The following is a 57,671-nucleotide window of genomic DNA, read 5'->3' as shown; positions in this document are numbered from 1 at the left end:
GACCATCACCTGCTGCTCATTGGCTGCCGTTTGGGCTGCTTGTAACTCGGACTGTTTAGTAAACAACGCGTCATCAATGGCAATAACTGAGGAAGGCGTTCCTTCTGCCATCGTCGACGTTGCCACTAAGCAAGGCGAAAGTGCTAATAAGAGAGCGGGTAAACCTTGTCGCATTGTTATCTACTTCAGTTAGGTTATTAGTTCATTGTGACTATTCTAAACGAAAACGCCATTTTGTCTGAAGTCATCTTTCAATAACTTAGTGACAAAATGGCGTTTTAACCGCATCTTTGTGAATTACGACAGAAAAACTGCGTTATCTGCGGACTATTTAGCTATCTTTGTTTGGTCTAAGTTTGACCCAAACCGTATCGTTGCCGTTAATCGTGAGCACACGATTGTAGGTTTCGTAACCATCTTTCGATACCGTTACTTGGTGGCGGCCACTTGGTAGGACGATTTCAACCGGTGTACTACCATAGTTAATGCCATTGATCGTCACAGCGTCATTGTACTGATCTGAACGGACAGTAATATTTGCCCACTGTTTGTCATTCTTTTTTGTGCCTTCCGATGTTCCGCCTTTTAAGCAATATCTAGAAGAAACATTCAACAACTTACAAGCAGCAACGGCTTCTGGTTTTGCCTGAAGCTGGGCTTGCATTTGCGTGAAATATTCATTGTTACCTTCGAAACCACTGCGGATGATCTGACTTTCTTGCACAAAGATATTGAGCTCAACACCTTTGAGGTTTTGCTTGGCAATAACCGATTCAGTCAAGTTATCAAGCAATTTAGCACGGAATGACTTCACTGCTTTTTGTTTTGTTAGATGTTGTCCTTGATTAGAACATTCACCTAGCGTCATCGTAGTAGAACAAGCCGTTTTATAGCTTGTTTCGAGAACACTGCTTTCACGCAGTTCTGCTTCTAAGCGTTTTACTCTTGCTTCAATGCGTGATTCTGCAAGGTTTGAGTATTCATTACTCAAGCGAGCTTGCTTTTGTTTAATTTGAGACAAACGCATTTCGCTTTCGGTCATGGTTTGATTGTTCTCGAGCTTCTCAGCTTGGTTCTGTTTTACTGCAGACCAAGTTTCTTGGTACCTCTTTTGAAATGAGACTAAATCTGTATCTGGATCATCTAAAAGACGGCCATATTGTTTGTCCAATGCAGACTTAGCGCGATTTCGCTTAGCATTAAGCTCTTCACCTTCACGCTGAAGGCGAGCTTGTTCATTTTTGAGTTGTTGAAGCTTGGCTCCCTCTGCTTCATATTCTGAAGAAATCGCGTCGATTTCACTCTGTTTAGTAGTCATTTTTTCATCGATAGCGGTGACAGGATCAACCTGAGTAACTTCTTCCGCGTACACCGATGCAGATACCCAAATAGGGCTTAGCGCAAGCAATAGCGCTGGGATGTGACGTGTGATCATAGGTCCCTGCAACAAATTAACGTTTAACCACAAAAGTGGGAAAGACAAACTTTTGACAGCTGTAGTAGATAAGCTGTTTTCGTAATGCAAATTCTATTCCGAATAACACCTAAATTTATTGAAATCTGCCAATAGGTGACTGATTTTTTAAATTTTATAAGTGCGCATCCTCATTTTGAGCCTAATGACGAAATATGCAAGCCTCTATTTTCGATCTACTTAGGGGTTTTGGGATTGAACACGCATTGACCGTAATTTATGTGCACTTGATCATTGTTCCGATTTGAGAATCGAAACTAATTTCACCCATGGACATTTTTTTTATATGTGCTTTGATGATTATATGGTTAAAAAGGACGGCTTTATTTTGGCTCTTGATAGTTTTGTTATAACATTTGGCAATCAATCCAATATGATGTTCGAAAATGAGTGATATTGCGCCGATTAAGCGGGTTAACTACCAGCTAAATGACAAAGTTTTGTCGCCAAAACCTGCGGAGTTGGTGACGTTACCCTCGTATATGGATTGTCATGAGCATAGTTATACGCAAATTGTTATTGGACTTAAAGGTCAGGCTGAATTTGAAGTTCAAGGCGTGGGTAACTTAGTCGGCCCTGGTCAGGGGTGTGTGGTGACATCTGGCTCTGATCATGCTTTCGGCGGCGTAGTGGGGCAGTCTGATATTTTAGTATTGAACATGGCCTTGCCCAGCAATGATGATCCTTTATTACTACAAAAAATCAATGAAATATCGAGTGCGGATACTTATTTTAAGCTTGATGGTCAAATTCAAAAATTGATCCATCTACTGGTCAAGGAAATGCAGTCAAACCCTGATGACCTACTGCTGAGTCGCGCATGTAATGATACCGTTATCGCTTTGCTACAACGCCATATCTCGGTGTTTGACACTCACCGTAAAGAGTCTCGCTTTGATCTTGAAGTGATCGATCGCTATATCGAATTGCATTTAAGCCATAAGATTTCAGTCGCTCAATTAGCAGGTAGTGTATTTCTGGGTGAAAGTCAGTTTCATATGTTATTTAAAGAACAGATGGGCATTACACCGCATCAATATCTACTCGGTAAGAGAATTGATATGGCGAAAACATTGATTGAGCAAGGACGTTTAAGTTTTGGTCAAATTGCTGAACTGACAGGGTTTTCCGGACAAAGTACTTTTACTCATTCATTTACTCGCCTACAAGGTGTTTCTCCTTCCCAGTACAAGAAAATGTGTCGCAGTTGAGGACATTTTTTCCTATTTCTTTTCTAAGCTTGTTTTTTCTGTGTCTTCAGTTTAGTTAAATTCTAGCAACAAGGTAGCAATTTACGGCATAACGTGTGGCTTTCTTTGATGTGATTGTGTTTTTATTTTGTTAATAGCCAGAGTTTTTAGCAAAAAGCTCGGAGTTTTTGACAAGTATTCTTCTCGGGCTCAAAATACACTGCTAGCCATTGCAGGAAACCCGACCTTTTCGGGTGTGAGATTGAGGAAAACGCATGTTTACAGCAACAGATGTGTTGAAAGCTGAGTTTGTCGAGCAACCGCTTGATAAGCTTTGGTCGCTGATCTCGCCACTTTATATGGTGGACGAATCCCAATGGCTAAAACAATTGCTTCCATTAGCAACTCCGACGGAGCCTGAAAAGTCGGCAATGTCGAGCAAAACCACATTATTAATTGAAGCGATACGAGCTGACAAAAAGTCAGTTCAGATGATTGATGCCCTGTTACTTGAGTACAGCTTAGATACACAAGAAGGCATTTTGCTGATGTGCTTAGCTGAAGCATTGATGCGTATCCCTGATACTGAAACGGCTGATGCCTTTATCAAAGATCGTCTCAGCGTGGCGGACTGGAAATCTCACCTTAAGAATTCTGAATCAGTTTTTGTTAATGCCTCAACATGGGGTTTAATGTTAACGGGTAAAGTTGTTGGTTTATCAGACTCGGAAACTGCCAGTCCAGCACAAGCATTGAATCGATTAGTCAACAAACTTTCAGAACCCGTTATTCGCAAAGCGATGCACCAAGCAATGAAAGTAATGGGCCATCAATTTGTTTTGGGGCGCACCATTGCTGAAGCACAGAAGAATGGCCGCCCGATGCGTGATAAGGGTTACACCTATTCATTTGATATGCTCGGTGAAGCAGCGCTGACAACAGCCGATGCTAACAAGTATTTCAAAGACTATTTGATGGCGATTGAGGCAGTTGGTCGTGACCAATATGGTTTGGAAACAAGCCCAGCCCCCTCGGTTTCCATTAAGCTTTCCGCATTACATCCTCGTTATGAAGTGGCAAATGAAGAACGCGTTCTCACCGAACTTTACGGCACATTACTCTCGCTTTTGGAACGTGCAGTTGAACTGAATGTGGCGATTACAATTGATGCGGAGGAGGCTGATCGCCTTGAGTTATCGCTTAAGCTTTTTGAGAAAGTCTATCGCAGCGATTTAGTGAAAGGATGGGGTAAGTTTGGCTTAGTGGTGCAAGCTTACTCTAAACGTGCTTTACCTGTTTTGATGTGGCTAAATGGACTTGCTAAAGCTCAAGGAGATTTAATTCCGCTGCGTCTAGTCAAAGGGGCTTACTGGGACAGTGAAGTAAAATGGTCACAGCAAGCAGGCTATAGCAATTACCCTGTTTATACTCGTAAAGAAGCGACTGATGTTGCCTACCTTGCGTGCGCCCGCTTCCTACTTAGTGAGAGTGTTCGCGGTAATATTTTTCCACAATTTGCTAGCCATAATGCGCAAACCGTGACGGCAATTGCAGTGATGGCGCAGCACAAAGATTTTGAATTCCAACGCTTACATGGAATGGGTGACGCTCTCTACCACCATGCAATGAGCGCCTACAAGCAGTCTGTGCGTATTTATGCACCTGTTGGCAGCCACAAAGACTTGCTACCGTACTTGGTACGCCGTTTACTAGAAAATGGGGCAAATAGTTCGTTTGTTCACCGCTTGGTGGATGCTCGTTGCCCTATCAGCAGCCTAACTCAACACCCGGTTGATATGCTGCTAGCGTACGACACACTGTACAACAACAAAATTCCATTACCTTCGAATATCTTCCCTGAGCGAGCGAACTCGTACGGAGTCAATATTGATATCGAAAGTGAAGCAAAACCTTTTGCAGAGAAAGTGGAAGCGTGGTTAAGCAAGCAATGGCGTGCTGCACCAGTTATCGGTGGTACTGACCACTACCAAAGCATGGTGAACCAAGGCGTTGAGCCTGAAGTAGTCTCCGCACCTTATGATCGCCGAGTTGAAGTTGGTCAGGTGATGTTTGCTAACCTTGATCATGCTTCCGCTGCTATTGAGGTGGCTGCGCAAGCCTTTGAAGCGTGGAATCTGCAACCTTCAACGCAACGCGCTGAAAAATTAGACAAACTTGCTGATTTATTGGAAGAGAATCTTGCTGAATTAGTTGCGCTTTGCCATCAAGAGGCGGGTAAAACAATTCACGATAGTATTGATGAAGTTCGTGAGGCGGTGGATTTTTGTCGCTATTACGCTAAGCAAGTCGCAATATTAAAACCATTTGAAGTAGAAAGTTTTGATGGCGAAACGCGTCAAGTTTGTCGTGAGGGGCGGGGTGTCTTTGTGTGTATCAGCCCGTGGAATTTCCCACTGGCAATTTTCCTTGGTCAAATTGCTGCGGCGCTGGTCGCCGGTAATACGGTTGTGGCAAAACCTGCGGAGCAAACCAGTTTAATTGCAGCGCGAGCTGTAGAGCTGATGCTAGAAGCTGGCTTCCCAACAGGTGTGATTCAACTCCTCCCTGGACGTGGCGCTGAAATTGGTAGTGCATTGACCTCTCATCCAGCAATTGCGGGAGTAGCGTTTACCGGTTCGACGGCAACGGCGCAACGTATTAATAAGACGTTGGCGGAACGCGATGCAGCCCCAGTACCATTTATTGCCGAGACTGGTGGCCAAAATGCGATGATCGTTGATAGCACCGCGTTACCAGAGCAGGTCGTGCGAGATGTTATTCGCTCGGCATTTGCCTCCGCAGGACAACGTTGTTCGGCATTACGGGTGTTGTTTGTTCAACAAGATATCGCTGATCGTATTATTAATTTGATCCAAGGTGCGATGAACGAGCTTAGCGTCGGTATTCCCCATTTACACAGTACGGACGTGGGTCCTGTGATTGATGATAAAGCCAAGCAAAAATTGCTTGCTCACATTGAACATATGACGCAAACACAAACAAAAGTAGCTCAATTTCCCCTCAGTGAGGCGTGTAATTGGGGTGACTTTGTGCCTCCTACTGCTTTTGAAATCTCAGATATTTCTTGTTTAACGGAAGAGCAGTTTGGTCCAATTTTACACATTGTTCGCTTTAAAGCGCGTGAGTTAACCGATGTCGTTGAGCAAATTAATCAAACAGGCTTTGGCTTAACCATGGGCATTCATAGCCGTAATGAAACAACGTATCGCTGGATAGAGAAACATGCTCGTGTTGGCAACTGTTACATCAACCGTGACCAAGTCGGCGCAGTGGTAGGTGTTCAACCATTTGGTGGCCAAGGACTTTCAGGCACTGGACCTAAAGCGGGTGGGCCTCATTACCTGTATCGTTTTACGCAAACTGTATTTGCTAATTAATTCAAGCGAAGGAGAAGTATTATGGTTCATCAAGTGACTCGTTTTTCCGACGCTTGTTCTGCATGGGAAAACTGGAACATTACCGACTTTGACTCTAAATGTGAGTGCTTACTTTCATTTAAAGGTTTATTACAAAGTTCTATTCCACAGTTGGCCAAAGTCATGTCTTATCATCTTCATCAGGCTTCTGCTTTGTTGGCGCAACCGCATCAGCTTATCGGACCCACTGGAGAAACCAATGAGCTTTATACCGCTGGGCGTGGGGTTGCCCTCATCATTCAAGGTGAGCATAGCGATAAAGCGAAACAAGCTTCGGTTGCTCAACTTTGCGCCGCGCTTGTCGCGGGTAATAGCGTTGTCTTTTGTAGTGACGATATTGAGTTAACCCAAGCTCTACAGGCTGCTTTTGAGCAATCTTCTTTACCGGCTAACGTGATTCAATTTTCATCTTTTGATGCCTATCACCAGTTGATGGAATCAGACGTAAGATGTCTAGGTTATGTTGGCCACACCTCGGTTGAACGTACGCTCAACCGTCAGCTAGCAAGTCGCACTGGTGCGATTGTCAGCCTAGTGTCTGAAACGGATTTGAACGCTATTCCGGTAGCACATGATCCACATTTATCGTTGCGCTTTATTACCGAGCGTACTCGCACAATAAATATAACAGCAGTGGGTGGTAATGCGACCTTGCTTGAACTTGGTAGCGAAACCCACTAATCCTTTCTGTTTTATTCCCCTCCTTCGGGAGGGGCATGGAAGGCGATCTTTTAAAGAGGACAAACACAATGGAAAATAGCTTTGCTATTACAAGCACCTTTATCCTGTATCTTATTTTGATGCTGGCTATTGGTGTTATCGCTTATCAACGAACGAAAAACTCATCGGATTACTTTCTTGGTGGCCGTTCACTAGGACCTTGGCCAGCAGCATTGTCTGCTGGTGCTTCTGATATGAGTGGTTGGTTGCTGCTGGGTTTACCGGGTTACGCGTATGCTGCTGGTATCGAAGCCTTCTGGTTGGCAGGTGGCTTATTACTCGGTACTTGGGCTAACTGGTTGGTCAATGCTAAACGTCTGCGTACGTACAGTATTACCACCGACTCATTGACCCTTCCTGAATTTTTATCACGTCGTTTCAATGATAAATCAAAACTGATCCAAACCATTTCAGCGTTCTTTATCCTTTTATTCTTCCTTTTTTATACCAGTTCTGGCTTGGTGGCTGGCGGCAAATTATTTGAAACGGTATTTGGTTTAGATTACTCAACAGCGGTAATTATTGGTACGGTTTGTGTGGTGTCGTATACGTTATTTGGTGGTTTCTTAGCGGTATCTTGGACAGATCTAGTGCAAGGTTTGTTAATGGCAGCTGCACTGATGATTGTTCCTATTGCTGCAATGAACGGCGGTTTTGGTCAGTTGAACAGTGATTTATCTGCCATCAACCCTGAATTATTGACCATGTGGAATGATGTAAAAGGTGAACCTCTTTCTGCGGTCGCGATCATTTCGTTGGTGGCATGGGGCCTTGGTTACTTTGGTCAGCCACATATTTTGGCTCGTTTCAAAGCGTCTCGTTCAAATAAAGACTTAACCACAGCGCGCCGCATTGCGGTTATCTGGACAGCATTGTCTATGGCTGGCGCACTGTTAGTTGGTTTGGTTGGTCTCATTTATGTCACCAATACGGCTTCAGTTGAATTGGCCGATGGCGAAAAAATCTTTATGTTGTTGGTCAATGCTATCTTCCATCCGGTGGTAGCTGGTATCTTGTTGGCCGCGATTTTAGCCGCGATCATGAGTACCGCGGACTCACAGCTATTGGTTTCTTCTTCAGCTTTAGCTGAAGATTTCTACAAACAAGTGATCAAGCAAGATGCGACATCAGAAGAGATCGTCCGTGTTGGTCGCTTTGCTGTTATCCTGATTTCTATCGTTGCTCTGGTATTAGCAATGACACCTGACAGCTCCGTACTTGGTTTGGTCTCTTATGCGTGGGCTGGTTTTGGTGCAGCATTTGGCCCTGCGGTAGTGTTGAGTCTGTATTGGTCTCGTATGAATCGTAATGGTGCTTTAGCTGGTATCATTGTCGGTGGCATCACAATTGTGGTTTGGAAGCAACTTTCTGGCGGTTGGTATGATGTGTATGAGATTGTCCCAGGGATTATTCTTTCAACGGCAGCGATTGTTATTGTGAGCTTAATGACCGGTGAGCCAGAAGCGTCAGTTAAAGCGCAACATGCCACATTTAAAAAACAGTTGGTTGAACTTGATTAATTGATCATCTTCTCTTATTGATTTTAAGCCTCACGTTGTGGGGCTTTTTTATTTTTTGCAGGATATTTGTGATTTTTAGCCAAAATATGGCGATATTTATGGCTAATTTTGTGAATTAATGTCACGAAATTAAAACTAAAGTTTGAGGTGAATGAACTAATTGGCGCAAAATACGTCAATTGTCAATAACGGTATAAGCGAGGATGAACCATGCCAAAGGCGTATTGCAACTGCTGTCGTAAACAAACACCGCACAAAGTAGTGATGAAGCGTTGCCAGACTGAGTCGTGTTCGACATGGCAAGGGGTTCAAAAATTTCTCTCGTTAGTATTCCAAGGCGAAGCTTATTATAAAATGGAAAAGCAAGGTTTTTGCCGAGTGTGTAATCATCAATCGACACTCAACCAAACTGACTTTTCCCGTGTTCGTGTGATTTAACACTCATCATTTGTTTACTGGCTGCATCAAGTCTATGGTTGTAGCCAGACATCTTCTGAATTTCATCCTTTAGTATTCAATTATCTTCGGCTGATATTAGTCCTCATTTTCTCTACCCTAAACATGACTTAATGCACGTTTATTACTTTAGTCATGGCACCAAAATCTTGTATTGCTAGTTAAAGCAAAAAAAACATCTGGTATTTGTCATATTCTCTAGTGAGTATCAATTAAATTGATTCATCATTAAGGAGCAGTTCAATGCAAATTAGTTTAAAGAGAAAAATGGTTTTCTCTGTTGTTATTGCCATTGCGCTCACGGCTGTTGCATTGGTGATGGTGGGGTATCAATCCTCCAAAGCAGACAGTTGGCGGGCCATAGAAAGCGAAAGTCGAAACGTATTACAGGCTAATGCTAAAGGAATCGGTGATTGGTTCGAAAGTAAACAGCATTCATTGAATGGTTTAAAAGAAGAAATTGAACTCAACCCCAATTTAGATATTGTTCCTCACTTGCGTCAAACACTGAAATCCGGCGCTTTTGGGCTAAGTTACTACGGTAATGAGCAAGGTGAGATGTATCGTCATGATCCTTCACTTAATAAAGCGGGTTATGATCCACGAGTTCGTGGGTGGTATAAAGAAGCCAAAGCAGCAGGTAAGGCGATCACCACGGCACCTTATGTCAGCGTGACGATGCAAGCGTTGGTGGTAACTTTGGCTGAACCGGTGCGTCAAAATGGTCAAATTATTGGGGTGGCTGCGTCAAACCTAGCGTTAGATAAATTAATGAAGGATGTCTTGGCGATTGAAGTTCCAGGGCAAGGTCAAGCTATTTTAGTTAATCAGAAAGGTTTGATCGTTGCGCATTCAAATCAAGACTTGATCTTAAAACCCACTCAAGAGATTGCCACTGATTTGACGATAAGTAGCCTGTTAGCAACTGCTGACTCAGGCCAACCACTGTTTATGGATATTGATGGTCATGCCAAAGTATTGATGGCGCAAAGCATTGCTCATACTGATTGGCTGCTAGTGATGATCATGGATAAAGCCGTTCTGGAAGCACCACTGAATGAGATGTTACTTAATCAAAGTTTGATCGCGTTGGCGATTTTGATTGTCCTTGCGTTGACCACCGCGTGGTTTGTGGCTCGCCAATTAACGGAACTTGGTAATATTGCTCAAGCACTCTCTGATATTGCTGAAGGTGATGGTGATTTAACTCGCCGCTTGGAAGTGCATAGCCAAGATGAAGTCGGATTAGTTGCGGACAAATTCAATAAATTTGTCGATCGCCTGCATGTGATGGTGAAAAATGTAAAAGAGGTATCCGAGTCTCTTAGCCAAGGAGCGAATCAAGCTGCTAGCGCAGCCACTCAACGTAGTGAGCGAATTCGTACTCAGCAAGATGAGATCACCATGGTGGCAACAGCGGTAACCGAAATGGCTTCGGCCACGGCAGAAATCGCTGGTAATGCTGATAACACGGCAAAAAATGCTAATGAATCGGTTGAGCTTGGTGCGCAAGGTTACCAACAAATGCAGCAAAGCAAACAGTCGATTGATCAATTAGCACAAGAGCTAAACAATGCGGTGGGTATTATTGGCGAGCTTGAAGTGCATGGTAATGAAATTTCAACCATTCTTTCAACTATCCGCTCTATTGCTGAACAAACGAACCTGTTGGCACTGAATGCGGCGATAGAAGCGGCTCGCGCTGGTGAGCAAGGACGTGGTTTTGCTGTGGTCGCAGATGAAGTGCGAGTTTTGTCTCAGCGAACTCATGCATCAACTGAAGAAATTCAGTCTAAAATTGCAGGTTTGCAGAAGGTAACGGCTAATGCAGTTTCTGTGATGACCGAAAGTCATAAATTGGTAGAAACCAGTGTGCAAGATGTTAATCAAACGGGTGAGAGCTTAAATGCGATCAGTGAAGCGATTCAAATGATCAGCGATATGGCGACGCAAATTGCCTCCGCAGCTGAAGAGCAATCATTAGTGACGGCAGATATAAACGGTAATACTGAGTCAGTACGTGAGGTGAGTGATCAATTAGCTCATGATGCACAGGGCGCAGTTGAGCAGGCGCGTGCATTACGCGGCCTTGCGAGTGAGCTTGATAAGGAAATTTCCCGCTTTAAACTTTAGCAAACATCATTGATGTGAAAAAAAGTCGTTTTTATTGATAGCCAGTCAGTTTTTCTGATTGGCTTTCTTTTAGCTTCAATGTGACCGCTATCACAATGCCTTGCTAAGGTATCTAGGCATAGCGACATAAGGCATTATTGTATGTCACATGATGACTTGTTAACTCACATTGAGCACCATGAACTTAGACCGAATTGATCAACAAATTTTACGTATTTTGCATAACAAAGGACGTTTGCCTGTTGTTGAGCTTGCAAAATTAGTCAATTTAACCACTTCTCCTTGTTCTGATCGTGTCAAGCGCCTAGAAAAAGAAGGGTATATCAAAGGTTATCATGCAGAACTTTGTCCAGAAAAATTGGGTTTAGATGTGCAGGTGTTTATTCATATTCGATTAGATCAAACAAGCTTCTCTATTTTTGAACGTTTTGCTGAAGCGGTTGCCGACATTCCTGAAATTGAAGCGTGTTATTCGTTGTCTGGTGATTTTGATACCATGATCAAAGTACGAGTGAAAGACATGAAGGCTTACCAAGGTTTTATGTCTGGTAAACTTGGAACATTGCCAGGGGTTATTCAGACACGTAGTGAGTTTGTGATTGAAGAACATAAAGCCAGTTTTGGTATCAATCCTGAACTTATTTCAAACATGCTGTAATTAAAACGAAGGGTCTATGTTGCAAGCTGAAGGCAGTCAGAGAGAGCAGGTAGAATCACCTGTCACCTCATTAAGTGAAACGGATATTTTAACGCAATTTGTGCAGCTTAAGCAGTGCGCAAATAGTGCACCATATCCGAGTGTTGACCAACGTCGTCTATGGTTAATCACTCTTAAAAAGGCATTGATCAATGAACAGCAAGCGCTGACTCAAGCATTAAGTGACGACTATGGCTATCGAAGCGATTTTGATAGCACTATTTGTGACCTTCTTCCTGCGGTTTCGCATATCAATTACACCTTAAAGCATCTTAAATCGTGGTTAAAACCAAGCCCGCGCCACAATGGATTACTGTTATTTCCGTCAAAAGTAAAGGTTCATTACCAACCACTAGGTGTAGTCGGGGTTATTGTGCCGTGGAATTTTCCTATTGTTCTTAGTGTAGCTCCAATAGTGACGGCTCTGGCGGCTGGCAATCGAGTGATGGTAAAATTGAGCGAATACACACCACAGACTAATCAGGTTTTGGCGCGTATTTTTTCGGTTGTGGAAGAAGCGATTACCACTGTGCAAGGCGATGCTAACGTAGCCGCAAAATTTAGTGCCCTAGCGTTTGATCATTTGCTTTTTACCGGCTCAACACCAGTTGGAAAATTAGTGGCACAAGCGGCTGCGAAAAACTTAACCCCGGTAACATTGGAATTAGGCGGTAAATCTCCAGTCATTATTGCCGATGATGCCGATTTAAAACGTAGCGTCGATAACATCATGTTGGGTAAAGCGGTGAACGCTGGGCAAATTTGTGTCGCGCCAGATTATGTCTTAGTCCCACAAGCTAAAGTTTCAACTTTCACTGAGCTTTATCTCAAACGTTTTAAAAAGAATTTTACGCTCAAGAGTGGAGTCTTTGATACTTCTCATATTATTAACCAGACTCAATTTGAGCGATTACAATCTTATCTCGAGGACGCTGAGCGAAAAGGGGCGAACATTCACCCTTTACAAAACACTAGTGATTCAAGTATTGGACGGCAGTTTTTACCTCATCTGATTACACAAGTCGATGAATCTATGTTGGTGACGCAGCAGGAGATTTTCGGCCCTATTTTACCGGTTATTGGTTATCAAACGCTGGATGATGCGATTGCTTACGTGAATGCTCGTCCACGTCCTCTGGCGTTATATTTAATGACCAATGACAACTTAGCAGTGCAACTGATCACGACCAATACCCACAGTGGTGGCGTAGCGGTGAATGATACGTTACTGCATGTTGCAGCAGATGACGCTCCGTTCGGTGGTATCGGCGAGTCGGGGATAGGGCACTACCATGGCATTGAAGGCTTCAAGGTCTTTTCACATGCCAAAACCGTGCTCACTTCTCCACAATGGCTACCACGCAGCCATTGGTTATTGCGCTATCGCAGGGTCTTTTTACCGATGTTGAGACGTTGGTTTATACGCTAGCCAACTGACTATGCATTTTTGATGTCGGGCTTGCTTCAATTGGTGTGCTTGACATTTTCCAGCTAGCATTTCCTTTCTCGGTATGAAATCAATAGTTAGCTTATGGCTATTCTGCTACAGTGGCGGGCTATTGCTTCACAGTCTGTCATGTTGACGGCACTGGTTAAATCTAACCCTAGGATCTATTTTGACCAATAACGATATTTTACGCCGCATTCGCTACACCTTCGATTTTAAAGACTCAACTATGGTTGAAATTTTTGCTGCTGCTGATAGCCAAGTAACTCAAGCGCAAATTTCTGCTTGGTTAAGCAAAGAAACAGACGCTGCGTTTAGTGATACTGAGCTGGCGATATTTCTTAATGGGTTAATCAACACCAACCGCGGTAAGCGTGAAGGTGAGCAACCACAGCCAGAGGCTCGCTTAACCAACAACATGATTTTTATGAAATTGCGTATCGCTTTAGATATGAAAGCCGAAGATATTTTAGATACTTTAGCTGTTGTCGATTTCAGTTTAAGTAAGCATGAACTCAATGCGTTTTTCCGTAAACCAGACAATAAACATTATCGTGAGTGTAAAGACCAGATTTTGCGTAATTTTTTAATGGGTGTGCAACGTCAGTTACGCCCTGAAGACAAACGAGAATATCAAGAATCGGTAAACTAATTAACACACTCAGCCACATATATTGTGGCTTTTTTATGCCCATTCCTACTTGAAGCTACAGCGGTGTTGGCAGCATTCGCTCACCTTAATCACATAGTTTATCTATGCTCATGGGGATGAACTCACTTGCCGCCTACCTGCAACTTCAAGTTGTTTGGGTATAGCTAATTTTACACTGTAAATAGCAACTCATCTCGTTAATGTGGCCTCGTCATATTATTTGTATCGTCTCAAAAAATAAAGTAAAAATCCCGATGTGCAAAAATGCTCTACAATTATCTGAGAGGGAGATGCTCGTTTATTGAATGAATGTATGTATATGGAAGAATGTTGGCTGGTTTTAAATGTGACTAATATCAACTAATGATCCAAAAAAAAACATCCCCCTCCTTTCTACCAGGCATAAACAAAGTTATACCCATTATGGGTAATTGAAGTTGATTTTGTTGTTCAATATTTTTGAGTGCCTACTTATAACTATAAAAAATTAAGGCCTTAAGGTTAAGGGTTCAACGTTCAACGTGATGTAGCTAGGAAACAACAATGAATATATCTAATTTTTCTGTTAAGCAAAAAATTATCATATTGCTTGCACTCCCTATTTTAGGTTTTTTGTGGCTAAGTGGATCTTCAATCGCTCAGAGCGTGTCGACAACCAAGGAGATGTCTTCGCTAAATCAATTAACGCACTTATCTGTTGTGTACAGTGAGCTTGTCCATGAGCTGCAAAAGGAACGAGGAATGACGGCTGGCTACCTAGGCTCAAAAGGTAGTCAGTTTGGGAATGAACTCAAATCCCAGCGTCGTGCTTCCGATGAAAAAAACAAACTTCGTAATGATTACTGGCAGACAGAGCGAATAGATTTTCAAATGATCAATCAACTGAATCAGTCAATCAATCAGAGCTTAAATAAAATTGATTCGATTAGACTTCAGGTTGATTCACAATCAATCGCACTTTCCGATGCACTGGCTTATTACACGCAATTAAATGCTCAGTTACTGAGTGTTTCTGGCTTAATTGTTGAATTGAGTACAGATGCAAAAATCACCCAACAGGTCGTTGCTTACTACAATTTTTTGCAGGGTAAAGAGCGTGCGGGTATTGAACGCGCTGTTTTAAATAATACTTTTTCAAAGGATGAGTTCGCACCGGGAATGCTTATTAAGTTTATCTCATTAGTGACTGAGCAAAATACGTACTTTAGAAACTTCAACGTATTGGCTAATGATGACAATAAGCAATTTTATGAACAGCAATTAAAAGATAATTTTATTGTTGAAGTAGAAAAACTGCGCCAATTAGCTTTGTCGAAATCAAGCTACTTTAATGTAGATCCGGTGCATTGGTTTACTCAATCAACGGGTCGTATATCACTGTTGAAAAAAACAGAAAGCCATATTGCTCAGTCTTTGATTGAGCTGACCGAACAAAAATCGCAAGACGCTCAAACCTCCATGCTAATGAATATTTTTATTTTTTCATTGATTACCGTTGTCGCTGCTTTTATCTCGTTCTACACCTTTAAAGATTTAGCGGCGAGAGTGAAGGATCTGACTTCGGTAATGGCGCATGCCACAAGTGATAATGATTTAACACTACGTGCTAAGTATGTTGATCAAAGTGAATTAGGTATTGTTTCTTCATCGCTAAATTCAACTTTAGAAAAATTCGCTAAGGTCATAGATAATTTATCTCATTCAAGTATGACATTGGCTTCGGCTGCTGAAGAAACGTCTCAAACTTGTCAGCATAACTCACGATCAATGGTTGAGCAGCAAGAGCAAATTGGCTTGATCGCAACAGCAACCGAAGAGCTTTCGGCTACGGTGAACGAAGTGGCTAATAAAGCCCAGCACACTGCGGAATTGTCTAGACTAGCGGATGAACAAGCGCAAGGCGGCCTAGTTACCGTTCAAAACTCTTATCACTCCATTGAAAGCCTAGCAACCGAAATTGATGGGTTAGCATCAAAAATCGCTCATTTACATGAGAGCAGCAATAACATCAATAATGTTATCGATGTCATTAAGTCTGTCGCTGAACAAACCAATTTACTTGCTCTAAACGCGGCTATCGAAGCTGCCCGTGCTGGTGAGCAAGGCCGAGGTTTTGCGGTGGTCGCGGATGAAGTCAGAACTCTTGCACAGCGTACTCAAAAATCCACTTCAGAAATTGAAGGTTTTATTGCGTCGCTTCAATCTGATGTAGAAGCGGCATTCAGTGTTATTGATAATAGTCAGAAGAAAGCTACATTATCAGTGGAAAGCTCTAAAAATGTAGAAGAAACTCTGGAGGTAATTTCGAAATCAGTGAGTGAAATATTTAGCATGGCAGCTCAAATTGCCACGGCCACCGAAGAACAAGCGGTAGTAACGCAAGATATTGCGCAAAATGTGATTTCAGTCGAGGAGAAATCAACAGAAGCGACAACCGGAGCAACACAAATAGCTGCTACAGCCAAGGAGCAAGCAGAGTTAGCCAGCTCATTGAAAAATCTTGCGAGTACGTTTAAGAGTTAGTTTTAAAAATACTAGGTATATTCTTCCTACTTGAAGCTACAGCGGTGTGGGCGACGTTCACTCACCCCAATCACATGGTTTATTTATGCTCATGGTGATGAACTCATTGGTCGCCTACCTGCAACTTCAAGTGGTTTTGGTATAGTTCTTTGATAAACGGTTTTCAGTCAAGTTGACGGTTATGACTCTGATGCCAAATTTCACATACTGCAACTTGGATAAGTTTTAACGTTGCAGTACTCGTCACTTTTCATCTGGGTTCAAAACCACTAACATGCTTGAGCTTTCTAAGCACACATATTTTTTTAAATTCTCAGGGCGGGGTGTAATTCCCCACCGGCGGTATATTGACTTACACACTTTCATGGTTGGAGTTGATGAGCCCGCGAGCGCTCGATTTTTCGAGGTCAGCAGATCTGGTGAGAGGCCAGAGCCGACGGTTATAGTCCGGATGAGAGAGAATGAAAAAACATCAGTTATTCGATTAACTGGTGCAATTCGTTTTGGATTTGATCCCTCATATTACGCCCTGATTCTGGTGATTTTTTAGGAGTAGAACCATGAATCAGTTATCACTTCTTGCCGAATTCGGTGACCCAATTACTCGCGTTGAAAATGCATTATCAGCCCTTAAGCAAGGTCGGGGGGTTTTACTGCTTGATGATGAAGATCGTGAAAACGAAGGCGACATTATCTATGCAGTAGAGTCACTGACAACCGAGCAAATGGCATTGATGATCCGTGAATGCAGTGGCATTGTTTGCTTATGTTTGACCGATGCACAAGCGAACAAACTAGAATTACCGCCGATGGTTGTAAACAATAATAGCGCAAACCAAACCGCGTTTACCGTCTCTATTGAAGCGAAAGAAGGCGTCACTACTGGTGTATCCGCGCAAGACCGTGTGACCACGATTAAAACGGCAGCGCGGTTGGATGCCAAACCTGATGACCTTGCCCGTCCGGGACATGTATTCCCATTGCGTGCACGTGCAGGTGGGGTATTAGCTCGTCGTGGTCATACCGAAGGTACGGTTGATCTAATGCAAATGGCAGGTTTAATGCCTGCGGGAGTTTTGTGTGAATTGACGAACCCGGATGGCTCTATGGCAAAAACCCCAGAAATTATTGAATTTGGGCGCGTGCATAATATGCCGGTTCTAACCATCGAAGACATGGTGTTGTATCGTAATCAGTATGATTTGAAATTGGCTTAATCATTGAATCAAGGGCGCATTATGCGCCCTAACTAATCATTTTTTGTATACAAGCCTGCTAGGCTGTCATGTCCTCTTTCCAACTTTCCGCGATAAAATCTATGAACTGTCTTACCACTGGAGTTTGATAGCTACGAGATAAGTACACTGCCCACAGTGCATTGCTAGGAGAATGGTACTCTGGCAACACAACCTCAAGCAGCCCTTTCGCAATCAGCGGGTTGGCTAGGTCACAGGGTAAACGCACAATGCCATGATGATTGATAGCAGTTCGGCTTAATATACCCATATCATTGGCCCGAAGGTTGCCGCTGACTTGCACCGAATAATGCTGATTGTCTCGCACGAAATTCCATTTATCACTACTTAAGTGCACAAAGCAGTTGTGCTGAGATAAATCACTCGGCTGAGTAATGACTTCATGCTGTTCAAGATAATTTTTCGAAGCACAGACAATGGTATCGACGCGTATCAAGCGGCGTGCTATTAAGGTGTCATCCGGTTGCTGGGTAAAGCGCAAGGCTATATCGACTCGTTCATCAACCAATTGTGATAACCGATCAGAGGCGACTATATCAATCATGACCAGCGGGTGAAGGCTAATGAAGGCTTGTACAACATCTAAAAGCATATTTTGCGCAAGGCCAATTGGAGCGGCTATGCGAATGGTTCCAGAAAGTTGTTGAGATTGTTCTAATGCCCGCAATTCCAACTCTGCGGTTTGGTGAAGTATTTGCTCACAGCGCGCCAGAGCATCTTCACCTGCGGTCGTGAGGCTAACTTTTCGAGTCGTTCTATGCAACAAACGTTGCTTCAACCAATCCTCCACTTCTTGCACGTGTCGCGATACTTGCAAGCGGCTTAGGTTTAAATTATCGGCAGCTTTAGTAAAGCTGGCGGTATTAGCCACTTCAATGAAGCTGCGCATGGCGGTGAGTCTATCCATCGAGAATCTCTATTGGTTACTTATATTGATACAATCTACATCATTTTCATCTGTTTTTCCTGTTTAGGTTAGCTATTAGACTGCAATAGTTGTCGAAAAACAGTAAATGAATGAGGAAACAAGTTATGAAAATTGCAGTATTAGGCGCGTCAGGTTGGATTGGTAGTCATATCGTTAATGAAGCTAAAGCTCGTGGGCATGAAGTTGTCGCATTGGTTCGTGACCCAAGCAAAGTGACGGCTGAGGGGGTGGAAACACATACTTTTGATTTACAGCAACCTTTGATTCAAGTGGCGTCAGCTTTATCTGATGTCGAGGCTGTAATCGCATCGATCGGTGGTCGCGCATCTGGAAACCACGACATTGTTGCAGCAACTGCGAAAAAGCTTCTGTCTGAGTTGCCTCTTGTTGGGGTAGGTCGTTTACTGTGGGTTGGTGGTGCTGGTTCACTAGAGGTAGCGCCAGGTGTCAAATTAGTCACTGTCGAAGGTTTCCCTGAGGCTTACAAAGGGGAAGCATTAGCTCAGGGTGAAGCGTTAGAAGTATTGCGTACAAGCGATAGTGCGGTTAACTGGACTTTTATTAGCCCAGCAGCAGAAATTTTCCCTGGAGATAAGCAAGGTGCTTATCGAATTGGTAGTGATGCTTTGTTGTCTGATGAGCAAGGCAATAGCAGAATTTCCGTAAGCGATTACGCCGTAGCAATGATTGATGAGCTTGAAAGTGCGGCTCACCCTAGCCAGCGTATAGGTGTCGCTTACTAGGGCGTATTGCTTCTGCTTTTTTCACCTAAATAACATTAACCGGAAAATTGTTGTCGATATTGTTTAGGTGATACGCCGATTAAGCGTCGAAAATGATGACGCAAAGTTGTGGCGTTATCAAAACCAGCAAGTTGGGCGAGTGTTTCCATATTCACCGATTCAGTTTCGAGTAAACCTTTTGCTCGTTCGATTCGTTGCTGGATAAGCCATGCTTTAGGTGAAAGGTTAAAACTAGCGCGAAATTTTCGGTCAAATGTACGGCGCGACATATTTGCTTTGGCCGCCATGGTTTCAATATTGATAGCTTGGTCGATGTTTTTTTGTGCCCAATGTAGCGCCTGTGAGAATTGATTGGGTACGGCCAGCATTGGCGAATCAACAAACTGAGATTGTCCGCCACTTCGGTGGGCGGACACAACCAGTCGCTTAGCTACTTGGTTTGCTACTTGGTAGCCAAAATCGCGACGAATTACTGCCAGTCCTAAATCTAACCCTGCGGCGCTGCCTGCCGAGCAACCGATATGCCCATCAAATACATACAGCACATCTGCTGCATAATTAACCTTAGGGAAACGTGCTTGGAAGTCTTGTGCGAATGCCCAATGGGTTGTGGCTTGTTTTCCATCGAGTATGCCCAATTCAGCCAGTAGGAAAGCACCTGAACAGAACGTGATCACCCGTTTGCCTGAATGAACGAATTGCAAAACTTGTTGCGCAATCATTACAGGGATGCTCATCGGTTTTACTGGCCAGCTTGGCACGACAAGCACGTCGTAATCTTGAATTGAAGTCACATACTGTGTTTGGATTAACACGCCTCCCGTACTTTCAAACGTTTGGTTTTCTAGGTTAATAACATCTGTTTGATACCAATTTTTAAACTCTGGCCGGGGCAACGCAAACAGCTCAACAGCACAGGCTAACTCAAACAGTGATGCGTGTGCATGAGACAAAATCGCAACTTTTAACATATCTTATCCGGTCTCTTTTTCGTAATTGACTGCGGTCACGGTTATTAGCTTTAAAGCGTGTGGCATTCAAATTTTTCATACAGAACAGTAATGCACAAAATCGCTGCCAAAGCATTGTGCCGGATTCCAGAGAGTAGAAAACCGGTTAGCATGATGTTGGCTTAATCTTAACGATAGATGTCTTTTTAGCCAATGTTAGACGATGCATTTGTTGGTAATAATGAGATACAGACTTACTTTCAGCATGAAATCGCTGAGGATATTTGAATAAGGATTATTTATGACTAGTGCTGTATCTCGTATTCCCGCTGCTTCTTGTCAAAAGGCGCTTGAGCATTTTGAAGCGCTTTTGCAATTTGAAACCGACTGTTGGGACGTCCATCATGCTTTAAGTAATAGTTTGCAAGACTTTGTATTACTTGATGTAAGAGGTGAGGCTCTCTACCAGCAAGGCCACATTGCTGGTGCGCTTAATATTCCTTATGGCCGATTAAATGAAAAGACGTTGGCTAGTTTGCCAATTGATCGCTTAATTGTCGTTTATTGCGCTGGCCCTCATTGTAATGCCACCGAAAAGGCCGCGATTCGTTTGGCAAAATTAGGTCGTCCGGTGAAAAAAATGATTGGTGGTGTCACTGGTTGGGTGGATGAGGGTTTTAGTTTGAGGAGAGAATGAGCTTGGGGTGTATTGGCTCGGAATACTATGCAAAAAACGCATAGTATTATTCACTAATCGTCATTAGCTTGATGGTGAACTTGTCTCTAACATGCGTGCTCATTTTTTCGTTAAACCTATGAGTTAGGTTATCGATTTGGACTATTTAAAACGAGGTTCGGGCGTATGTCATCGCAATCTATTTGGGCTCAATTGATGAGGATGACTCTGTTGTTGGTGTTGTCATTGGTCGTGGTTCACCATTCACCAAGGTTATTACAACTGCTAGCTGAGCAAGCTATGAATAGTGGTTGTCACCAACAAAGTGAGCATTCACATCATAACGTTGCTCACCATAGCCATAGTGCACACTCTACACACCACTAACGAATCCTTTATATAGGTCGTGTTTTGCTCAACACTACTTACGAGAACAACTTATGAGTATTTTTAGATTTCCCCTTTTAGTCTGGTTAGGGATCGGCATCCTAATCATCTGTCTTGGTATTAGGCAATCTTTCGGCATTTTTATGCTTCCTATCTCGGAACATTTTTCGATGGGACGAGAGTTCTTCAGTTTTGCTATCGCCTTACAAAACTTACTGTTTGGTGTGTTCCAGCCTTTTGTTGGAATGGCTGCTGACCGTTGGGGGGCAAAGCGCATTATTATCCTTGGGGCTATTAGTTATGCGCTAGGTTTATATTTGACCTCGATTGCGACAACACCTAGTTTACTGTACCTGACGTTAGGGGGCTTGGTCGGTTTAGGGCTCAGTGCGACTAGCTATGTCATTGTGCTTGGTGCAGTAGCTAAAGTGGTTCCTGCAGAACATGCGGCAAAAGCATTTGGACTCACCACCGCCGCGGGCTCATTTGGCATGTTTGTGATGATCCCCGGAGCGCAAACTTTATTGGCTGATGTTGGATGGCAAGGCACTTTGCAAATATTTGCGATGTTATGTAGTGCTATGATTGCCTTTGCGCTATTTATGAACAAAGTAGATCCAGCAGTCAATTTAGCGCAGGGTATGGTTAACCAGCAAACCTTGAAACAAGCTTTACGAGAGGCTTTTTCACATCGCAGTTATTGGTTAATTCACGCAGGATTCTTTGTGTGTGGCTTCCACGTGATGTTTATTGCTACTCATTTACCAAGTTATTTGGCAGACAAACAGTTGCCTGCCTCAAGTGCGGCGATGGCCTTAGCCTATGTGGGTATCTTCAATATCTTTGGTTCTTATTTTTGGGGTGTCATGGGCGATCGTTTTAATAAACGTTATGTGATGACTGCGCTTTATTTGATGCGAACTGTGGTGATTGGCGGGTTTGTGACATTACCCGTGACTGAGCAAACCGCAGCCATATTCGGCGCAGCGATTGGTTTTTGTTGGCTAGGGACTGTACCATTAACCTCAGGCTTGGTACGTCAAATTTTCGGTGCTCGTTACCTTTCTACCCTTTATGGTTTAGTATTCTTCACCCACCAAGTGGGTAGTTTTCTAGGAGCATGGGTTGGTGGTCGTATTTATGATTACTATGGTTCTTATGAGCCTATTTGGTGGTCGACGGTGGTGCTAGCATTGCTTGCCGCTTTGATACATCTGCCAATTAACGACAAACCCATGCCTCGCTTGGCCGTTGCGAGCTAAGTGTCATGACAAGTTGAGTCCAAGCAGACCTGAAATCAATTTTATGATGTTGGTTTGATTCTGAGTTCTTCTATATTATGAGCTCAGAATTTTTTTGTTTTTAGAGTGGAAGGTTTTTGTGTCTGAGTGGATTACTACGCCTGCGTTGATTGCCATGTTCCTTATTTTCCTTGGATCTTTCGTGCAAACGGCGATTGGCTTTGGATTAGCGATTGTCGCTGCGCCTTTGCTATTTCTCGTTTCACCGGATTATGTGCCGGCCCCCATCTGTTTAGTGGCGTTATTTATCTCAATACTCAATGCGATGAAGCATCGCAGTAATATTGAAATTGGTGGATTGAAAATGGCGCTTATTGGTCGTGTTCCAGGCTCTATCGCTGGTGGTTTTTTGTTAGTGATGGTGTCAACCGATGCATTAGCACTGTGGTTAGGTCTATTAGTGCTGTTTGCGGTGGTGGTGAGTTTACTGCCATTTCGTATTGAACCGACCCCTACGCGCATGGGTGTTGCGGGTTTTTTCTCAGGCTTTTTTGGCACCAGTTCTGCGATCGGTGGGCCACCAATGGCATTGCTGCTACAGCACCAAGAGGCTAATCAATTACGTGGCAACCTTTCAGCTTTCTTTGTTTTCAGCTCGATCATCTCTTTGATGATTCAGCTACCCGCTGGGTTTTTAACTGTACATCATTTGTGGATTACCATTCCGTTAATTCCAGCAGCGTGGGTTGGGTATAAATTGGCCTTGATGACCACGCAGGCGTTACCCAAAGAAAAAATTCGCGTTGGGGCGCTGTTGTTATGCTCTATCAGTGGCGCAACGGCGGTGTGGCAAGGGCTGTTTTAAGTTTGTTAATCTTCAGTTAAGTATGGTTTGGGATACTTAACGGTATCTAATTTAGCACTAGGTTGCTTGTAATTTAAGCGATCGATAACGAAAGTATGTTTTGGAAAAGGTGAAGTTATGAGAACGTTGGGTAACATTATTTGGTTTTTGTTTGGTGGGATTTTTATGGGCTTGGCGTGGTGGTTCTTCGGTTTGCTCGCCTTCATCAGTATTATCGGTATTCCTTGGGGACGAGCCTGCTTTGTGATCGGTAATTTTTCATTTTTCCCATTCGGCCAAGAAGCGATCTCGCGCGATGAATTGACCAATGAAACCGATATTGGCACCAGTCCACTTGGTTTTATTGGCAATGTCATTTGGTTTATTTTTGCAGGTTTTTGGTTGGCGGTTGGTCATATCCTTTCTGCTTGCGCATGCTTTATTACCATTATCGGTATTCCATTTGCGTTGCAGCATTTGAAATTAGCCGTGATCTCTTTAGCGCCGATTGGCAAAACCATTGTACCGAAAGAAGAAGCCGCGCGTGCGCGTTATTCTCCTCATCGCTAGTTGATCATCTTTTTTAATACTCCGAGGGCGTCTTCGGAGTATTAATTTCCTTAGTTCAATAGGCTTTTATACCGAATGCCCGCAGCTTGCTTGGCAGTATCTCATCCAGTTTGGTTACGTCTTCATAATTGAGTTCAATGAGATTAAAAGCGTGTTCGTGATAAATCATGCGTACTTTTTCTTGATCTTTTTCTGCCGTCGGTCCTGAATCTGAGCCCCAATATTGGAGATAGACTTTACCTGCGGGTAAGTAAAAATCGCTGGTAATATCTTGGTCGATAGGAAGTTGACGCTCATAGGCATGCACCACACCTGCCATATAAAGCCAGTTATCAATCAATAATTCACCTTTTGATCGAACGTAATGGCCATCCAACGTGCGATGTTTTGCTTCAAATTTTTGACGAAAACTGGAGTAGGATTTATCGGTGGAGTGTGTTTCAGCATCTTGCCCGCAAAATTCAATAACGGACTGCTTTAAACGTTTATTACGAGTTATTGAATCATGCCAAACGACGAATTGGCTTTCTGATTCTTTCCCTTCACGCTGCTGCCCTCCTGCTCGTAAGCCCGATTTTGTGACTTTCCAGCCGGTGTCACTTTTCGCTATCCAGCCTAGTTCACTCAACAGTTGGTTAATTTTCTTCGGGTTGAGTTTAAAGCGTTCACCTAATTGCGTGGCGCTAAGGGTGATACCACGGTTAGCGTCTAAATCGATTAATAAGTTTTCAGGCCAAACGATGAATTGTCCAAACTTTTGATGATCGACGTATTCGCCGCCAAATTTTGCGCCGAGTTCGGTGAGCACCCATTTTTCATCGTGGCGGTTAATATATCCTGCTTTTTTGAGGTCACTAAAAAGTTGTTTAGCTTCTAGCTGGCGAATTTTCGCAAGCGCTGAGGTGGATATTTTCTCTGGTTTCATTCAAACCTCAAAAATAGTGGAAAATATTTGCTATTCAATCACATGCTTTTCATAAAACTCAATGCTGCCTGCACTAAAGTGATGGATGCAGCGAGTTTTTCCTTTGTTTTGTATCTAAATTTGAACTAGTTATATTCTATTTTAGATCTATTTGTTCTCATTGAAAAACAATAAGCTTGTTATCACTTCGAATCATGACTAACAGGTATTAATAATGACATTCAAACAACGTGCTTTAACCGGCTTACTTTTAGCAGGTGTTTCTTTTTCTAGCCTAGCTGCGCTGACTTTCCAAACTTATAACCCAGGAGAAAAGGGGATTTTCCCCGTCAGTTCCACTCTAATTAGTGGAGAAAAACAAGCCATATTGATTGATGCTCAATTTGGTACTAAAGATGGTCAAGCATTGGTTGATATGATCAAGCAATCAGGTAAAGAGTTGACGGCTATTTATATCAGTGGTGGCGATCCAGACTTTTATTTTGGCCTTGAGCCTTTAGTGTCAGCATTTCCGGATGTCAATGTGCTAGCAAGCAAAGCAGTTGTACAGCACATTGAGGAGACGAAAGATAGAAAACTTCAGTACTGGGGGCCGATTTTAGCCGATAGTGCGCCAAGCAAAGTTTTTGTACCTAAGGTATTTAATCGCAGTGAATTTTCTTTAGAAGGTGAAAAAATCTATGTAAAAGAACTGAACACCCATCAATCTTATCTATGGGTTCCATCGCAAAAGGTTGTTCTTGGTGGCGTTGCAGTAACGGCTGGCATGCATGTATGGACAGCGGATAGTCAAACTCCTGAAGCGAGATCTGAATGGGTTCAAGCATTGGATAAAATGGCAGATCTTAAGCCAGTTAGAGTGATCCCTGGGCATTATTTGGGTGATATGCCACAAGGTATTGAAGCGGTATCGTTTACTAAAGATTACCTTGGTCAATTTGAAAAAACGCTCAGTAAGGCGAAAGATTCAAAACAAGTGGTGGCAGAAATGGTTAAAGCTTACCCAAAATTGCCAGGTCAACAAGACTTAGAACTGAGTGCTCAAGTAAACACTGGTGAGCGTCAGTGGTAACCGGTTTTAAAAGCGCGAGTTATTGACTCGCGCTTTCTATCGTTGGCGTTTTTGCTTCAACATAGCCGATCTTAGTCCAGACATTACTTAATTTATACATAGCGCAAACGCTACAAGTTAGGACTTCACCTTGGCCATGTATCACCATCACAATGTCTTCACGTTGTTCTTTCGAATTATTGCGCACTTGAATAGAAATTTGAGTCCCGTCAACGGTGTAGGGACGAGACCAAGTTTGTTTTTCTGAACGTGCGCTAACGATACCATCTTCAAATATCAATAAATCGGAATTGTATTGGTTATCATAAGTACCGTGAAACTCGTAGGTTTCACTATTGGCCCAACGCTCAATATCTTCCTGAGAGCAGCCTTGTAGAGCAGATATGAGTGCCAAAGTGCCTATCCATTTCACTAAGGTATAACTCATCATAAAACGTTACCTCGATAATCTATTCTCAAGCTCTAGTAAACTTGCTTTGCGTTCAAGCCCACCAGCATAACCGGTTAGTTTGCCATTTTTCCCTATCACTCTATGGCATGGCACAATAATAGAAATAGGATTTTTCCCATTCGCCAGCCCAACGGCTCTCACTGCTTTAGGGTTACCAATGGTATTCGCTAATTGCTGGTAATTCCATGTTTCCCCATAAGGGATCTCGCATAATGCTTGCCAAACAGATTGCTGAAATACGGTGCCTTGTGCGGCAAGAGGAATGTCAAATACAGTTCGCCGCCCGGTAAAATACTCATCTAACTGCTTGATTGTGCTAGTAAGTATAGGACAGTTTTCTGATTTTTCTCCTAATTCATCAGGTCTCGTTGTTTCGGTTTCAAACCAAGCGCCGAGCAACCCCTGCTGGTTGGCTTGTAACGTCATCAGCCCTAACGGACTTTGATAATAAACAAAGTGATTCATATTGTTGATTCCAGCAGTCGAAAGTGACATAGCTCCCCTGCAAGCCGACTTATTTTCTCGTAAATCAAGTTGGCGCATTGGTATATTGATTACGGCTTCATTATAAACTCAGTCGATAACCGCATCACCTGCTTGTTGTAAAGAGTAAGCGGTTAGTGGATCAATATTAGCCACTAACTTTTCAACTTGTGTAATTGCTTCAATCGATGAGCTGTTTTTACGATAGCTTAGATAGATAGGGCGTTGCCAATCTTCCACATCTTCAATGCGATACAGTTGGCCTGAATTGATAAATGGTTCAACTAAAGATTTAGGGAGATAAGCACTGCCGCCTTTTTCGAGAATGAAATCAAGTGCAATACGAGCGGTAGACGTTCGTAAAAATGGAATTGGGGCCTTTGGGTGTCGCTCAGAGTGCTCTGATGCGAAACGACTTCCCCAATCTACATAGACATATTTGTTGTCAAAGGCGGTAGCTAACGTATCAGGTCGAGTGGATACCAATACTAGTACTATATCTGCTACTTTTTTGCAGTTGAGTTCTTCGGCTTTGATTTGGTCGAAAGCAAAAGCCATATCCAATGTGCGTTCAAGTAAACTGCGATTAAGGTGTTCTCTACCCATTACTTCAGCCATAAAGCCATAGCCGGTAAAAGAGTCGGTGACAACGCTTAAGCAGTTTTGCAAATAGGCATCCCATACATTTGGTGTCCCGCCTAGCGTGAGTTGTAAGGCCTTCCCATTTTCAAGAGAGAGTTCGAATTTCGCTTGTTGTAGGGTAGCGACCATCACTTCTGCATAGTTGATGAGCCGTTCCCCAGCAGAGGTGAGCTTGATATTATTGCGATCTCGCGTAAACAGTTGAGCATCGAAATAATTTTCGAGTTGTTTGATGCGTGCACTGACCGCTGCTTGAGTCAAATAAAGGTTTTCAGCTGCTCGCCCAAAGTGACGAACTTTAGCGAGTTCTAGAAAAGTGCGAAAAACTTTTACATCCATATTTAATCCTCTGAAATTACCCCGCCAGATTAACAAGGAAGAGCAATTATGACGATAAAAAATTTTTGTTTTTCTTTTGGGAGAATTACGCCTAATTTTCGCCTGATCCATCGCTACATGGTGGCAGCATTATTCACATGAGGTTGATATGTCTGAGACTGAATTCCGTCACGGAAAAAAACGATTTTTTGACAATGTAAAGTTTCCGCGAGGCTTTGCAAAATCTGGTGATTTTACTCTTGCTGAAGAGGAGCTTCTGATCACTTATGGGGACACCATGCTTGGCTTAGAATCTGGTGATATTCTTCCAGAAAGTGCAGAAGAAGCGCATTTTATTAAAGCGATTGAAAATCCAGTAAAGGCTAAATCTAAGCTAGAGCGAGTTTGGTTGAAATACACACAACTCGCTCGTGGTCGTAAGCGATTCCATACTTTGAATGGTCGCAACAAACCGGAAGCGGGTGACGACTATAACGAAGAAGAAGTTAGCTTAAGCGAAGAAGATTAATCTTCATCTCTAACGCAGAATCCTCATGGCTTAGGATTTGCTCATCGTTAAGCGGTTTCAACGTGCCAATGAAACTGATTAAGAGTTTAGCCAGTGTCTTCCTGTCAAAGCCCTAGCATTGGTTTGTTGCTGGGGCCTTGTTCCCAGTTCGTGCTATTTCGCTAACTGCGATACTTTCTTTAAGAAACTATCTCTTAAATGTTCTTTGTCGTAATCTAAATGGTAAGTGTTGTGAAAACCAACCTTGAGTTCTACACCATTACCGCGCATATAGATGTTGTAACCATCGTAGTCTGAAAAGGCTTCAATACCCTCGTAAATCTTGCCAAACTCAGTGGGTGTGCCGTTCTCCATTATCATCTCATAGGCATGTAGAACTTTTGTGCTATCCAATTCATTTTTCATGAGGTTAACTCCTTTCTTGCCTGTGTGACAAGTATGGTCAAGGAACGCCGCTCCTGCCATCAATCATCGCGTTTTAGATCAAGTTTCCACTTAATTTTACCTATGAATTTTTTCTGTATATTCACTAAAATGATGAGAGTATGAGAGAGGTTACTGTTTTAATACAGATGATGGGTGAGTGTTAATTGAACAATCTTGGGCAATTTATTCAATAAACTTCTAAAATTTGACCTAAAACAATGGCAGTCGCTAAAAACTTATTTTATAATGCGAATTAATGTTTCAGTACATCATAATATTCCAATTATTAGAGGCCAAACATGAGACTTATCCCGTTAAAACAGGCAGCGCAAGTAGGTAAATGGGCTGCTGCACACATCGTAAAACGTATTAATGCATTTAACCCAAGCGCGGATCGTCCTTTCGTTTTGGGCTTACCTACTGGTGGAACACCGCTTGCTACGTATAAAGCGCTGATCGAAATGTACAACGCCGGTGAAGTGAGCTTTAAGCATGTGGTGACATTTAACATGGACGAGTATATCGGTATTCCTGCTGATCATCCGGAATCTTACCGTTCATTTATGTACAACAATTTCTTTAAGCACGTTGATATTCAAGAAGAAAATATTAATTTGCTTAACGGTAACGCTGATGACGTTGATGCAGAATGCAAACGTTATGAAGACAAAATCAAGTCTTATGGCCGCATCAATTTATTCATGGGCGGTGTGGGTAACGATGGCCATATTGCTTTCAATGAACCTGCGTCTTCTCTTTCTTCACGCACTCGTATTAAAACGTTGACCGAAGATACACGCATTGCTAACTCACGTTTCTTTGATGGTGATATCAACCAAGTACCTAAGTATGCATTGACGATTGGCGTGGGCACTTTGCTTGATTCAGAAGAAGTGATGATTTTGGTGACTGGCCACAATAAAGCACTTGCGTTGCAAGCTGCAGTTGAAGGTAGTGTGAATCATCTATGGACTGTGTCTGCACTGCAGCTCCATCCAAAATCTGTGATCGTATGTGATGAACCATCAACTCAAGAGTTGAAAGTAAAGACCGTGAAATACTTTACTGAATTAGAAGCGAAGAATATTGTAGGTTTTTAAGTTACCTGCTGTTTTCTAAAAAGCCCTGCTAGAAATAGCAGGGCTTTTTTAATGGAGTAGCTGTTGTTATAGATGTAAGCTTTGAAGAATTATGCTTCCGCAGCTAGTTTGACATCTTTTAGTTCAACGACTTGCTTTTCTGGTGCTGGGTAAGTGACACCGTTAAAACGACCACCGTGTTCAATACTAAGGTCGTCACTATAAATAGAGCCAGTAACGCTACCTTTACTTAAAATTTCAATTTTAGTGGCGTGACATGTACCTTCAAATTCACCATTGATAATCAGATGCTCGGCAAACAGTTCCCCGCTAACGATACCCGTTTCACTGATCACTATGGTTTTATCGACATGTATTTGACCTTCAACTGAACCATCAATTTGTATATCGCTTTCTAGCTTGAGCTGTCCGTTAATGGCGCAGCCTTTTGCGATGAGAGTTGTAGCTGAGCGCTGACTCTTAGCTCGACTTTGTTTACTAAAGATTCCCATCGGATACCTCTTACCTTACTAAATATCGTTTCAAAATCATTTACGCCCCAATCAACAAATGGTCTTGGATCTAAAGAGCGCCCGACAAATCGAATTTCATAGTGCAAATGTGGGCCTGAAGACAACCCAGTGTTGCCGGAATAGGCAATTAAGTCACCTTTTTGCACAAAATCACCCCCTTTCACTGCAAATTTCTGCAAATGTGAATAAGAGCTGGTAAAACCATAGGAGTGCTGAAGACGTAAAAAATTTCCAGAACCCTTGTTACTTGCCCGAGTGACCTCAACAACGCCATCTGCTGGGGCATAAATAGGTGTACCAGTATTCACTGCAAAATCTTGTCCGCGATGAACTTTGACTGCGCCTGTAACGGGGTGGACACGTTTACCATATCCTGACGAAATTCGCGCGTTATGCACAGGTGCACCACTTGGTATTTGGGTTAGCATCACCATTCTTACTGAAGAAGTGATTGCAGCAGTGTCTAAACGTGACTCTAGTTCCGCACCGCTTTCATCCACACCGAGCACTTTTTCAAGATCACCCAGCCTATCCGATACCAACTGCATTTTTTCTTCACGTTCTAGCAGATCATTTTCTAAGTTGTCTTTTAGTTCTTTTAATGAAGTGACTTCTTCGCTTAAAGACATGGATTGACTTTCTAACTCCTGTTGTTTGAGTTTGGCAAAGTCAACTTCATTTACTAGATAATAAATAACGCCGCCAGTCGCCAAGACACCAGCCAGTAGCAAGTATCCAAATCCTTTTAGAAAGTGGCGAAACCATTTACCGATATGAAAGTGCTTTGTTCCATGAATAGAGGAAACAGAAACTATAACTCTTTCTTTCATTGATTCGTTTATAGCGTTAATAGTGAAAAGTGACCGGATTCTATCAGGGAATCAGTAATGTCAAAACATTTAGCGTTGTAGGTTAATGCCTAATTCACAACCTTATTGTTATCTTTGTGAATTGGAACGTATGCACGATGCAATCGTGATTAGAAAAACATCAATTTAAACAAAGCACTAGCTTAATACTGCACTCGATGATAAGTGGTTAATGAAATAGATGCCCCCCGAAATGCTGCTAAATGCAGAAGCCAAATCTAGGAGGTTGTAGGCTAATCGCATTTTATCAGCACAATGCATTGTGACTTTGAGACTCTTTATTGTGCACATAGTTTCTTAAGTGGCGTGTATGTAAATTACAGAATTAACAATTAATATTGGGGTGATTTATTTTTCAAGGCGAAATAAATTGCAAAGTGTGATCTGTGGCATGTTATATGTTAGCGTGAATTATAAATATATCGAATGTGTGACATGTGTCTTGTTTTTATTTTTATGTAACCTGTTTTAAATGTGATGTTGATTGTAAAAAAGTAATTGACAACCTGGAATTTCATTGTTTGTAATAAAATTTCATGTCAAATAAATGATGAAGATCACGAAGAAATCATTTGTGAGCTAATGTTTATGAGAGGCATATCACGAAAACCCGTTGTCAGTTCTAAAATGAATTTGTGTGGTAAATTGATTGTGTACTAAGCAATCAACGGTTTTTGCGAAACCGTTACAACAACAATATTCATCAGAACATCGAACGGGGAATCCACATGATATCACCAGATGCAAAGATCAAGATACAAAATTTTGGTCGCTTCTTATCTAACATGGTTATGCCAAACATCGGCGCGTTTATCGCGTGGGGTTTTATAACCGCATTATTCATCCCAACTGGCTGGTTACCGAATGAGACACTAGCCTCTATGGTTGGACCGATGATCACCTATTTGCTGCCTCTACTTATCGGTTATACCGGTGGTAAATTAGTGGGTGGTGAGCGAGGAGCCGTGGTGGGTGCAATTACCACTATGGGTGTGATTGTTGGGACTGACATTCCAATGTTCATGGGAGCGATGATTGTCGGTCCTATGGGCGGCTGGGCAATCAAAGCATTTGATCAGCGTGTTGAAGGCAAAGTAAAAAGCGGTTTTGAGATGTTAGTAAATAACTTCTCTGCAGGCATTATCGGTATGCTCGGCGCGATGTTGGCTTTCTACTTAATTGGTCCTTTTGTTAAAATTCTTTCTGGTGGTCTTGCGGCTGGAGTTAACTTCTTGGTTGCAGCTCACCTTTTACCGCTAACGTCTATTTTTGTTGAACCAGCGAAGATCTTGTTCCTAAATAACGCGATCAACCACGGAATTTTCTCTCCGCTTGGTATTCAACAAGCGAGTGAAACCGGTCAATCTATCTTCTTCTTAATTGAAGCTAACCCAGGTCCTGGCCTTGGTATTTTGCTTGCTTACATGGTGTTTGGTAAAGGGACCGCTCGTCAAACCGCTGGTGGGGCATCTATTATCCACTTCTTTGGTGGTATCCACGAAATTTACTTCCCATATATTCTAATGAATCCACGTCTTATCTTGGCAGCCATTGCTGGTGGTATGACGGGCGTATTCACCCTGACGGTATTTGACGCAGGTATTGTTTCTCCAGCATCTCCAGGCTCAATCTTTGCGGTGTTATTAATGACGCAAAAAGGCTCTATTGTTGGCGTATTATGCTCTATCTTTGCTGCTGCGGGTGTGTCGTTTACGGTAGCGTCACTGCTTATGAAGGCACAGGGCACTACCGAGGAAGAGGGTGATGAAGCGGCATTAGTAAAAGCAACATCACAAATGAAAGACATGAAATCTGGCGCTAAAGGTAATGCAGCAACAGCTTCACGCAAGGGTGATATCAACTTAGCCAATGTAAAAAGCATTATTGTTGCGTGCGATGCGGGTATGGGGTCTAGCGCAATGGGCGCAAGTATGTTGCGTAAGAAAGTCAAAGATGCAGGCCTTGCCATCCACGTATCAAACTTAGCCATTAATAGTTTGCCAGAGAATGCAGAAATCGTGATTACTCATAAAGATTTAACAGACCGCGCACGTACTCATGCCGCTAGCGCACACCATATTTCATTGAGCAACTTTTTAGACAGTGAAATGTACAACCAATTAGTGACTCAATTACTTGCTGCGCAGCGCCCACAAGCCGCAAATGATAGCGAAGCGGTTAAACTTTCGATTCTAGCGGCCAATGATGACAGCTTTGAAGTACAACAACCTTCGGTATTCCAAATTCAAAAAGAGAACATTCACCTTGGCCTGAATGCGTCAAGTAAAGAAGAGGCAATACGCTTCGCTGGCAACAAGTTGGTGGAATTGGGATACGCCGAGCCTGAATACGTGGATGCCATGTTTGAACGTGAGCAAATGGTATCGACATACCTCGGTGAATCGATTGCAGTTCCTCATGGTACGGTGGCGGCAAAAGATCGCGTAATCAAGACCGGTATAGTGATTTGCCAATACCCAGCTGGCGTTCAATTTACCGATGATAAAAGCGATGTTGCAAAACTCGTTATTGGTATCGCAGCAAAAAATGATGAACACATTCAAGTGATTACTACCATTACTAACGCACTCGATGATCCAGAGGCAATCGAGAAGCTTACCTCAACGAAAAGCGTGAGCGATATATTGGATATCCTATCAGGTACCCAAGCGGCGTAAACCTTTTGCTCCTGAGGCAAAACGAGGTCGGTGTCCCCCCTATAGCGCTGACCTCACCTCAATCGTTTGTTAGTAAGTTCTGTTTTCTCAACAAGTTTTTGGTAGGTAAGATTATGAAAAATGCAGTACATTTTGGCGCGGGTAATATTGGACGTGGTTTTATTGGCAAATTGCTCGCTGATGCCGATATTGAAGTTACTTTTGCTGACGTAAACGCACCGTTGGTTGACCAACTCAGTCATAAGCAAGAGTACAAAGTGAAAGTTGTTGGATCCGAGTGTAAAATCGACACCGTGACTCATGTAACAGCGGTTAATTCTGCGAGTGAGGACGTCATTGACCGAATCGTAAAAACCGATTTAGTCACCACCGCCGTTGGTCCTGCAGTGCTGGATATCATTGCAAAAACCATCGCGCAGGGGATCAGCAAGCGTTTTGCTGTTGGCAATGATACCCCGCTGAATATTATCGCATGTGAGAACATGGTACGTGGTACGACACACCTTAAAGGTGAAGTGTATAAGTATCTAGAACCTGCACTTTATGCTAAAGCAGATGAGCTGATTGGTTTTGTAGACTCTGCGGTGGACCGTATTGTACCTCCAGCGGAAGCGGCTAATGATGACCCACTTGAAGTCACGGTTGAAAGCTTCAGTGAATGGATTGTTGATGAACAGCAGTTCAAGGGGGAAGTTCCAGACATTGAAGGCATGGAAAAAACCGATAACCTCATGGCCTTTGTGGAACGTAAACTCTTTACTTTAAATACGGGTCACTGTATTACCGCATATTTTGGGTGTTTAAAAGGACATCACACAATTCGTGAAGCGATAGAAGACCCATCGATTCGTCAAGAAGTGAAACAAGCGATGCACGAAAGTGGCGAGGTGTTGATTCGACGTTATGGGTTTGATCGTGCACTGCACTCCGCTTACATTGACAAAATACTCGGGCGCTTTGCCAACCCTTATTTGGTGGATGAAGTGGATCGCGTTGGCCGTCAACCGTTAAGAAAACTTGGTCCTAACGATAGATTAATCAAGCCATTACTCGGTACAATCGAGTACGGTGTTGAGAACAAAACCTTATTAAAAGGTATTGCAGCGGCGTTGAAATACACCAATAGTGATGATCCTCAAGCGGTTGAGTTGCAACACTCAATTTCTGAACAAGGGGTTAATAAGACACTGGCTCACTACACCGGGTTAGATGTTGACAGTGAACAAGTAAAAGAAATTGAAGCGATCTATCATCAGCTTTAAGACAATAACAATATGTTGGAGGGCAATCGTGCCCTCCCTTCACCACAAGATTTAGTGCAGCGTATGGCAGAACAAATTAACGAAACCGATATTATTGAACGACTGAATAGTGCGCTGTCTGTGCGTGGCTTTTTTATTACAACGGTTGAAGTATTTAATGATGCCATTGATGCGTTAATTCAACGTGTGTTTCGCAAAGACAATTTTGCCGTTCAATCAGTAGTCGGTCCTCTTTTGCATGACTCTGGCCCGCTAGGCAATTTATCGGTTAGGCTAAAACTCCTGTTTGGCTTGGGTGTGTTACCCGATGATATTTATCACGACATTGAAGACATCATCAAACTACGTAATCAACTCAATAGTGATGGTTCTGAATATGACTTTACTGACCCCCAAATTTTAGTGCCGATCAAAAAACTCAATTTGGTGGCCAAAATGGGCATGGTACAGCTCGACGTCCTTGAGCCTGATGGCGACATCGACCTAGATTTTTATCAGTTACAACTGCAACGCCAACAACAAATCATTAAATCAGGGCTGTCTCTTGCCATTGTCGAAATTTGCAATGAACTCAACAAAGAAAGCCCTTTCTGACCCATCAATGGGTGCTATCAATACACTACTTTTTAATATCCCTGTGTTAGCCTAATGCTTATTGAAGACGAAAGAGATTTTTCGATGAAAATTGGTATTATTGGTTTGGGTGATATTGCACAAAAAGCATACCTTCCCGTCATTACGCAACACTCTGATGTAGAGTTAGTCTTTTGTACCCGCAATAGTGAGGTGCTGAATCAATTAGCTCAGCGCTATCGTATCCAGCATACTTGCGTGAATTACCAAGATTTACTGAAGTATCACGTTGATGCCGTGATGATCCATGCTGCGACCGCAGTTCATCCGCAAATCGCACGATTTTTTTTGCAACATGGTATTCCTACTTTTGTTGACAAACCACTTGCAGACAGCGCGGTTGCGTGTGAACAGCTGTATGAAATGGCAGAAAAATATCGCCAGCCACTGTATGTCGGGTTTAATCGTCGACATATTCCATTATTTAACGAACATCTCCGTGGTGTGCAAACAGGGCAACGCAGTGACCTACTGGCTTTACGTTGGGAAAAACATCGCCATAATTTGCCGGGGGATAGTCGTACTTTTATTTTTGATGACTTTATTCACCCATTAGACAGCATTAACCTCAATGCAAAAGCTGTATTAGATGATGCGTATATCACCTTTCAGCGAGAAAAAGATCAGTTATCGCGACTTGATATCCAATGGCAGCATGGCGAAAGCTTATTGCATGCTTCCATGAACCGCCAGTTTGGCATCACTTGCGAGCGAGTGAGTGCCTGTTTTACGAATGAAGCCTTTGAATTTCATTCCTTTACCGAAGGGAAGCACTGGTATCAGGGACAAGAGCGGACACTTAGCCTGAAAGACTGGACCCCAATGCTCACTAGCAAAGGTTTCACGGCAATGATTGAGGATTGGATTCGTGTGGTAAATTCGGGCAAGTTGGACAGCGCCATCGTGACTCGTAATTTATCGTCGCACCAATTGGCTGAGGCGTTACATCAAAAAATCGCTTTAAGCTAAGTATACCCGTTGCTCAAGTAGCTCAGTTAACGTAAAAAGCCTTGGGATTATTGCGCTTAGAGCGCTGAATTGATCAACAAGGTTCCTTACTAGGTGATTGCTTTTGTACTTAAGCCTAATGCTTTAACTTTACGTATATTTTCAAAAAACTAAAACATTATTTGATTGAGTAATAAATGCACAGCGATGCTTGTGGCATAGCCGACAGCAATAATTGGCGTCCACTTTAAATGCCCGAAAAAAGTGTATTTGCCGTGTGCGGCTCCCATTAATGCTACGCCAGCGGCAGAGCCAATGGAAAGTAAGCTGCCTCCAACCCCAGCAGTTAGCGTCACTAATAACCAGTTACCGGTAGACATAGCTGGCTCCATGGTGAGTACCGCAAACATGACGGGAATATTATCGACAATGGCGGATAGAATCCCGACCACTATATTGGCCAAAACGGGGTTCCACTCGGTGTACATCACTTCGGAAATCAACCCTAAATATCCTAATAGGCTTAAGCCACCTACACACATAACTACGCCATAAAAAAACAGTAATGTATCCCATTCTGCGTGTGACACTCGTTTAAATACATCAAAGGGAACAACTGAGCCAATTCGTTTCAAGGCGGCTTCATCATGGTTTGCAATCGCAAGGGCGGTTTTTTTTGCTAATGAGGTCGGGAGTGTTTTACGCAAGAAATAGCCAAAGAATTGCAAATAAGCTAGCCCCATCATCATCCCGATTACGGGCGGAAAATGGAGGGCAGCGTGAAAAGAAACCGCAGTAGCAATCGTAAGTATGAATAACGCTACAATACGGCGAGCACCGCGTTTGAGTTCGACATGTTGATGCACGGTGTTGGGTTTTTCTTGTGGTAAGAAAAATGACATCAATAATGCAGGAACTAGGTAATTGATGGCCGAGGGAAGAAACAGTGGCATGAACTCGGAAAACGATACATGACCAGCTTGCCAAACCATTAATGTAGTGATGTCACCAAACGGGCTGAATGCTCCACCCGCATTGGCGGCAACAACAATATTGATGCAGGCAATATTGACAAAGCGAGCGTTATCGCCCGCAACCTTTAATACAACGGCACACATCAATAATGCGGTGGTCAGGTTATCGGCAATGGGGGAAATAAAAAAGGCGAGTAACCCCGTTAGCCAGAACAGCGATCGAAAATCAAAGCCTTTTCCGACCATCCATGCTTGCAGAGCATCAAACAGCCGTCGTTCTTCCATTGCGCTGATGTAAGTCATCGCGACTAATAAGAACAGTAATAATTCTGCGTATTCTAGTAAGTTATGCTCGAGTGCGGCTCTTGCTATTTCGGTTAAGCCGTATTGTTGATAGACATAACCAATCATTGCCCAAATCAAACCAGCGGCAAGTAACACGGGTTTGGATTTTCGTAACTTGAGGTATTCCTCTAACATGACCAAAGTGTATGCCACAGTAAAAATGGCTAGTGCTGCATACCCAATAGAAGAGTGAGTCAGATCTAACGGCTGAAGATCTACCGATGACGCGTAGGCAAGTGAAGATGTTAAAACAGTGCACAGTAAGGTAGGCCATACGAGGCGAGATATCATCGTGCTTACTCCTTGAATGTTAGGCTGATAAAATTCTAGATCTATTCAAGGTAGTCCGATGTGAGATAGCTCTGATCTGGTTGATTTTTAGTCTTATTTTTGAGTTTTGAACCTAACAAAGAAAAACCCCATAGCAATGGCTATGGGGTTTTTGGTTTTATAGTTAGAAGGTGAAAAAATTAAGCTTGAACTTTCGCCAAATGCACTTCTTCTTCTTTTTCACCTGCATGTGGGTCATTAAAGCGAGCTTCATCTAACGCGCCTTCAGTTTTCGCAACAATTAAGGTTACGCAGCTATCACCAGTGATATTGACCGCAGTACGGATCATATCTAACAAGCGATCAACGCCCATAATCAGTGCAATACCTTCAAGTGGTAAACCGACTTGGTTAAGTACCATGGCAAGCATCACAAGGCCGACACCTGGAACCCCAGCGGTGCCTACTGATGCTAGCGTTGCAGTCAGAATTACCATCAGGTAGTCACCCATGGTGAGGTCGATATTAAATGCTTGAGCAATAAACGCGGTCGCAACACCTTGCATGATCGCCGTGCCGTCCATGTTGACTGTTGCACCAAGCGGAACTGTGAATGAAGCCACTTTATTGTGTACACCAAAACGGTTCTTTGCGGTTTCCATGGTAACAGGAATGGTTGCGTTAGAAGAAGCCGTAGAGAACGCAAACATGATCGCATCTTCCATCTTGCGGAAGAAGGTGATTGGACTTAATCCTGTAAAACCTTTTAACATTAAGCTGTAGGTCACCAAGCCATGTATCAGTAAGGTGGCGGTTAATACCACAAAGTATTCAGCAAGGTTCAAGATTGCGCCTAGACCAAGACCAGTAAATAGCTTTGCCATTAGGAAGAATACGCCGTAAGGGGCAAGGTTCATCAGTAGCGCGACCAGTTTCATGATCACTTCATTGAGGTCGTTAAAAACCGCTGCAATACGTTCCCCCGGTTTACCAGCTGCGCTAATTGCAATACCAAACAGTACAGCAAACACAATTACTTGTAGCGTTTTACCTTCAGCCATTGCGCTGATAGGGTTGGTTGGGAACATATCAATAAACACTTGGCCTAGAGATGGCGCTTGTGCTGATTTAAATGAACTCGCCGCAGTAAGGTCTGCACCAGCACCTGGCTGGAATATCGTACCCATTGTTAGGGCTAATGTAATGGCGATCGCTGTCGTTGCGATGTAAAACGCGAGCGTTTTACCACCCATACGTCCAAGTGTTGACAGATCTTTTAGTGAGCTTGTACCGCAAACTAATGAAACAAACACGAGAGGAACAACAAGCATTTTCAAACTGGCGATAAAGATTTTGCCGCCGACTTCAAATAAACCGTTGACGATGTAGGCGTCAACGAAACCGCTTTCTGCGAATAGGGTTCGAATAGCAAACCCAGTTAAGATACCCGCTACCATACCTAAAATAACACGGCCGGTAAGCGACATCGGTTTTTTGGTATTCATTGTGAACACTCCTTTATTTTATGCACTTCGACATCATTTCAAAGCGTGCCGCAGGTTAGCAGGGGAGCAAGCAGATCAAAAAGTAAAATAATGTGAATGCTCAATTGCTGTGATCTTTATCACTAAAATAGAGGATAATGAAACCATTTTGTAACATATTTTCAGATTTTTATTTCGATGTTTGACGATAGGGCAACATGGGTGCCCTTATGTTTAACAAGTTTCGATATTCTCATCTGCTGAAAATAATACGGATATTTAACTAGTTTGATGCACTTTTGGTTGCATATTTATACGCAATGTATGGTTAGTATGAATAATTTTTAGTCTTTAATAAGACTATTTTGCAATGGGATAATGCATTACCACACCATCCAATCACTGATAGCCTTAGATTTACGTGCTAGTCAGGCTAATTTATTATTCAACCAATTATCCACACCAACTTTCCCCGCACCAGAAAATGCCAGTGATGCACTTGCTGCTAGTAGTGCAAGGCCGAATTCATAACCGTTGTTTGCCATAAATAAACCGTTACCAATATGTACGGATGCAATCGCTACAATCATCGTTAATGAAAGCACTAAAGCTGCCGGTCGAGTCAGCAAACCAAGTAAAATGAACAGCCCACCAAAGAACTCACCACAACCTGCTAGAAATGCCATTAATACGCCTGGTTCCAAGCCGATAGATGCCATCCATTGTCCAGTGCCCTGTAAGCCATAACCGCCAAACCAACCAAATAGTTTTTGTGAACCATGCGCCATAAAAATGATTCCAACAGGGATGCGCAAAGCAAGTGCTGAAAAACCAGTGGTTGATGTGGTTAATTGTTTAAGTAGTGCTTTCATTGTGATGCTCTCTCATTTTTATTGAAATATTTGTGGTGACGGCACCAATTGGCGTGTCTCCTCAACTGTTAGAGCGATTATAGTGTGGTTGGATAGGCAAGATAACAATGCTATTTTGATGGTTAGGTTCGAAAAAGTTGAATGATATTTCATCCTCGGTTTTTATATTTATCTAATTAAAAACAAACAATTAAGATTATGTTATATATATTCACTCAATATTAAATATTAAGTGAATATGAAATGGTTGAAAAAATAGAACAGAAAAATTAGCGATTTAATCTGACTTCTAGAGTGCTATGTCTATTGACCAAATTGTGTCGCTTTAAAATGATTAAGCAGTCGGTGGATCAGGTAAGTTGTAAGTAATGTAGCGACTATCGCGAATAAGATGCTGCTGACACGGTACATCGCGCTAAAGATCAAGTCGTTGCCTGGAGCTAAATATTGGCCAAATAAGATACCCAAAGTGGTGAGTGCACCAAACCCGACACCAGAACCACTGGACTCTTTGACATGTAAATAGCTAAAGAGCATTGCACCGATCCAAAGCAAGGGAACGACAAGCACTAGTAGTCCGGACCAGTCGTAAAGTAGTAGTTGAACCGCAATACCAAAGGTGACACCAAGTAGTGTTCCCATTGCTCTTTTTCTTGCATACCCGAGCGCTCCATTCCAATGCATAGGAAATAGCAACAGTATTGTGGTGGCTTGCGCAGACATTGAATCTTGTAGGTCAAAGACTTGGAAAACAATAAACGATAGCGTTGCAATGCTTGCACCCATCAAGGCCTCATGTCGCATCCGATGCGATCCTTTGGGTTCAGTCGGTCTAGTGATAGGCTGCCTTGGTTGTGTGTCAGGAATATAAAATGTCACTAGGTACGCAATTATCACTGATATAAAATTGGCAATAAAATTACTCGAAATCAAATCATTAAGGTCCGTCGTTGGGTAGCTTGCAAAGTGCAGCATAATGCTGAGGCTTAAAACGCTGTTCGCACCAAACAGAAATAAGCTGCCCTTCGACATACAGGCGAATTTATACAAAAACAGTACAAAGGCAATCAGTGTCATTAACGCTGGGTGGCTGCCAAAAAAACCACCTAAAATGCCAACTTCTAATCCACAGACGACAGCGGATACTAGAAGTTGCCTAGCGGCATGAGCATTCATAACTGGTACCATACCCAACAACAACATAGGGGTTACGGTAAAAAAGACCCCGTAGTTCCAGTCTAATAGCTTACAAAAAGTAAAACCTATTGTTGCTCCCGTGGCAATGCGTAGGCATTGGCGAAAATCATTCTCAGATAATGGGTGATCCCAAAGTCGCATGTTTCCTCCACTTAATAAATGTAATGCAGAGTACTTACAAACCGGATCTGTAGCGTTGCAAACCAAGCAAACAGTGCGTTTTCCGGCAACAACTGCACCGTTGCTCGGGCTCCTGAAGGTAGATCTAATCCTGAACCGTCATCAATGGCGAGGTGCAAACGCATCCGTTGTGCATCACGTACCCAACGGTTTGATTCTGTTGGCGTAGCTAAGCGGCCGTTAGCATCAAATTGCCCGGCGCTAACGCCCGCATCTTGGCTACGTACATAAGCTTGAAAAATTTGCCCCGGCTTACTATCAAAAGCGATCAATGCTCGGTTGTTGCTCGCCAAATGGCGTAAGCTTTTTTCTCGGAAGTCAGCAATGATGTCGACATCGGTGGCGACTAACGCAATCAATGGCGTTCCTGCAATCGCATAAGAGCCAATCTCAAGTTGTAAATTGGTGATCACCCCATCACGCTCTGCCACTACTCTTGTATAGGACTGGTTCAATTTTGCTTGCTCCAATTGGTTAAGCGCCACTCGCAGGTTGACATTATTGTCATCGTGTTCGCCACGACTGACTTGCAGTTCTTTCAACTGAGCTTTCGCCGCCAGTAAATTTGCTTTTGCAGCCACGGCTGCACTTTTCGCATCATCTCTTAATTGTTGAGATGTCCCATTACGATTGAAAAGAGTATCTAAACGGTTTGCTTCGCGTTGTTTTTGGTCCGCGATAATAGTGCTTGCCGTCACATTTGCATCGGCTGCGGCAATGGAGGCATCCAACTGAGCATTATTTTGTGCCGTGCGTTCATAGTTTAGCTGAGCTTGCTCTACGGCAAGTTGATATGGTCGTGGATCAATAGTAAACAGCACGTCTCCTTGCTGTACCATTTGGTTATTGGAGACAAATATATGGCTGATTTGCCCGTTAATACGAGGCGAAATTTTAGTAATATTACGAGTCGCCATTGCTTGTGGTGTCAGTGGCATGGCTAAGTCCGCTACCAAAAAATAGGCAAATACCATCACGAACGCTATGCAGGAATATTTGATCCAACGAGCAAATTTTTGGTCTGGTGTCATAAATAATTATTGCTCCTGTGAGTCAGCATTGAAGGGTTCGCTAAGAGTGTGAAGAGCATTTTGAGCAATTTGTTCTAGGATGAGTGTGAGTTTGTGCAGTTGTTCTTCATCGATATGACCCAGTAAGTCACGTCGGACCTGCAAAATACGCGCTTCTATTTGCTTGATCAGGTTCTGTCCTTGAATGGTCAAACTGACGATTCGAGCTCTTTTATCGTGCGTGCAACAATGACGAACAATGAGTGATTGCTCTTCGAGTTGGTTGAGGGTTCTCATCAGTGAAGGCAACTCAATCTCTAAGGCTTCTGCTAAGGCTTTTTGGCTAATATTGTCTCCGAGCCTTTGCAGTTTCCAGATAGCCGTCCAACGAGGGTGGGTTAAACCCAAAGGTGCGAGTTCTCGATCGGCTACTGTTTTCCATAAGCGTGATACCCGGCCTAATTGTTCGGCGAGTGATAAATCTCGCAAGATATTTATGTCGTCTACCATGATGTTTCTCGATTGCTTAGCATGCTAAGTAATATAGTTTACTTAGCGCGCTAAGTAAATTGAAATGTGATGAAAATCACTGAATTTATGTTGGTAGTGGTCAGAGTGTGGCTAGGCTAATATCCATTTACTGAGTGGCTTGGGGCGTGACAAAGGAATCATAATCAGGGAATAAATAGAAGGCAGTGGAATAAATGTTGCCTTCTATTTTAAGAACGTATTACAGTTGGTCTTCTATTGGCAAAACGCCAGCGAACCAAGCTCCTATTTTTCGCCAAACACTGGCATCGGGTTCACTGGTTAATATTTGTTGTGTGGTATGGTCCAGCCAAACAATATCGCCTTCATCGATAATTACTTGGTAGGCATTTTTCTTCAGCGCTATATCAAGACGTTTTAAAAAATATTGGACGTATTCTGGTTGTTCAATGACCACCGCCATTTCGGTATTCAATTTGACGGATCGTGGATCCCAGTTCATTGAACCTACAAACATTTTCCTTTCATCCAACATCATCGCTTTGGCATGCAAACTTGAACGGCTACTGCCTGTGAGGCTCCATTTACTGTTGAGCTTGGCTGTTGAGCGAATTTCCCACAATTTTACACCAGCTTCGATCAGTGTGAGTCTATATTTGGCATACCAACCGTGCACCGCAAATACATCATTGGAGGCTAATGAATTGGTGATTATGGTGATCTCTTTACCAGACTGTGCTGCCTCAGCTAAAGCCTGTGCTCCCAGCTCTGTTGGGACAAAATAAGGTGAAATTAACACTAATGAATGGTCGACATCTTCTAGTAGTGTGTTGAGATCATCAGTTAATTTTTTACCTTGGCCTGCTACTTTGTCTGGCGAATCATACAGTAAAACGCCTTTTCCCCAATAGAGAGGCAATTTACTGGAGATGAGTTTTTGATAGAAAGGCAGTTGATGGATATCATATTGGCCTTGGGTGAACTTTTGAGCGGGTTGGGCGTCCGCCACCCATTCTTCGATATCGGAAGAGGTAAGTGGTTTTACATTGCTGACAAGCCACTCTAAAGGAACTGCCATGTCACTGTTCCAATATTGATCAAATTGATCTTCAGTTTGAGCCACAGTGTTGCCATATAACATGACATCAAAGTCACCAAATTCAACACTCGATTCATAAGAGAAATATTCATTGCCGATGTTTCTCCCCCCTACAATCGACACGACACTGTCGGCGCTTATCGACTTATTGTGCATTCGGTGATTAAGCCTATCAAAATCCATCAGAAAATGAGAGCCACGAGCAGTACGGTTGTAGTAAGGATTAAACAGGCGAATTTCGATTTTGGGATGTTGGTTTAAGTAGGCCATTCCTTTGTCACTGCGTTGTTGCATGTCGTCTAGTAATATTCTTACTCTGACCCCACGTTCTGCTGCGGAATATAAGTGCCAAGTCAATAGTTGGCTAGTTTCGTCATCTCGGTAAATGTAGTACTGCACGTCGAGGCTTTTTTGTGCCGATTCGATTAAAGCAAGGCGAGCCAATAGTCCATCGTGTCCTTTTTCTAAAGGATAAAACCCGGTGTATTGAGAGATATCGAACTGGGTTTGTGAAAAATAATGGGCTAGGGGGGATTCGGCCTGGTAGCCATAGTGAAAGCTCGGTGTTTTTTCACTGGCGGCTGGGGGAATTGATGAGCTACAGCCAAATAAAAAAAGCATCGCAGACAAGAAAAAAAGGTGCGATATAGTGGAAGAAAAACGTTTCATAAAAGCGAGAAAGTCCTTAACAATAGACAACTCATTCAGTATATATGATGGGTGAAGTCGGATGCTAATTTATCAATACTCATGATGTCTTGACCCTGTTTGGGGATATTTGATTTAGTTGCCGACGGAATTCGCTCTGATTGTCAGTATACATCAGCCACTCGTCTGTTTAGACTTAACCACTTATCCTCTTTGATGACCTGATCCTATGACCTTTTCCAACCTGAATTTACATGCTTTGCTTGTTGCATCCCTTCCTAGTTCACTGCTAACACCGACAAAAATTCAGCGCTTAGCGATACCCGCAGTGCTGGCTGGAGGTGATGTTTTAGCATTAGCACAGACGGGAAGTGGTAAAACACTGGCGTTTGGCTTGCCACTGTTACAACGAGTTGAGCCAAATTTACTGGACATTCAAAGTGTGATTTTAGTGCCCACGCGAGAGCTAGCGGTGCAAGTTAGCCAAGACTTATCGTCCATTGCCCTGAAAATGGGTATTCGCTTATGTACATTATGCGGTGGGGTTGATCAAAATGAGCAGCTTAATGCGCTGGCTAAACTGCCACATCTGTTGGTTGCCACACCGGGTCGTCTGCTTGATTTACTCAAACAACAGCACGTGTCACTTGAATCTGTTCAGCAACTGGTGTTGGATGAAGCGGATCGCCTACTGGATATGGGTTTTTGGCCAGATGTGCAGCGTATCGTGCAATTAATGTCTAGTGAACATCAGACATTACTATTTTCAGCGACCTTTTCTGATGCACTGAATGACTTATCTCAGGGTTTGTTGTCCAATCCAATACGCATTGAGGCAAATGAAACGAATCAAGTTGTCGATGAGGTTGAAGAACGGATTTTTCTCGTCAATAAGGGCAGTAAATCACAGGCGTTGATCGCCTTATTGAAAGAACATGTAGGGCAGCAGGTCTTGGTATTTATCAGTGCCAAAGATAACGCGGATACTTTGAGCAAAAAACTACTTAAGGCGGGAATAAAAGCGGCGGCATTGCATGGCGACAAAGATCAAACCGTGCGCACACAAACGTTAGCTGACTTTAAAGCGAACAAAATCGACGTGTTGGTTGCGACCGATTTACTGGCTCGTGGAATTCATATCGATGCGCTACCGATAGTCATTAACTTTGATTTACCAACCAGTGCTCCTGTGTATGTGCATCGGATTGGTCGTACCGCGAGAGCAGGGCAGCATGGTTTGGCCATATCGTTAACCTGCCATGGTGAAACGGAGGCTTTACAAGCCATCCGCCAGTTAACTCAGCGTGAGCTACCACAGCATGAACTTGCTGGATTTACGGTGACTGACCAACCGACAACAGGTGCCAGTAAGCGTAAACCGCGTGATAAGCAAGCCAATCGTCGTAGTGCACAAAAACGCAGTATTAAACAGTTTCAGAAAAAAACGGCTGATAAGAAAAAGTAATTGGCTAGATCAGCCGCTTGGAACCCAGCTATGTATTCTAGTGAAATAACGCCTGCTTAATCAGGCGTTATTTAGAATGCTAGTGCTGGTTTTTTAACATGATTAATACCTCATGTAATGAAGGCATAACTTGATGCCCCAAGGCTAAAATTTCTTTGTTTGGTTCGACTAAGTCTGGGATTTGGTAGGTCATCATATTGGCTGACACCGCTGAAATGACACCATTATTAGAGTCTTCAAACGCTAAACAAAATTGAGGATCTACCCCTAACCGTTGTGCGGCTAGCAAATAAATTTCAGGGTCAGGTTTGCCATGAGTGACTTCACAACCTGTGGTGAATGAATCAAAGTAACTATCCAATTGTGCGAGTTTAAGCTTAATGCTTGCGACCTCTTTTTGAGTGGAGGTCGCAACAGCGGTTGGAATGTTATTGGCTTTTAGCCACTGAAGAAGTTCAATCACCCCTTCTTTCACTGGAATCGCCTGGTGTTTGACTACAGCGTCATAGCGTTTTCGCCATTCTTTATGTAGAACAGGATAATCCAGTTGTGGGCCATATCCCGTACGTAACACTTGCTCAATGCCTGCTGCATTGCGGCCAATAATAGAAAGATAAATTTCTTTGAGAAAAGGAACCCCTACCGCTTGGCAGGCTTGTTCAAAAACGGTCATGCAGACTCGCTCAGTATCGAGCAGAAGTCCGTCCATATCAAAAATAGCAGCTTGAAATTTCATCGGTACAACTTTGGGTAGTGAAACGAAATGGTATTTTCCCATAACTTGGCTATATGAAGCGAATCTAATCTTCAGTGTTTCGTCGTTGCAGATACACAAAGTTGCTCTACTGTTTGACTGAGTGTATCTGATATTTGGATGTTGTGGTTGCTCTACTCAAACAACTTGAAGTTGCAGGTAGGCGGCAAGTGAGTTCATCCCCATGAGCATAGATAAACTCTATGATTGGGGTGAAATAACGTAGCCAACACCGCTGCAATTTCAAGTAGGAAGGGTATATAAATAATTAGCCTGCAATAACCTTGAACTCACAATTGGGGAAAAAACCACCTGAAACGGGAGAATAGGTTTCATTCACAATGAAGGTGGATCCATCTGGTTCTGGTTCTAGCTCTAAAAGCGTAATGAGTGCTCCTTCCGCTTGTTGTGGAGATAAGCCATAAATATTAGCGATAGGCGATGTTTTTAAAGACGAATAACGACCGAGGAGTTTTTGGGTTGAAAGCTGTTCGGTAGTCAGATTAAGCCAATTAATATAATCACTACTGCCTTCAGTACTGATGTAGACTAAAAATTGGTCATCCAATGAAATGGCACATTTTGACAGTTCAACTGAAACATCTTGCTTCAATGCTCTAAATTCAAGATCAACATATGTATCGGAATAACGTACATCACCATACAAAATACCGTAACCTTTTTTCAAAATAGCAATATGCGTAGCTGATACCTCTATACTTATCTGACCTTGATCAAATTCATTTGGCAAAGGCACGCTAGTTATTGGCTTGATATTACTGCCATTACATTCTGCAATATGCAGGTTTAAATTGAACTGTCCATAGGCAGTATAAAAAATCCATTTTTTATCTAGTTTTTCATGTGCTATGACACTAAGAGGTGAATCTTGAGAAATTCGATGTGGAAGATCAATCACATCTTGTTGAATAACTTCAGTAAACTCTTGATTCTGTGATACCCTAAAAAAATTCAATGCATTATAAGAAACATAGTATCCATCCAAATATTCTGTGGTTTGGTTTATTTCTTTAGAAAAGACTAGATTATATTGTGTAAGGGTGGTGTTTTTAAAAAGATTATTACTTTTATCGACAACTCGAAAATGCTGATCAACTAATGACTTTCCTATTAAATACAAACTTACAGAATCTTCATCTTGAGTGATAGTATTACCGACGCTTTCGAAAGCATCTTCTGATAAAACACCATCAGATTCAAGGATTTCCAATACGTTATTTCTGAAATCAAAAATGTATCTATTTTCTGGAGTGCCAGGGAACCATAAAGCCTGACTGAATTGACTGTAAATATCATTTGGTGAGGTGTTTTTCATCTCTTACTCCTTAAATGTATCAGGCACCATACTAGGTGCCTGATAGAGATTTTAAAGATTATTTATTTGATATTGAATATTACCAAAACTAATCGAAGAATATTTCTGCTCATTCAATAATTCGCTGACTGCAACTTCTCCAGTCTCTTCTATTTCTTGGATAACAAGAAGAGGATCTTGGTGTCCTTGGGGAATGATATTGGTTCCGTAAATAATACCATTAGGGGCCAGTTTTAATGTGACGTAGTCATTTTGGAAAACATAAGCAGTATGCGCTGAATATACCGCACCACTTTCTATATCACATACCCATAAATGATTTTTATGCTGGGCATCTTCTGCTTTCAAAAAATAGAGTTGTTCATTTCTCGCATCGAAAGCGGGCATGAGAGTCGTAGTAGCAGTATTCGAAACGAGTTTCTGGTTATACAGACTTAGTATTCGGCTATTGTTGTTATAGCGGTTGTTTTGTAGTCTCAACTGAGCACACATGATGTAACCATTGACAGTTATAGCTATATGGTTTTGGTTGACTACTATTGAACTGGTGGCTGCGTTGAGAGGTGCGTTGATGAAAGCAAAAGGCTCTAAGTTTAAGTAGATGGGAGGTCCTACCGATTCGTCGCTTGTCTTACCAAAGCGGTATGCGACTAACGTGGTTGGGTTGCTCAGTGTCACAAGCCAATATTCACTTTCGTTGACACACACCAAGCCTAATGGGGCTGCGATCGTATTAGTCGCTATTATTGATTGCCCTATCCATTGAGCTGGGTTATTTGTACCATGGGGATAGGTGATTATGGCTGTATTTATATACTTAGTACTATCGTCAATATAAAACACATTATAAGCAAAGTTTGGATCACTGCTTCTTTGTAAATTCGGTGCAATAATACTAGTGAAGTTTGTGCTTCTAACACAGTTTAATGGTGCAGGGTTCACTTTATTCCTTAACCCATCATAAATATCAGTTCCATTAAATAATAATGCTAGGTCTCCTGTTTCTGGATTGCATATTGAACAGTTGAGGTTATCTTTTTCATTCTCTATTAAATTTGGGAACCGTCCTATCTGAACATCTAGGATATTGTCGGAGTTGTTGAAATTATATAATACCCGAGTAAGTTGAGTAGCACTTATTTGTGGGTTACCAGAAAACCACTGCATTTGGGCTTGTAAGTACGGTATTTTAGCCGAGGCCTTATTAGTATTTCGAGTGTTTTGACTGCATTCGGTTGTAAGCATGGTAAATATCCTATTTCTGTTTCATGAGGTGTTGTTTGTTATTTATGCATTTATACCATTGCATTGATTTTATTTTTAGAAATATATTTGGCAGTATAGGTTATTTTTTTCATAGTCAAGAACGCTAATTGATATTTCTTGGTTTTTATTATCCTTAATGACATTAAAGTTAAAGTTCTCAGTGTGATTTATTTCTAAGTTGGTGATCTCACTTCCTTGATTTTCATTATCAACAATAAATGTTCCGCCATCGCTTAAGGTTAAATTATATTTACCTGCATAACCTTCTAATAACACTATGGTGAATGGATATAAGAGATTATGGTTTGGCTTTATTTCAAGGTGAGGTATGGCATTATTTAGATATGAGTGTTTAAGTGTTCGGAATTTTATTTGTGATTGTCCACCATTGTTATTGGTAGACGCCACTATCGTATTGATATCAGTGTTGGTGCCAGATATATAGGCTGATGCAACACCATTCTCTGCGGGGTAGACGGTGATTTCTTTCTGGCTGTTAGCGACAAAATACAGTTCCCCTGCTGAAATCGTAAATGTAACTGGGCCTGTATTGTCTCTATTGTTATAGCTAATAAATGCCTCTTGGATTGTCGATCCTAGTGAAGGCCAGTATCCTGGTGAGCCACCAATGTATGTGGAATCGGCTCCTATGCCTCTATCTGTTAAGGTGACGCTTTCCGTGGGTGAATAGGTTGTTATCCCATCGCTAGTTGCTACTGAATAATGAGTAAATAGTGTTCCGTTCTCTTTAACCGCAAGAAGCGGCTCTGCTGGGATGCTAAATGTGACTATATTTGTCTCAATATCATCAACAGATACAGTACGTGAATAGGCATATTCTGCTTCCTCAACATTATTACTGCTACTGTCTTTACCATGTAAGAAAATCGCCACAGTTTGACCAACTTGCATTGTAGGATAGGCGGCTGAGATAAAAGTGCCATCTTCAGCTAAATCGATAAAGAGCTTTTCACCTTGTGCTTCATCAAACGTTGGTGGGGGAAGGGTAAGTTCCATGTTTAATGGTGCAATCGCCAGTAGTGATAGGTGTTTATTATTGAGTTCATAATAAGCATACAGATAACCCATGTTGACTAAGTGAGCGACTTCATTGGTTAGCGTAAGGTTAACCAAACCTTGTTCGACTTGTTCTTGCGTGACTGTTGTTGTGGCCTTTTGATAAAAAAGGTTATCCATTAGGTCTTGCCCATAAAGCGTCAGAGTCAATTGATCATTCGACGCCATGTTTTGGTATGAAATATCAAATTTAATGCCATTGGCTACCTCTTCGTCAGTTAGCATGCCATCGTCTTTTGCATCGACAAAAATAGGAGGCCCAGTCAGTAAATCCTCATTAATGTTGAGCAGGGTTGTTGTTACTGGAGATAAACCAGCAACCGATTTTTGATTTCGATAAGCAATATAATGAATATTTGCTATACCTTGATGGATCACAAACAGATAACGGAGTGGGATAAGGTGAATGTGGCCATCAGTAATATCAGCCATTGTTACTGTATAAGTATATTGATACGTTGATGCGATAATGATTTTATTTTGTAAATCGGTGACGTGAAAGAAAAGCGTGATGTTGTCGCCTATCAGAAGTTTATCATTGGGGGGGATTTTTACTCGTGTGCCAAATTGCTCTAGTAATTGAATCAGTGTCAGTTGATCATTTTGTTCATCAATAAATAGTGGTGAAGGCAATCGAGGTTGGTCAGAAAACAGCAAAATCGCATGCTTTATGGGGGAAACGGTGAGGTTCTCCGACCAATCTCTTACGGTGTAATGAGCAGGGTAGATCCCTTCGTCAAAGGGCAAGGCGTCAATGTGAAATATGAGTGGGAGTGAATTGATATCGTCAACGGTATGGTAACCAATTTTGTCATGGTTGAAATATACTTCGATGCTATCTCCACGTTGTATGCTGCTATAACGTGGTATGGTTAAATCGATATTATTTCCGCTGCCTATAATTTCAACTTTGTCGATAACCCCATCATCTAGCATTTGTGGGAATTGAGGGGGAGATATTGATTTGAACATAGAAGTTACGCTCTTCAAGTCGTCTTTTATTTTTAGAGAATAGAGCCCTTTCGAGCTCTATCTATGATTTTGAAAACTAAGGTGCGATTACATCGACAACGTATTGAATTTTTTTCGATGAATGTGGACCATCACTCAATTGCAATTCGTAATACAGTTCTATATCACCTTCACCAACTGAGTTAAATAGGTTTGCAAGCCCAACAGCATCCGTTTTATCATTGAGTTCAATTCTATTACCGCCGTCAGCTGGCGGGACACTCAGTGGGTAGTTGATCCAAGGCCCAATATGCTCTCCATCATGTAACATTTGAGCGTAAAGTATGCCGGTGGTTGCCTCTCTCAGTTTATTTTCTTCAATGACGATATTTACCCCAAGGTCGGAGTCCGTTTGGTTAATGACACCATCCTCACCTTCAGGAACTGATAGTGAAGCTAGGTCGACTATCCCACTGCCGCCACTGCCATCTTCAAGGCGCACTTCGACATCAATGGTTCTTGAAAAAGTGGAGTTACCTGCAACGTCAGTGACTTGGAAGCTACTGAGCGAATGGCCGTTAATCAGAAAAACGGATGGAACAAGAATAGCTTGCTGTCCATCGTTTGGATCATCAATGGCAAGAGTAGTCGAATAGTTACCAAAATAAAGGGTTATGATATCTCCGCGAGCTAGCCCTGCTGCGAATATCCCAGCGTATATGCCACCAGCGGCTTCAGTATCATCAATATAGCCATCGTCTATGATGGAATTGTATGACGGTGTGGAATTGAGTTGACTTTCACTTATTACAAACGACCAATTTTTCGATACTGCTGGTTCACCAGCAGTTACTGTTATCGTCGCAGTGCTTCCTGCGGTCATATCAGAGAATTTGGCCAGAGCCTCAACGCTGCCAAAACTGTTTGTCACTGCCTGAGGATTCAAATGCTGGACGAGTGTAATACCAGAGTTGTCATCATCTGCAACAGTAATCACAACTGGCACCCCTGGAACTGGTTTTCCATCGTTGCCTTTAACCGTTACGGTGAAAGTTTTGGGGATGCCATCCCAGTTTGCGCACCATATTGGGTAGGAGTTTACTTCTAGATCCAGTTCTTGTTGGACTGGCGTAGCTGTTAGGTCAATACTATTGGTATTGGCAGGAGTATCGGCTTCTGCTGCCGTGATAGTTGCGTTTCCTGCTGCTGTTAGAGCAACTGACATCATGGCTTTTCCATCACTGCCAACTGGGCTTGTAGGGGCTTCGACAACTGCGATGCTAGTGTCAGATGAACTCCAATTAATAACGGTACCTTCATCCAGATCGGTATTAGCTGAAAGCATAATGCTTTGACCCACAGGTTGAGATTCACTTGGGTCGGCAGTTATATTGTTTATTGTTTTACTCGTCATTGTTTATCCTATTTATGTTTTATTGGCTTAAAATCATTGCTTGTGCAATGTGGTGAAATTATGGTGCTACGGTATCAATGTTGACTTCTATCTCTGGATCTAGTTCTAGAGCTGCTGCTGAGCTTTCAAATGGTTTAATGCTGAGGTTAATGAAACCAGCTACGCTATTCATTCCTTGGAAGGTCGTTTCTTGAAATGTGCGTATTGCGATACCTGAAGTCACTTCATTTTCGGTTACTCGATCTTGGATAGTTTCAATAATTTCGCGAGATGAGCCGTCAGCAGATTCAATAGCGACAGTCAGCATAATTTCATCTCCTGCTCTCATACCCGAATAACGGATTTCGACTTCAACACCGAGTTGCGCATCGATTGCGTTAATCACTCCGTCTAATGCTCTTGGCACTTCAACGGTGAGAGAACCAAATTCAGTTACTGTTAACTTGACTTCGTCTGAGAGGCCGGAGTAGCTCGCTTTAACTGTGAATTCACCTACCTTTGAGCCGGTAACTAATCCTTCGTTTATATTCAGTTCACTTTGCCACGTAGCGGATGAAGTGACATCTATTGAGCCGTCAGCGATGGCGGTGAATTGCAATTGCGTCCCTTCAACAATCGTCGCCTGGTGAGGTTCAACATTCAAGCTTAGCGGTCTATGTTCCACGGTAACGTTTGCTGTGGCAGTATGTCCTAGGTAGGTGGCTGTAATGACATAAGTACCTGCACTTTGCGCTTGTGCAACCCCGTCGATTATTGATACCCCTGAGGTGTCGTCGCTCTGCCATCCCACTAAGGTGTTATCGATGGGTTCAATGCGACCATCACTAAAATGGCCTGTAACAGTATAGGAATGGCTATCTCCTTCGTATAGAGTGATATTTATTGGACTTAAGGTGATGTAGTTAAGCTCAGCTTCTGTGACTGTGATAGAGGCTGGTGAGCTATTGACACCATTTAGCTTAGCGGTGATCGACGTTGAACCTTCAGTTAAGCCGATGACGGATAGGGTCTTTGGGTCGAAATAGGCCACCTTTTTGTCCTCTATTTTCCAAGTAACACTTTGCGAGATATCTGGCCGTGAACCATCAGAGTAGATACCAAAAGCCTGATAAGGTTGCTCAGTGCCAATCGTTATAGATGCAGTGTTAGGTAAAACATCAATGCTGAGTAACTGCGCATTTCTAACACCAACAAAAATCGACCCACTTTGTTTTGTATCCAGAGTTGCCGTGACAGAAGTTACGCCTTGCCGCTCTCCCAACAAGGTTCCTGGGGAAGTAAATCGACCAGCATCAGTCAGCGAAATCCAATTAACTTGTTGAGTCAGGTCTTGACTATGTCCGTCATCATAGTGGCCGATTGCTCTAAAGCCTTGATTATTACCCAAGGCAAGAGTGAGCATACCTCCTTTGTTTGATGCACTACCCTGTACTTGAGGTTGTGGCGAATCAACCAGTACTGATAAGCGAGACATCTGAGCGCCAGACACCGTGATAGTAGCGGTATTACTAGTAACATTACCCAAGGTAGCCGTGATATCGGTCTGTCCACTTTGGAGCGCTGTTGCAACATTATTTTGCAAGGTCACAATGTCTGAGTCGAATGACCAAGCGACTTGATCGGTTACGTTTTTGGTTGTGCCATCAGCACAGTAAGCCGTTACCGTGTACTCCTGAGTGGTATTGACTGCGAGCGTTACTGAAGCGGGAGTCAACTGCAAAGCGGTTACTTTGTTTTCCCCTGATAGCAAACCAGAGTCACCATTTTTGCACCCGGTAATTGCCACGCTACAGATTAGTAGTACACAGACGAGTATTGATTTAACGTTGATCATTGTTTGCCTGTTTCAATTTGATTAGTTTTATAAGGAAAAGTGATTTCCACACGACGGTTTCTCTGGCGACCCTCTGCATTGTTGTTTGCTGCAATAGGCTGTGTTTCTCCTGAGCCTATTACGTCGATGCGATTCTGTTCGACGCCGTTTTGGACAAAGAAATCAGCAACGGCCTTGGCTCGTTGAATCGAGAGTCTTAGGTTATAGGCTTCATTACCGATATTGTCGGTATGACCTTCAACCAAAATTGTGCTGCCTGGGTGGCTTTGAATGTTGTCCAATAATTGCGATAAGGATTGCATGTTTTCCAATTTAGCGCTGTTAAAAGGAAACAAAGTCTTATCATGAACCGCATTCGAAGTCGTATGTGTGTTGATTGCCTTAGTTTCTGGTATATCAACGGTTGCAGGTCTGGCTGTCGTATGAGTACCTGCCTTATCTTCATCTTCCGAGCTATTGAACAGATCAAAGTTGATGCTAAAGCCAACAAACAGTGAGTGTAAATCGGCTTGCTGGGTTTGGTTGTCGCCTACGCCATCAATGAAGCGGTATTCACTGTGCAGTGACCAAACCCTAGATGGTGAGTAGCGAATGCCAACCCCAACTAAAGGGTCTATCGCTGATGAGCGCGTATCATTTGATTTATCGACTGCTAACCATGTTGCACCTAAGCGACCAAATAATTGCCAGTTTTGTGCTAGGGGATAGTAGCCAATGATAGAAGAGTCTCCTCCCCATATACGGGCACTTACCTTATTTGATGGATAGTTTGCTTGTGGTTCACCGTACGATAGAACACCAATTTCCATTGCCCATGATTGACTAAAGTTATATCCAGCAAAAATGCCATAACCTAAAACATCATCTTTACAAGAAGATGCGCTTTTCAGGCAGGCATCCTCATAATGAGATAAGCCTGTTTGCACGCCAAGATAAGGTTGAGCAAGGCATGAGACAGCGGAAAAAGAGGTAAAAATGAAAATAGATTTTTTCATGATCTTATTTTAGAACTCACATTCTTGATGAAATAAATTACAGTGCAACTATATGCTCAAAGGAGGGGTTTTTCTTGTAAGTAAATTCCGACTTTTTTGGTTTAATCAGAATAAATGGCCGGTATTGATTGGTTGCATATGGAATGTAAGGGGCACATTCAATTAATTTTCAATTTTTTAATTCTTCATTATCAATAAAATCAGATGATTATGTGAGTAAAATTGTCAATTCTGAGTTATGCTTTAAGTGATTTCAGTCGATAAGGGGTTCTCGTTTTGAGCAATGGATTTGTACAACGTTGGATGCCGGGCTTGCATCAGCTGAAAGGTTATGAAAGCGTTTGGCTAGTTGATGATTTTCGTGCGGCATTTTCTGTTGTCGCTGTCGCACTTCCAGTCGCGATTGCTTATGCCCAATTGACGGGCGTAAGCGCCATCGTTGGGTTGTATTCGTGTGTGTTACCTATGTTGGTGTATGCCTTATTTGGTACATCACGCCAGCTCATTGTTGGGCCTGATGCAGCAACTTGTGCCGTGATTGCTGCGGTGGTGACGCCGCTAGCTGCTGGTGACCCACTAAAGCATTGGCAATTAGTGATGACTATGACCGCCATGACTGGCGCATGGTGTTTGATCGCTAGCCGATTTAAATTGGGTATTTTAGCTGATTTTCTCTCTCGCCCTATTTTATTAGGGTTATTAAACGGTGTGGCGCTGACCATTATTGTTGGTCAACTGGCGAAAGTATCTGGCTTGAAATATGAACAAAGTTATTTGATTGAACGTATTTTAGAGGCGCCATCTTTATTGATCGATCTTCATTGGCAGACTCTCACATTAAGTATTGTCACTACGGTAACCTATTTTCTATGCAAGCATTTTAGGCCAACTTGGCCAGCGGCCATGCTCGCTATTGCCGTCTCTGGCTTAATGGTGTGGTTTTTCCACTTTGATACGATGGGCGTAAAAGTGGTTGGGGTGATCCAAGGTGGCTTGCCCGCTTTTCAAGCTCCAGAATTTAACTTGGGTGAAAGCCGCGAATTGGTTATGCCTGCTCTTAACCTAGCGATGGTGAGCTTTGTGAGCATGATGCTTACTGCGCGTAGCTTTGCGGCTAAAAACGGTTATGACATTGATGCTGATAAGGAATTTCGCGCTTTAGGGCTAGCGAATATGGCCTCTGCTTTTTCGCAAGGTTTTGCAATCAGTGGCGCGGATTCTCGTACTGCGGTCAACGATGCCAATGGTGGAAAATCGCAATTAGTGTCAATTATTGCCGCGATTGTGATTGGATTTGTCGCTATTGTTGCGTATGGGCC

The 57,671-nt window shown here is 42.6% G+C and carries 51 protein-coding genes and 1 riboswitch (2 of these 52 cut by a window edge); of the genes, 26 read left to right on the top strand and 25 right to left on the bottom strand.

Annotated features, from left to right (window positions below; translation table 11 throughout):
- Window positions 1-174, bottom strand: the 5' end (the start) of a protein-coding gene (locus tag EYW48_RS04305; RefSeq protein ID WP_053308961.1) for an SUMF1/EgtB/PvdO family nonheme iron enzyme. The gene continues 1,647 nt to the left of window position 1, outside the view; only the first 174 of its 1,821 coding nucleotides appear in the window; the start codon lies at window positions 172-174; its stop codon lies off the left edge, out of view.
- A 157-nt stretch (window positions 175-331) separates the two neighbouring features.
- The gene (locus EYW48_RS04300) at window positions 332-1,435 is read right to left on the bottom strand and encodes a PEGA domain-containing protein (RefSeq protein WP_277431911.1); all 1,104 of its coding nucleotides are present in this window, start codon (window positions 1,433-1,435) and stop codon (window positions 332-334) included.
- Between the two features lie 425 nt (window positions 1,436-1,860).
- Between EYW48_RS04300 and EYW48_RS04295 the strand changes: the two genes are divergently transcribed.
- The 11 genes from EYW48_RS04295 (at window position 1,861) to ribB (ending at window position 17,466) form a co-directional block, all read left to right on the top strand.
- Complete coding sequence (locus EYW48_RS04295; protein ID WP_053308962.1) at window positions 1,861-2,685, top strand: AraC family transcriptional regulator; 825 nt, start codon at window positions 1,861-1,863, stop codon at window positions 2,683-2,685.
- 254 nt (window positions 2,686-2,939) lie between these two features.
- Window positions 2,940-6,062 (top strand): bifunctional proline dehydrogenase/L-glutamate gamma-semialdehyde dehydrogenase PutA, encoded by a 3,123-nt coding sequence (putA, locus tag EYW48_RS04290; protein ID WP_277431910.1) that lies wholly within the window; start codon window positions 2,940-2,942, stop codon window positions 6,060-6,062.
- A 21-nt stretch (window positions 6,063-6,083) separates the two neighbouring features.
- Window positions 6,084-6,782: a 1-pyrroline-5-carboxylate dehydrogenase gene (locus tag EYW48_RS04285; RefSeq protein ID WP_277431909.1), complete on the top strand. Its 699-nt coding sequence runs from the start codon at window positions 6,084-6,086 to the stop codon at window positions 6,780-6,782.
- Window positions 6,783-6,850: 68 nt separating this feature from the next.
- The gene (putP, locus tag EYW48_RS04280) at window positions 6,851-8,341 is read left to right on the top strand and encodes a sodium/proline symporter PutP (protein ID WP_053308965.1); all 1,491 of its coding nucleotides are present in this window, start codon (window positions 6,851-6,853) and stop codon (window positions 8,339-8,341) included.
- A 210-nt stretch (window positions 8,342-8,551) separates the two neighbouring features.
- Window positions 8,552-8,779 (top strand): hypothetical protein, encoded by a 228-nt coding sequence (locus EYW48_RS04275; RefSeq protein WP_171979868.1) that lies wholly within the window; start codon window positions 8,552-8,554, stop codon window positions 8,777-8,779.
- 261 nt (window positions 8,780-9,040) lie between these two features.
- Window positions 9,041-10,930 carry a methyl-accepting chemotaxis protein gene (locus EYW48_RS04270; RefSeq protein WP_277431908.1) on the top strand — a complete coding sequence of 630 codons (1,890 nt, stop codon included), beginning with the start codon at window positions 9,041-9,043 and terminating at the stop codon, window positions 10,928-10,930.
- Between the two features lie 178 nt (window positions 10,931-11,108).
- The gene (locus EYW48_RS04265; RefSeq protein ID WP_053308967.1) at window positions 11,109-11,588 is read left to right on the top strand and encodes an Lrp/AsnC family transcriptional regulator; all 480 of its coding nucleotides are present in this window, start codon (window positions 11,109-11,111) and stop codon (window positions 11,586-11,588) included.
- Between the two features lie 16 nt (window positions 11,589-11,604).
- A complete protein-coding gene (locus EYW48_RS04260) occupies window positions 11,605-13,056 on the top strand; it encodes a coniferyl aldehyde dehydrogenase (RefSeq protein ID WP_277431907.1) in 1,452 nt (483 codons plus the stop codon).
- A gap of 187 nt (window positions 13,057-13,243) precedes the next feature.
- Window positions 13,244-13,726: a DUF1456 family protein gene (locus EYW48_RS04255; RefSeq protein ID WP_176245748.1), complete on the top strand. Its 483-nt coding sequence runs from the start codon at window positions 13,244-13,246 to the stop codon at window positions 13,724-13,726.
- Between the two features lie 543 nt (window positions 13,727-14,269).
- Window positions 14,270-16,249 (top strand): methyl-accepting chemotaxis protein, encoded by a 1,980-nt coding sequence (locus EYW48_RS04250; protein ID WP_176245747.1) that lies wholly within the window; start codon window positions 14,270-14,272, stop codon window positions 16,247-16,249.
- A gap of 305 nt (window positions 16,250-16,554) precedes the next feature.
- Window positions 16,555-16,716, top strand: a riboswitch (FMN riboswitch).
- Between the two features lie 93 nt (window positions 16,717-16,809).
- Entirely contained in the window at window positions 16,810-17,466 is a 657-nt protein-coding gene (ribB, locus tag EYW48_RS04245) for a 3,4-dihydroxy-2-butanone-4-phosphate synthase (protein WP_168524397.1), read from the top strand.
- 58 nt (window positions 17,467-17,524) lie between these two features.
- Here ribB and EYW48_RS04240 read toward each other — a convergent pair whose 3' ends face one another.
- Window positions 17,525-18,412, bottom strand: coding sequence for a LysR family transcriptional regulator (locus EYW48_RS04240; RefSeq protein WP_171979872.1), 888 nt, complete (start codon window positions 18,410-18,412; stop codon window positions 17,525-17,527).
- Window positions 18,413-18,537: 125 nt separating this feature from the next.
- Here EYW48_RS04240 and EYW48_RS04235 point away from each other — a divergent pair, with 125 nt between their 5' ends.
- Entirely contained in the window at window positions 18,538-19,176 is a 639-nt protein-coding gene (locus tag EYW48_RS04235) for an NAD(P)-dependent oxidoreductase (protein ID WP_053308973.1), read from the top strand.
- 35 nt (window positions 19,177-19,211) lie between these two features.
- Here the strand turns inward: EYW48_RS04235 and EYW48_RS04230 are convergent, their stop codons facing one another.
- Window positions 19,212-20,147 (bottom strand): helix-turn-helix domain-containing protein, encoded by a 936-nt coding sequence (locus tag EYW48_RS04230; RefSeq protein ID WP_053308974.1) that lies wholly within the window; start codon window positions 20,145-20,147, stop codon window positions 19,212-19,214.
- A 280-nt stretch (window positions 20,148-20,427) separates the two neighbouring features.
- Between EYW48_RS04230 and EYW48_RS04225 the strand changes: the two genes are divergently transcribed.
- The 5 genes from EYW48_RS04225 (at window position 20,428) to EYW48_RS04205 (ending at window position 23,844) form a co-directional block, all read left to right on the top strand.
- On the top strand, window positions 20,428-20,823 hold the full coding sequence (locus EYW48_RS04225) for a rhodanese-like domain-containing protein (RefSeq protein WP_053308975.1): 396 nt from the start codon (window positions 20,428-20,430) through the stop codon (window positions 20,821-20,823).
- Between the two features lie 165 nt (window positions 20,824-20,988).
- On the top strand, window positions 20,989-21,189 hold the full coding sequence (locus EYW48_RS04220) for a hypothetical protein (RefSeq protein WP_053308976.1): 201 nt from the start codon (window positions 20,989-20,991) through the stop codon (window positions 21,187-21,189).
- 53 nt (window positions 21,190-21,242) lie between these two features.
- Entirely contained in the window at window positions 21,243-22,451 is a 1,209-nt protein-coding gene (locus EYW48_RS04215; protein WP_053308977.1) for an MFS transporter, read from the top strand.
- A gap of 154 nt (window positions 22,452-22,605) precedes the next feature.
- Window positions 22,606-23,295, top strand: a complete 690-nt coding sequence (locus EYW48_RS04210) for a sulfite exporter TauE/SafE family protein (protein WP_168524882.1) — start codon at window positions 22,606-22,608, stop codon at window positions 23,293-23,295.
- A gap of 117 nt (window positions 23,296-23,412) precedes the next feature.
- Window positions 23,413-23,844, top strand: a complete 432-nt coding sequence (locus EYW48_RS04205) for a YccF domain-containing protein (protein ID WP_171979875.1) — start codon at window positions 23,413-23,415, stop codon at window positions 23,842-23,844.
- A gap of 55 nt (window positions 23,845-23,899) precedes the next feature.
- On the opposite strand, the gene EYW48_RS04200 is transcribed toward EYW48_RS04205, so the two are convergent.
- Window positions 23,900-24,769 carry a hypothetical protein gene (locus EYW48_RS04200; protein ID WP_053308979.1) on the bottom strand — a complete coding sequence of 290 codons (870 nt, stop codon included), beginning with the start codon at window positions 24,767-24,769 and terminating at the stop codon, window positions 23,900-23,902.
- Window positions 24,770-24,983: 214 nt separating this feature from the next.
- Between EYW48_RS04200 and EYW48_RS04195 the strand changes: the two genes are divergently transcribed.
- Window positions 24,984-25,841, top strand: coding sequence for a Vmh family MBL fold metallo-hydrolase (locus EYW48_RS04195; protein WP_277431906.1), 858 nt, complete (start codon window positions 24,984-24,986; stop codon window positions 25,839-25,841).
- A gap of 19 nt (window positions 25,842-25,860) precedes the next feature.
- Here the strand turns inward: EYW48_RS04195 and EYW48_RS04190 are convergent, their stop codons facing one another.
- The 3 genes from EYW48_RS04190 to EYW48_RS04180 form a co-directional block, all read right to left on the bottom strand.
- A complete protein-coding gene (locus tag EYW48_RS04190) occupies window positions 25,861-26,268 on the bottom strand; it encodes a hypothetical protein (RefSeq protein WP_171979892.1) in 408 nt (135 codons plus the stop codon).
- A 9-nt stretch (window positions 26,269-26,277) separates the two neighbouring features.
- A complete protein-coding gene (locus EYW48_RS04185; protein WP_176245759.1) occupies window positions 26,278-26,757 on the bottom strand; it encodes a methylated-DNA--[protein]-cysteine S-methyltransferase in 480 nt (159 codons plus the stop codon).
- 108 nt (window positions 26,758-26,865) lie between these two features.
- Complete coding sequence (locus EYW48_RS04180) at window positions 26,866-27,756, bottom strand: LysR family transcriptional regulator (RefSeq protein WP_053308982.1); 891 nt, start codon at window positions 27,754-27,756, stop codon at window positions 26,866-26,868.
- A 148-nt stretch (window positions 27,757-27,904) separates the two neighbouring features.
- Here EYW48_RS04180 and EYW48_RS04175 point away from each other — a divergent pair, with 148 nt between their 5' ends.
- Window positions 27,905-28,264 (top strand): DUF413 domain-containing protein, encoded by a 360-nt coding sequence (locus EYW48_RS04175; RefSeq protein ID WP_053308983.1) that lies wholly within the window; start codon window positions 27,905-27,907, stop codon window positions 28,262-28,264.
- Between the two features lie 153 nt (window positions 28,265-28,417).
- Here EYW48_RS04175 and EYW48_RS04170 read toward each other — a convergent pair whose 3' ends face one another.
- On the bottom strand, window positions 28,418-28,669 hold the full coding sequence (locus EYW48_RS04170) for a DUF3081 domain-containing protein (protein ID WP_277431905.1): 252 nt from the start codon (window positions 28,667-28,669) through the stop codon (window positions 28,418-28,420).
- Between the two features lie 320 nt (window positions 28,670-28,989).
- Here EYW48_RS04170 and nagB point away from each other — a divergent pair, with 320 nt between their 5' ends.
- The gene (gene nagB, locus EYW48_RS04165; protein ID WP_053308985.1) at window positions 28,990-29,790 is read left to right on the top strand and encodes a glucosamine-6-phosphate deaminase; all 801 of its coding nucleotides are present in this window, start codon (window positions 28,990-28,992) and stop codon (window positions 29,788-29,790) included.
- An 89-nt stretch (window positions 29,791-29,879) separates the two neighbouring features.
- On the opposite strand, the gene EYW48_RS04160 is transcribed toward nagB, so the two are convergent.
- Together EYW48_RS04160 and EYW48_RS04155 are read right to left on the bottom strand one after the other, a co-directional pair.
- Window positions 29,880-30,176: a polymer-forming cytoskeletal protein gene (locus tag EYW48_RS04160; protein ID WP_338114850.1), complete on the bottom strand. Its 297-nt coding sequence runs from the start codon at window positions 30,174-30,176 to the stop codon at window positions 29,880-29,882.
- A gap of 8 nt (window positions 30,177-30,184) precedes the next feature.
- Window positions 30,185-31,132 carry a peptidoglycan DD-metalloendopeptidase family protein gene (locus EYW48_RS04155; RefSeq protein ID WP_274672383.1) on the bottom strand — a complete coding sequence of 316 codons (948 nt, stop codon included), beginning with the start codon at window positions 31,130-31,132 and terminating at the stop codon, window positions 30,185-30,187.
- A gap of 767 nt (window positions 31,133-31,899) precedes the next feature.
- Here EYW48_RS04155 and EYW48_RS04150 point away from each other — a divergent pair.
- The 4 genes from EYW48_RS04150 to EYW48_RS04135 all read left to right on the top strand — a co-directional run bounded on the left by EYW48_RS04150 (window position 31,900) and on the right by EYW48_RS04135 (window position 36,713).
- On the top strand, window positions 31,900-33,849 hold the full coding sequence (locus EYW48_RS04150) for a PTS mannitol transporter subunit IICBA (protein ID WP_261918505.1): 1,950 nt from the start codon (window positions 31,900-31,902) through the stop codon (window positions 33,847-33,849).
- A gap of 113 nt (window positions 33,850-33,962) precedes the next feature.
- A complete protein-coding gene (locus tag EYW48_RS04145; protein ID WP_176245738.1) occupies window positions 33,963-35,111 on the top strand; it encodes a mannitol-1-phosphate 5-dehydrogenase in 1,149 nt (382 codons plus the stop codon).
- Window positions 35,112-35,174: 63 nt separating this feature from the next.
- On the top strand, window positions 35,175-35,705 hold the full coding sequence (locus EYW48_RS04140) for an MltR family transcriptional regulator (RefSeq protein WP_176245758.1): 531 nt from the start codon (window positions 35,175-35,177) through the stop codon (window positions 35,703-35,705).
- A gap of 84 nt (window positions 35,706-35,789) precedes the next feature.
- Window positions 35,790-36,713, top strand: coding sequence for a Gfo/Idh/MocA family oxidoreductase (locus tag EYW48_RS04135; RefSeq protein WP_277431904.1), 924 nt, complete (start codon window positions 35,790-35,792; stop codon window positions 36,711-36,713).
- 149 nt (window positions 36,714-36,862) lie between these two features.
- Here the strand turns inward: EYW48_RS04135 and nhaD are convergent, their stop codons facing one another.
- The 7 genes from nhaD to EYW48_RS04100 form a co-directional block, all read right to left on the bottom strand.
- Window positions 36,863-38,302: a sodium:proton antiporter NhaD gene (nhaD, locus tag EYW48_RS04130; protein WP_274675444.1), complete on the bottom strand. Its 1,440-nt coding sequence runs from the start codon at window positions 38,300-38,302 to the stop codon at window positions 36,863-36,865.
- 179 nt (window positions 38,303-38,481) lie between these two features.
- Window positions 38,482-39,786, bottom strand: a complete 1,305-nt coding sequence (locus EYW48_RS04125; RefSeq protein WP_053308991.1) for a dicarboxylate/amino acid:cation symporter — start codon at window positions 39,784-39,786, stop codon at window positions 38,482-38,484.
- 407 nt (window positions 39,787-40,193) lie between these two features.
- Complete coding sequence (locus EYW48_RS04120; protein WP_172533409.1) at window positions 40,194-40,637, bottom strand: DoxX family protein; 444 nt, start codon at window positions 40,635-40,637, stop codon at window positions 40,194-40,196.
- Between the two features lie 303 nt (window positions 40,638-40,940).
- The gene (locus EYW48_RS04115; protein ID WP_261918428.1) at window positions 40,941-41,975 is read right to left on the bottom strand and encodes a DUF2955 domain-containing protein; all 1,035 of its coding nucleotides are present in this window, start codon (window positions 41,973-41,975) and stop codon (window positions 40,941-40,943) included.
- Window positions 41,976-41,986: 11 nt separating this feature from the next.
- Window positions 41,987-43,045, bottom strand: coding sequence for an HlyD family secretion protein (locus EYW48_RS04110; RefSeq protein ID WP_274681566.1), 1,059 nt, complete (start codon window positions 43,043-43,045; stop codon window positions 41,987-41,989).
- Window positions 43,046-43,051: 6 nt separating this feature from the next.
- The gene (slyA, locus tag EYW48_RS04105; protein WP_277431903.1) at window positions 43,052-43,534 is read right to left on the bottom strand and encodes a transcriptional regulator SlyA; all 483 of its coding nucleotides are present in this window, start codon (window positions 43,532-43,534) and stop codon (window positions 43,052-43,054) included.
- Window positions 43,535-43,754: 220 nt separating this feature from the next.
- Window positions 43,755-45,233, bottom strand: coding sequence for a phospholipase D family protein (locus tag EYW48_RS04100; RefSeq protein WP_277431929.1), 1,479 nt, complete (start codon window positions 45,231-45,233; stop codon window positions 43,755-43,757).
- 256 nt (window positions 45,234-45,489) lie between these two features.
- On the opposite strand from EYW48_RS04100, the gene EYW48_RS04095 reads away from it, so the two are divergent.
- Window positions 45,490-46,725 (top strand): DEAD/DEAH box helicase, encoded by a 1,236-nt coding sequence (locus EYW48_RS04095; protein ID WP_277431902.1) that lies wholly within the window; start codon window positions 45,490-45,492, stop codon window positions 46,723-46,725.
- Window positions 46,726-46,804: 79 nt separating this feature from the next.
- On the opposite strand, the gene EYW48_RS04090 is transcribed toward EYW48_RS04095, so the two are convergent.
- The 7 genes from EYW48_RS04090 to EYW48_RS04060 all read right to left on the bottom strand — a co-directional run bounded on the left by EYW48_RS04090 (window position 46,805) and on the right by EYW48_RS04060 (window position 56,352).
- Complete coding sequence (locus EYW48_RS04090) at window positions 46,805-47,461, bottom strand: HAD family phosphatase (RefSeq protein WP_176245730.1); 657 nt, start codon at window positions 47,459-47,461, stop codon at window positions 46,805-46,807.
- A gap of 286 nt (window positions 47,462-47,747) precedes the next feature.
- Entirely contained in the window at window positions 47,748-48,815 is a 1,068-nt protein-coding gene (locus EYW48_RS04085; RefSeq protein ID WP_274672390.1) for a hypothetical protein, read from the bottom strand.
- A 51-nt stretch (window positions 48,816-48,866) separates the two neighbouring features.
- The gene (locus EYW48_RS04080) at window positions 48,867-50,060 is read right to left on the bottom strand and encodes a hypothetical protein (RefSeq protein ID WP_277431901.1); all 1,194 of its coding nucleotides are present in this window, start codon (window positions 50,058-50,060) and stop codon (window positions 48,867-48,869) included.
- A 75-nt stretch (window positions 50,061-50,135) separates the two neighbouring features.
- Window positions 50,136-52,130, bottom strand: a complete 1,995-nt coding sequence (locus EYW48_RS04075; protein WP_277431900.1) for a hypothetical protein — start codon at window positions 52,128-52,130, stop codon at window positions 50,136-50,138.
- Between the two features lie 76 nt (window positions 52,131-52,206).
- The gene (locus tag EYW48_RS04070; protein WP_277431899.1) at window positions 52,207-53,523 is read right to left on the bottom strand and encodes a hypothetical protein; all 1,317 of its coding nucleotides are present in this window, start codon (window positions 53,521-53,523) and stop codon (window positions 52,207-52,209) included.
- A gap of 58 nt (window positions 53,524-53,581) precedes the next feature.
- The gene (locus EYW48_RS04065) at window positions 53,582-55,357 is read right to left on the bottom strand and encodes an Ig-like domain-containing protein (RefSeq protein ID WP_277431898.1); all 1,776 of its coding nucleotides are present in this window, start codon (window positions 55,355-55,357) and stop codon (window positions 53,582-53,584) included.
- A complete protein-coding gene (locus tag EYW48_RS04060) occupies window positions 55,354-56,352 on the bottom strand; it encodes an OmpA family protein (protein ID WP_277431897.1) in 999 nt (332 codons plus the stop codon). Before EYW48_RS04060 ends, EYW48_RS04065 begins: the two co-directional genes overlap by 4 nt.
- A 303-nt stretch (window positions 56,353-56,655) precedes the next feature.
- On the opposite strand from EYW48_RS04060, the gene EYW48_RS04055 reads away from it, so the two are divergent.
- On the top strand, window positions 56,656-57,671 hold the 5' portion of the coding sequence (locus EYW48_RS04055) for a SulP family inorganic anion transporter (RefSeq protein WP_274672398.1). It continues 721 nt past the right edge of the window; the window shows 1,016 of its 1,737 coding nt (coding positions 1-1,016); it begins with the start codon at window positions 56,656-56,658; its stop codon lies beyond the right edge, outside the window.

It is taken from the genome of Vibrio sp. 1180_3, assembly GCF_029478545.1.
GTDB lineage: Bacteria > Pseudomonadota > Gammaproteobacteria > Enterobacterales > Vibrionaceae > Vibrio > Vibrio aestuarianus.
Note: the sequence above shows the minus strand (reverse complement) of the source record. Positions and strands in the feature narration are given on the sequence as shown.

Bases quoted from the DNA above. Each gene is read 5' to 3' on its own strand.
- EYW48_RS04300 (WP_277431911.1), bottom strand. From the start codon at position 1,435: ATGATCACACGTCACATCCCAGCGCTATTGCTTGCGCTAAGCCCTATT.
- EYW48_RS04295 (WP_053308962.1), top strand. From the start codon at position 1,861: ATGAGTGATATTGCGCCGATTAAGCGGGTTAACTACCAGCTAAATGAC.
- putA (WP_277431910.1), top strand. From the start codon at position 2,940: ATGTTTACAGCAACAGATGTGTTGAAAGCTGAGTTTGTCGAGCAACCG.
- EYW48_RS04285 (WP_277431909.1), top strand. From the start codon at position 6,084: ATGGTTCATCAAGTGACTCGTTTTTCCGACGCTTGTTCTGCATGGGAA.
- putP (WP_053308965.1), top strand. From the start codon at position 6,851: ATGGAAAATAGCTTTGCTATTACAAGCACCTTTATCCTGTATCTTATT.
- EYW48_RS04275 (WP_171979868.1), top strand. From the start codon at position 8,552: ATGCCAAAGGCGTATTGCAACTGCTGTCGTAAACAAACACCGCACAAA.
- EYW48_RS04270 (WP_277431908.1), top strand. From the start codon at position 9,041: ATGCAAATTAGTTTAAAGAGAAAAATGGTTTTCTCTGTTGTTATTGCC.
- EYW48_RS04265 (WP_053308967.1), top strand. From the start codon at position 11,109: ATGAACTTAGACCGAATTGATCAACAAATTTTACGTATTTTGCATAAC.
- EYW48_RS04260 (WP_277431907.1), top strand. From the start codon at position 11,605: ATGTTGCAAGCTGAAGGCAGTCAGAGAGAGCAGGTAGAATCACCTGTC.
- EYW48_RS04250 (WP_176245747.1), top strand. From the start codon at position 14,270: ATGAATATATCTAATTTTTCTGTTAAGCAAAAAATTATCATATTGCTT.
- ribB (WP_168524397.1), top strand. From the start codon at position 16,810: ATGAATCAGTTATCACTTCTTGCCGAATTCGGTGACCCAATTACTCGC.
- EYW48_RS04240 (WP_171979872.1), bottom strand. From the start codon at position 18,412: ATGGATAGACTCACCGCCATGCGCAGCTTCATTGAAGTGGCTAATACC.
- EYW48_RS04235 (WP_053308973.1), top strand. From the start codon at position 18,538: ATGAAAATTGCAGTATTAGGCGCGTCAGGTTGGATTGGTAGTCATATC.
- EYW48_RS04230 (WP_053308974.1), bottom strand. From the start codon at position 20,147: ATGTTAAAAGTTGCGATTTTGTCTCATGCACACGCATCACTGTTTGAG.
- EYW48_RS04225 (WP_053308975.1), top strand. From the start codon at position 20,428: ATGACTAGTGCTGTATCTCGTATTCCCGCTGCTTCTTGTCAAAAGGCG.
- EYW48_RS04220 (WP_053308976.1), top strand. From the start codon at position 20,989: ATGTCATCGCAATCTATTTGGGCTCAATTGATGAGGATGACTCTGTTG.
- EYW48_RS04215 (WP_053308977.1), top strand. From the start codon at position 21,243: ATGAGTATTTTTAGATTTCCCCTTTTAGTCTGGTTAGGGATCGGCATC.
- EYW48_RS04210 (WP_168524882.1), top strand. From the start codon at position 22,606: ATGTTCCTTATTTTCCTTGGATCTTTCGTGCAAACGGCGATTGGCTTT.
- EYW48_RS04205 (WP_171979875.1), top strand. From the start codon at position 23,413: ATGAGAACGTTGGGTAACATTATTTGGTTTTTGTTTGGTGGGATTTTT.
- EYW48_RS04200 (WP_053308979.1), bottom strand. From the start codon at position 24,769: ATGAAACCAGAGAAAATATCCACCTCAGCGCTTGCGAAAATTCGCCAG.
- EYW48_RS04195 (WP_277431906.1), top strand. From the start codon at position 24,984: ATGACATTCAAACAACGTGCTTTAACCGGCTTACTTTTAGCAGGTGTT.
- EYW48_RS04190 (WP_171979892.1), bottom strand. From the start codon at position 26,268: ATGAGTTATACCTTAGTGAAATGGATAGGCACTTTGGCACTCATATCT.
- EYW48_RS04185 (WP_176245759.1), bottom strand. From the start codon at position 26,757: ATGAATCACTTTGTTTATTATCAAAGTCCGTTAGGGCTGATGACGTTA.
- EYW48_RS04180 (WP_053308982.1), bottom strand. From the start codon at position 27,756: ATGGATGTAAAAGTTTTTCGCACTTTTCTAGAACTCGCTAAAGTTCGT.
- EYW48_RS04175 (WP_053308983.1), top strand. From the start codon at position 27,905: ATGTCTGAGACTGAATTCCGTCACGGAAAAAAACGATTTTTTGACAAT.
- EYW48_RS04170 (WP_277431905.1), bottom strand. From the start codon at position 28,669: ATGAAAAATGAATTGGATAGCACAAAAGTTCTACATGCCTATGAGATG.
- nagB (WP_053308985.1), top strand. From the start codon at position 28,990: ATGAGACTTATCCCGTTAAAACAGGCAGCGCAAGTAGGTAAATGGGCT.
- EYW48_RS04155 (WP_274672383.1), bottom strand. From the start codon at position 31,132: ATGAAAGAAAGAGTTATAGTTTCTGTTTCCTCTATTCATGGAACAAAG.
- EYW48_RS04150 (WP_261918505.1), top strand. From the start codon at position 31,900: ATGATATCACCAGATGCAAAGATCAAGATACAAAATTTTGGTCGCTTC.
- EYW48_RS04145 (WP_176245738.1), top strand. From the start codon at position 33,963: ATGAAAAATGCAGTACATTTTGGCGCGGGTAATATTGGACGTGGTTTT.
- EYW48_RS04140 (WP_176245758.1), top strand. From the start codon at position 35,175: ATGGCAGAACAAATTAACGAAACCGATATTATTGAACGACTGAATAGT.
- EYW48_RS04135 (WP_277431904.1), top strand. From the start codon at position 35,790: ATGAAAATTGGTATTATTGGTTTGGGTGATATTGCACAAAAAGCATAC.
- nhaD (WP_274675444.1), bottom strand. From the start codon at position 38,302: ATGATATCTCGCCTCGTATGGCCTACCTTACTGTGCACTGTTTTAACA.
- EYW48_RS04125 (WP_053308991.1), bottom strand. From the start codon at position 39,786: ATGAATACCAAAAAACCGATGTCGCTTACCGGCCGTGTTATTTTAGGT.
- EYW48_RS04120 (WP_172533409.1), bottom strand. From the start codon at position 40,637: ATGAAAGCACTACTTAAACAATTAACCACATCAACCACTGGTTTTTCA.
- EYW48_RS04115 (WP_261918428.1), bottom strand. From the start codon at position 41,975: ATGCGACTTTGGGATCACCCATTATCTGAGAATGATTTTCGCCAATGC.
- EYW48_RS04110 (WP_274681566.1), bottom strand. From the start codon at position 43,045: ATGACACCAGACCAAAAATTTGCTCGTTGGATCAAATATTCCTGCATA.
- slyA (WP_277431903.1), bottom strand. From the start codon at position 43,534: ATGGTAGACGACATAAATATCTTGCGAGATTTATCACTCGCCGAACAA.
- EYW48_RS04100 (WP_277431929.1), bottom strand. From the start codon at position 45,233: ATGCTTTTTTTATTTGGCTGTAGCTCATCAATTCCCCCAGCCGCCAGT.
- EYW48_RS04095 (WP_277431902.1), top strand. From the start codon at position 45,490: ATGACCTTTTCCAACCTGAATTTACATGCTTTGCTTGTTGCATCCCTT.
- EYW48_RS04090 (WP_176245730.1), bottom strand. From the start codon at position 47,461: ATGAAATTTCAAGCTGCTATTTTTGATATGGACGGACTTCTGCTCGAT.
- EYW48_RS04085 (WP_274672390.1), bottom strand. From the start codon at position 48,815: ATGAAAAACACCTCACCAAATGATATTTACAGTCAATTCAGTCAGGCT.
- EYW48_RS04080 (WP_277431901.1), bottom strand. From the start codon at position 50,060: ATGCTTACAACCGAATGCAGTCAAAACACTCGAAATACTAATAAGGCC.
- EYW48_RS04075 (WP_277431900.1), bottom strand. From the start codon at position 52,130: ATGTTCAAATCAATATCTCCCCCTCAATTCCCACAAATGCTAGATGAT.
- EYW48_RS04070 (WP_277431899.1), bottom strand. From the start codon at position 53,523: ATGACGAGTAAAACAATAAACAATATAACTGCCGACCCAAGTGAATCT.
- EYW48_RS04065 (WP_277431898.1), bottom strand. From the start codon at position 55,357: ATGATCAACGTTAAATCAATACTCGTCTGTGTACTACTAATCTGTAGC.
- EYW48_RS04060 (WP_277431897.1), bottom strand. From the start codon at position 56,352: ATGAAAAAATCTATTTTCATTTTTACCTCTTTTTCCGCTGTCTCATGC.